The organism is Streptomyces amritsarensis (assembly GCF_001953875.1).
GTDB classification, from domain to species: Bacteria; Actinomycetota; Actinomycetes; order Streptomycetales; family Streptomycetaceae; genus Streptomyces; species Streptomyces amritsarensis.
The window spans coordinates 1-57,114 of sequence record NZ_MQUR01000007.1 but is presented as its reverse complement, the minus strand read 5'-3'; the positions used below and the strand labels follow the sequence as shown (position 1 = coordinate 57,114).

Sequence of the window (57,114 nt, the reverse complement as noted above, 5' to 3'; positions counted from 1 at the left end):
GTGTCGCGGCCGCGCGCCGCGTAGGCGGCGAAGGCGTGGCGCAGCAGGAATCCGCCGACGCCCCGGCCGCGCACGTCCTTGGTGACACCTATGTGGCTGATCCAGGCCATGCTCGTGCGGTCGTCCCGGGTGAGCAGCACGGCCACGTCGCCCTCGCCGGGCAGGCTCGCGATCCACACCAGCGACCAGTCGAGCCCGCGGCCCTCGATGTGGTCCAGCCAGGTCTCGTACGGGCGGTCCACATGGCCGAAGTGGTCGGCGAAGGTCTTCTCGACCAGGGCGTGGACGCGGTGGCGGTCGGCCTCGTCGTCGCCGCAGTGGCGCAGGGCGAGCCCCGCGGGCGGGGCGGGCGCGAGGTCGGCCGTCCCGGACAGGAACCGGGTCATGACCTGGTAGCGGCGGATGGTGCGGTAGCCGCGTCCCGAGAGGAGGGCGAGGTCGAGGGTGGGTTCCACGTTGAGCTGGAGCCGCAGGACTCCCGGCCCGGCGTTGATCTCGCGGGCCCGGTCCTCCATGCGCTCCAGCAGCAGGACCGCGGCCTCGTGGTGCCCGGGCAGTACGTAGTGGTCGGCGTCGACCCGGCCCGGCCCGGAGTCCGCCCAGACGAGGGCGTAGGCGACGAGCCGGCCGTCCTCGAAGGCCAGCCAGGAGTCGGTGGCGAGGTCCACGTCGGGGGCGTTGAGGTCGGACTCGACGGTGCCGAGGTCGGTTTCGGGCCGACCGATCTCGATCATGTCGACGGCGTTGAGCAGGGCGCAGATGTCAGGCGCGTCCCCGGGGCCGGCGGGCCGTACGGTGATGGTCATTGCGTCACTCTCGGGCCCGCGATCCCCGGGTCGCAACCGGTTTCCGCGGGGCGGGGCGCACCACACCGGATACGGCGAACGGCCGGTCCCCGACGCCGTGGGGCGCCGGGGACCGGCCGTTTCGAGCGTGCGCGGATCAGACGGCCAGGATGGCCTTCTCCTCGGCGAAGTGGCACGCGGACTCGTGCGCCGCCGGGGTGTCGACGCCCTTGAAGCGCTCCGGGATCGCCAGCAGCGGCTCCTCGGTGGAGCACTTGTCCTGGGCCTTCCAGCAGCGGGTGCGGAAGCGGCAGCCCGACGGCGGGTTGGCCGGGGACGGTACGTCACCGGTGAGGATGATGCGCTCGCGGGACTCGCGGACCTCGGGGTCCGGGACCGGGACCGCCGACAGCAGCGCCTGCGTGTAGGGGTGCGTCGGGTGGTCGTAGATCTGCGCGTCGGTGCCGATCTCGGCCATCTTGCCGAGGTACATGACGCCGACGCGGTCCGAGATGTGCCGGACGATCGACAGGTCGTGCGCGATGAAGATGTAGGAGAGGTTGAACTCGTCCTGGAGCTTCTCCATCAGGTTGATGACCTGCGCCTGCACCGACACGTCGAGCGCGGAGACCGGCTCGTCGCAGATGATGATCTCCGGGTTGAGCGCGAGGCCGCGGGCGATGCCGATGCGCTGGCGCTGGCCGCCGGAGAACTGGTGCGGGTAGCGGTTGATGTACTCGGGGTTCAGGCCCACCACGTCCAGGAGTTCCTGGACCTTGCGGCGCCGGTCGCCCTTCGGGGCCACCTCGGGGTGGATCTCGAAGGTCTCCCCGATGATGTCGCCGACCGTCATGCGCGGGTTCAGCGAGGTGTATGGGTCCTGGAACACCATCTGGATGTTGCGGCGGACGGCCTTCAGCGCACGGCCGGACAGCTTGGTGATGTCCTGGCCCTTGTAGAAGACCTCGCCGGCGGTGGCCCGCTCCAGGTTCATCAGGAGCTTGGCGACCGTGGACTTGCCACAGCCGGACTCGCCCACGATGCCGAGGGTCTCGCCCTGGTACAGGTCGAAGGACACGCCGTCGACGGCCTTGACCGCGCCGACCTGCTTCTTGAAGAGGATGCCCTGGGTCAGCGGGAAGTGCTTGACCAGGTTGCGGACCTGGAGGATCGGCTCGCGCTCGGTGGTCGTCTTGCTGAGCTCAGCCATGGATCTGGTCCTTCCAGAAGTGGCACGCGCTCCCGCGGCCGGGCAGTTCGGTGCCGTCCAGCTCGGTGACCGGGTGCAGGGCCGGGATCTCCGTACGGCAGATGTCCTGCGCCTTGGGGCACCGGGGGCTGAAGGCACAGCCCGCCGGGATGCGGAGCAGGTTGGGCGGCAGGCCCTTGATCGCGTAGAGCTCCTGGCCCTTCTGGTCCAGGCGCGGGATCGAGTCCAGCAGACCCCGGGTGTACGGGTGCGAGGGGCGCTTGTAGATCTCGTGGACCGGAGCGGTCTCGACGATCCGGCCCGCGTACATGACCGCGATCTTGTCCGCGACGTCGGCGACGACGCCGAGGTCGTGGGTGATCAGGATCAGACCCATGTTCATCTCGCGCTGGAGCTCCGCGAGCAGGTCCATGACCTGGGCCTGGACGGTCACGTCGAGAGCCGTGGTGGGCTCGTCGGCGATGATCAGGTCCGGCTCGAGGGCCAGCGCCATGGCGATCATGATGCGCTGGCGCATACCGCCGGAGAACTGGTGCGGGTAGTCGCCCACGCGCGCCTTGGCGGCGGGGATCTTCACGCGGTCCATGAGCTCGATGGCCTTGGCCTTCGAGTCCTTCTTGGACATGCCGCGGTGGACCCGGAACATCTCGCCGAGCTGGTCGCCCACCGAGTAGACCGGGTTCAGGGAGGACAGCGCGTCCTGGAAGATCATCGCCATCTTGTCGCCGCGGAGCTTGCGGCGCTCCTCGTCGGACATCTTGAGGATGTCCCGGCCGTGGAAGCGCACCTCGCCGCCCGCGACGCGCCCGGGCGGGCTGTCGAGGATGCCCATGATCGCCTGCGCGGTGACCGACTTGCCGGAGCCGGACTCGCCGAGCACGGCGAGGGTCTCGCCGGCGCTCACGCTGTAGCTCACGCCGTTGACGGCCTTGGCGACCCCGTCACGGGTCTTGAACTCGACCTGGAGGTTGTCCACCTCCAGCAGCGGCACGGCGGACCCGCCGCCCGTCTCCGCAACGCTGAGAATCTCCGACGTCGTCACGCCGCCACCTTCGTCCTGCTTGCTGATGTTGTCTCGGAGCATCGGGCGGCCCTACCGCAGCTTCGGGTCGAGCGCGTCGCGCAGGCCGTCACCGACGAAGGCGAAGCCGAGCACGGTGACGACCACGAAGAAGCTCGGGTACAGCCACAGGTAGTCGTGGACGCCGATGAAGGCCTGACCGGCCGCCAGCATGTTGCCCCACTCCGGAACGTCGACCGGGACACCGGCGCCGAGGAAGGAGAGGGCCGCGACGCCGATGATCGTGGTACCGACGTTGAACGTCGCGTAGACCAGGACCGGGGTCAGCGAGTTGGGCAGGATGTGCGTGCGGACGATCCGGCCGCCGCTGGCGCCGAGCGCCTTGGCCGCGTGGACGTAGTCCATCTCGCGCACCGACAGGATCGAGCTGCGCAGTAGTCGCGAGACGGTCGCCCACGAGAAGACCGCGAGCGAGATGATCACCGGGGTGATGCCGCGGCCGGTGACCAGGATGATGACGACGGCGCCGATCATCAGCGGGAACGCGAGGAAGACGTCCGCGATGCGCATGACGAGGGTGTCGGCGAAGCCGGCGAAGTAGCCGGCGATGGCGCCGAGGGCGACACCGATCAGCACGGCGAAGAAGATCGAGGCGAGGCCGACGAACATGGCCACGCGGGTACCGGCTATGAGGCGCGAGAACATGTCGCGGCCCAGGGCGTCGGTGCCCATCCAGTGCGCGGCGTTGGGCGACGCGAGGGTGTTCTCCAGGTCCTGCGCGCCGGGATCGTACGGCGTGAACATGCTGCCGAAGATCGCGGTGATGAACAGCAGGGAGATGATCACGAGACCGACGACGGCCAGCTTGTTCTGGACGAAGCGGTGGCGGATCTCGCCCCACTGGGTGAGCTGCTTGGGGGTTGCTTCGGGGGCGGCCGGGGTGGCCGGGACGGGGCTCTCGTCCCCGATCGCCGGGCTCTTGACGAGCTCAGACATGAGGAAATCCTCCTTGGGGGCGGTCAGCTGAGGCGGATACGCGGGTCGAGGGCCGCGTACAGCAGGTCCACGATGAGGCTGAGGACGACGAAGATGGCGACGCTGTAGGTCACCACGCCGATCACGATCGGGTTGTTCTGCTGCTGGATCGCCTGAACCAGTGCCAGACCGACACCGTCCCAGTTGAAGATCGCCTCGGTGATGAGCGCGCCACCGAGAAGTGCGCCGAACGAAATGCCCAGGTAGGTGACGACCGGGATGGACGAGTTGCGGAGCACGTGCTTGAAGAGCACGCGACGGCGCGGAAGTCCCTTGGCCACGGCGGTCTTCACGTAGTCGGCGCGCAGCACCTCGAGCATCGTGCCGCGGGTGAGGCGGGCGACGAACGCGATGTCGGTGATGGCGAGGGTGACTGCGGGAAGAACCATGCCTTCGAGCTTGTCTCCACCGAGCTGCGGGAACCATTGCAGTTCGACCGCGAACCACTTCATGAGCAGCATGCCGATCACGAACGTTGGGAATCCCACCGCCATGGTCGTAAAGAATGTCGTGGCCATGTCCAAGATGCTGTATCTGTACAGGGCGGCGATGATGCCGACACCCATACCGAACACCGTGACGAGAGCGATGGCCAGCAGGGCCAGCTTCGCGGTGTTCGCCAGCTTGGGGCCGAGGATCTCGGACACCTCGCGGCGCTGGATGAAGTCCTCGCCGAGGTCTCCGGTCGCGACCTTCGACACGTAGTTCACATACTGCTCGGGCAGCGACTTGTCGAGCCCGTAACGCGCCTTGAGCTCCGCGACCACCGCTGGGTCACGAGCCTTGTCGCTGCCTGCGATCGAGCCCACGGGGTCACCGGGGAGAACGAAAAGACAAGCGAACAGAACCATGGTCGCGCCGATGAGGACTATGACCATCTGCCCGAGGCGACGGGCGACGTACCTTCCCATGTTTGTGCCTCTCTACCTGGCCGCTTCTGGGAGCAGCGGCCTCCGGCCCATGGAAACGGGCCGGCTCTCGGCCGGCGGGGATTGCCCGCGGATGTGAGGGGTGCCGAAGTAAAAACGGCCTGCCGAGCGGGGCCGCGGCCCACCGGTCACCCGGGGGCCGCGGCACGTTCGCTCCTGACGGATATACCGTCCGAACCGATTACTTCTTGAGCGAGATCTTCTCGAGGATCGGGTCCTCGTTGAAGTTGATGTCGTCCAGACCGTTGAACTTGTCGGTCGCCATCAGGCGGAACTGGGAACGGTTGAAGGTCGGGATGAGGGCCATGTCCTCCATGGCGATCTTCTCGGCCTGCTTGTACAGCGCGATGCGCGCGGCCTCGTCCTTGGTGGCGCGGGCCGTGTCGACGAGCTTGTCGAACTCGGGGTTGTTGTAACGGGCGCGGTTGTCACCGACCACGTTGCCCTCGGCGTCCTTGTTCATCGACGTCGAGTGCAGCAGCGGGAAGAGGAAGTTCTCCGGGGTCGGGTAGTCCGCACCCCACGCGAAGCGGTAGATGCCGCTGGCGGTGGCACCCTGCTGCTCCTTGAGCAGACCCGGGAAGTCCTTGCCGTCCAGCTTGACCTTCAGGCCGAGGACGTCCTCGAGCTGACGCGCGACGGCCTGGACCCACTCTTCGTGGCCCGCACCGGTGTTGAAGGAGAACTTGATCTCGGTACCCGGCTTCAGGCCCGCCTTCTCGGCGTGCTCCTTGGCCTTGGCGACGTCCTGCTTGACGCAGGAGGTGCACAGGTCCTTCTGGTAGGCCTTCGGGAACGCCGGCGGCACGATGGTCGTCGACGGGGTCTGGAAGCCCTGGAAGACACCCTTGGCGATGGCCTGGCGGTCGATCGCGTAGGAGATCGCCAGACGGGCGTCCTTGCTGTTGGTCGGGCCGTTGTCACCGATCGGCAGAACGTAGTTCATGCCGTTGGTGTCCTTGGCGAACCACTTGTTCTGCGGCTTGAACTTCGCCTCGGCCGTCTTCAGCATCGGCGTCGGGATGTGCGCGTAGTCGAAGGTGCCGGCCTGGAAGCCGTCGTACTCGAGCTGGTGCGCGGTCTTGTCGTTGAGGAGGGTGACCTGGACCTTGTCCAGCTTCGCCTTCGTCAGGCCGTAGTCGTCGTTGCGGACGAGGTTGATGGCCTTGTTGTGCTCCCAGCTGCCGTCCATCTTGAACGGGCCGTTGCCGATGGGGGCCTCGCCGAACGCCTTGTCCTCTTCGCCGACCTTGGCGACCTTCGGGACCGGGCTGTAGGCGGTGTGCGCCGTCTTCAGCACGAACTCGCAGTCGGCCTTGGAGAGGTCGACCTTGATGGTGTGCGGGTCCGGGGTGGTGACACCGGAGAAGGTCTTGGCAGAGCCGTCCTGCAGCTGCTCGTAGCCCTTGATGCCGGCAAGGTGGTACGCCACGTCGGACGCGGCGGCCTTGTGCGCGGCACGCGCCCAACCGCGGGCGAACGCCTCGGCGTCGACGACCTCGCCGTTGGAGAACTTGGTGTCCGGCTTGACCTTGAAGGTCCAGGACGTGCAGCCCTCGTCCGAGCTCGCCGACTCGGCCAGCGCGGGCTCGGCCAGGCCGTCCGGCGTGTTCGAGTACAGGCCGGTGAACAGGGCGTTCGACAGCAGGATGCCCGTGGACTCGTGGGCGCGCCCCGGGTCGATGGTGTCCGGCTCCGTGCTGCCCAGGCGGAACGTACCGCCGCCGGCAGCGCTGCCCTTGTCCTTGCTGTCACCGTCACCGCCGCCACAGGCGGTAGCGGCCAGGGCGACGACAACCGCGCCCACGACCCACTTGGCGCTCTTGGCACCGCGCATGGGTTTCCTCCTCATGAGTCCACTGATCGACTTGAGGGGCATGAAAACCTCGCCGACACCCCTGACGGCGAGTGGTTTCCTGCCCATAGTGTGCTCGTGAGTCGGCGCGATCCCCACATCGCGTGACCCATTGACCCGAGCTCAATGGAGCCATCCTCAAGTACCGCCAGGCCGTAAACCACACTTAAGTGGTCTCGTTTTCACAACATCGATCCGCGGCAGAAACCCGAAATCCGGACAAACGGATAGGGAACAGACACGTGCGAAACGGACGGTTAGCTCATCATCCGGAGTGTCACGGTCGGTATGCGGACACCTGAACGCAAAAATCCGCTTGACAGAAGCGAACAGCCCCCTCCGCCACGGAGTCCGTGACGGAAGGGGCTGCTGTCTTCCCGCACCCCGGCGGCCGGCTACGGCCGCCGCGNNNCCGCCGCGGCCGCACGTCAGGGTGCACCCCGGACGTGCGGCCTGAACGCGGCTGCTACTTGGCGGACTTGGCGCGCGACGCGGTGCGCGAGCGCTCCTTCTGGTCCAGCACGACCTTGCGGATGCGGACCGCCTCCGGGGTCACCTCGACGCACTCGTCGTCGCGGCAGAACTCCAGGGACTGCTCCAGGGAGAGCTTGCGCGGCGGGACGATCGCCTCGAAGCTGTCGGCGGAGGAGGAGCGCATGTTGGTGAGCTTCTTCTCCTTGGTGATGTTCACGTCCATGTCGTCGGCGCGGGAGTTCTCGCCGACGATCATGCCCTCGTACACCTCGGTGCCGGGGTCGGTGAACAGCACGCCGCGCTCCTGGAGGTTGGTCATCGCGAACGCGGTGACCGCACCGGCGCGGTCGGCGACCAGGGAGCCGTTGTTACGGGTGACCAGCTGGCCGAACCACGGCTCGTGGCCCTCGTGGATCGAGTGGCCGATGCCGGTGCCGCGGGTCTGCGTCAGGAACTCCGTACGGAAGCCGATGAGGCCGCGGGACGGGACGACGAACTCCATGCGGACCCAGCCGGAGCCGTGGTTCGACATGTTGTCCATGCGGCCCTTGCGGACGCCCATGAGCTGGGTGACGGCGCCCATGTGCTCCTCGGGCACGTCGATCGTCATGCGCTCGACCGGCTCGTAGGTCTTGCCGTCGACCTCCTTGGTGACGACCTGCGGCTTGCCGATGGTCAGCTCGAAGCCCTCGCGGCGCATCTGCTCGACGAGGATCGCCAGCGCGAGCTCACCGCGGCCCTGGACCTCCCAGGCGTCCGGGCGCTCGGTGTCGAGCACGCGCAGCGAGACGTTGCCGATCAGCTCACGGTCCAGGCGGTCCTTGACCTGACGGGCGGTGACCTTGCGGTCCTTGACCGCGGCCTTGGCGTCCGCGCCCTTGCCGGAGCCGCCGCGGCCGACCATCGGGGAGGTGTTGGTGCCGATGACCATGGAGATGGCCGGCTCGTCCACCGTGATGAGCGGCAGGGCGATCGGGTTCTCCGGGTCGGCCAGGGTCTCACCGATCATGATCTCGGGGATACCGGCGACCGCGCAGATGTCACCGGGGCCGGCGACCTCGGCCGGCTTGCGGGTGAGCGCCTCGGTCATCATCAGCTCGGTGATGCGGACGTTCGAGATCGAGCCGTCACGCTTGATCCACGCGACGGTCTGGCCCTTGCGCAGCTCGCCCTGCTCGACGCGCAGCAGCGCGATACGGCCGAGGAAGTTGTCGGCGTCCAGGTTGGTGACGTGCGCCTGGAGGGGGGCCTCCTCGTCGTACACCGGGGCCGGGACGTGCTCCAGGATGGTGGAGAAGAACGGCTCCAGGTTCTCGCTGTCCGCGGGGACGGTGCCGTCCTCCGGCTTGGTCAGCGAGGCGATGCCGTCACGGCCGCAGGCGTAGACGATCGGGAACTCGATCTGGTCCTCGTCGGCGTCCAGGTCCAGGAAGAGGTCGTAGGTCTCGTTGACGACCTCGTCGATCCGGGAGTCCGGGCGGTCCGTCTTGTTGATGCAGAGAATGACCGGCTTCCGCTGCTGGAGCGCCTTGCGCAGCACGAAGCGGGTCTGGGGGAGCGGACCCTCGGAGGCGTCCACCAGCAGGACGACGGCGTCGACCATCGACAGACCGCGCTCGACCTCGCCACCGAAGTCGGCGTGGCCGGGGGTGTCGATGATGTTGATCGTGATCGGGGCCCCGCCGTCCTTGGGGTGATACTTCACCGCCGTGTTCTTGGCGAGGATCGTGATGCCCTTCTCACGCTCCAGGTCGTTCGAGTCCATCATGCGGTCGTCGAGCTGCTGGTGGGCGGCGAAGGCACCGGCCTGCTTGAGCATGGCGTCGACGATGGTCGTCTTGCCATGGTCGACGTGGGCGACGATGGCGACGTTACGGATGTCGTGGCGCGTGGGCACTTCGGCGCTTCTCCCGGGATCGTGGATGGCGTCACGTACGGCCTGGCACGCGCGCCTCGACCGGGCGAAAACCTGCCACGGCCTTACCCCATGGTACGTCGAATGGCGGGAACCGCCTGCCGGGGGGTCTGTCAAGAGGCCGGAGGAATGATCGCGGCCGAGCGCGTGGTGGGGTGCCCGGGCCGCCGTTCCTGCGGGAAAACATGCGGGTCAACGGGTAGCCACGACCTTGCCCGCCGGACCTCCGGCGGGCAAGGGACTTGAGTCACATCTGAGCTTGTGGCGTGCGCGTCAACCTGACAGGCACCGCTTTGTCACCACATCTTCGCCGCGGCTACTTCTTCTTGTCCTTGGCGGTCGGCGCCTTCTTCCAGCCGATGTCCTGGTAGCGGGGGGCGCCGAGCCCGAAGGCGCCGGCGTTGACCAGGCCGGGCCTGACGGCGACCAGCTCCGGGCGCTGGAAGAGCGGGACGGAGCCGGCCGCCGCCCAGATCCGGGCGTCGGCCTTGCGCACCAGCTCGCGGGACCGTGCCTCGTCCAGCTCGCCGAGGGCCTGGTCGAAGAGCTGGTCGATGTGGTCGGTGCCGACCCGCGTGTAGTTCTGCTCGACGAGGAGCGAGCCGTCCGCCGCCGGCTCCGGCTTGGCGAAGATCGGCCGGGCGTCGGTGGCGGGGAAGGCCGTCGCCGGCCAGGAGTACAGCGCCAGGTCGTACTGGCCCGACGCGATGTGGTCCTTGAAGAAGCTGTCGTCGGCCACCTTGGTCGTCTCGGTGTTCACCCCGAGCTTGAGGAGCATCTGCGAGATCCGCTCACCGACGGTGCGCAGGGACTCCGAGCCGGGCCCGGCCGGGAGGACGAAGCGCAGCGTGAGCGCCTTGCCGTCCTTGGCGAGCACGTTGCCGGAGGTACGGGCCTGCTTGGCCGGCGCCGGGGAGGCCTTGGCGGGGTCGGCCTCGTCGCCGTCCCGGGCCGTGCTGCGCTTGGCGTCGTCGACGGGGCGGGCCATGGCCGCCTGGGCGAGGAGGGAGGCCTGCTGCCGGGCCCCGAAGGGGGCGGGGGCCAGCACCGGGGAGACACGGTCCCGCTCGCCGTCCGCCGGGGCGGCGGCGGTGTCGGCGGCGGCGCCGTCCGCCGCGCCGCCGGCTGCGGACGCCTCGGAGCGGTCGCCGTTGGCCCCGTCGTCCTGGCCCACGATGTAGAGGCCGTCGTTGCCGGTGCCGGGGCCGTCGGGGGTCTTGCCGTCGTCCTGCGGCGCGCTCTGCGGTCCAGCCTTGGCGCCGGCCGGTTCGGTGATCTTGCCGCCGCGGCGCCACCCCGCGTCGGCGAGGAGGGCCTGGGCCGCCTTGGTGTCCTGGCCGCCGAGGGCGTCGCTGTTGTCGGCGTACGCCTGCTGCCCGGCCAGGGCCACGTGGCTGCCGACCGGCTTCGCGGGCAGGCCCAGCGGCCTGAGCACGAGGTCGGCCAGTGCCTGCCGGTCCAGGGCGCGGGCCAGGGCCCGGCGCACCCGTTCGTCCGCCAGAGGTCCGGACGCCCCGTTCATCGCGAGCTGCGTGTAGGCCGGCTCCAGGGACTTGCGGACCGTGAAGCCCCGCAGGGCCTTCTGCTCGTCCGCGTAGCGCTTCACCGACTCGGTGTGCTTGGTCCGGGCCTCCTTCTCCTGCGCCGCCTTCTCCTCGTCCGTGCCGAAGGCGTTCGCCCATGACAGCGTGGCCTGCGCCGGGGTCAGCGCGGCGCCCGGGCCGTGCGCCGGGGCCCCGCCCGCGCCCGTGGCGACCGCGCCGCCCGTACCGACCGGGGCGCCCTTGCCGGAGGCGCCCTTGCCGGAGGCGTCGCGGCGGGCCAGCGCGATGCGCTCGGCCGCCGAGCGGTCGATCTCGGCCAGGTCGAGCTTCCCGGCGGCCAGCGCCGCGGGGCGCTCGGCCCGGGGCACCGCCGTGAGGACCAGCGTGTCCAGCTTGGCCTGCCGGCCCCACCAGCGCGGGTTGCGGGTCAGGGCGGCGGTGCCGGTCTTCTTGTCGATCGCGCCGAGGGTGAAGGGGCCGGCGGTGACCTTCAGGGCGCCGCGGGCGCCCTCGTTGAAGGCGTCCGGGGTGCCGGTGACCTGCTTGGGGTACAGCGGGGAGAACAGCGAACGCCAGTCCGCGTACGGCTTGCCGAAGGTGACCCGGACCTCCAGGTCCGTCTTGCCCTTCTCGATCTTCTCGATGCGCTCGTAGCCGGCGTTGCGCGCCGTCCAGTACGCGGAGTCCTTGCCGCTCAGGGCCCGCCACTGGGCCACGAAGTCGGGGGCTCCGATCTCCCTGCCGTCGCTCCACACGGCCTGCTGGTTCAGCTTGTACAGGACGACCTGCTTGGGCTCCCGCTCGATGACCTCGGCCTTCTCCAGGTAGTCGGGATTGGCCACCGGCCGTCCCTTGGCGTCCAGCACGAACAGGTGCGGGAGCACGGCTCCCGCGATCCTGCTGGTGGTGGCGTCCGCGTCGGCCTGGAAGGCGTTGAGGGTGTCCGGAAGGGAGTCCACCGCCCACCGCAGCACGCCCCCGTCCGCGACCTTGTCGCGGGTGGTCGTCGCGATGTCCTGCCCTGCGGCGGCCGGACCGCCCTCGTCGTCACCCGCGCCGCAGCCCGTGAGCAGCGGCAGTGCGAGGACTCCCGAGGTCAGGAGCGCCAAGGACCTGCGCCTTCTCTGGGACATGGGTGGTACCTCCGGGGCGGGGCTTGGGGGAAGCATGATCACGATCGGCGGTATATGGAGCTGATCACACCGGTTGCCGGAATCCACTGAAATCGACGGCGCTGCGCACCCTTCGCAGCCGCCTCTCGCCACGCCGCGAACCCCACCCGTGCGGACCAATCCCGCTTGCGCGGCGAGAGCGCGTTCCCCCGGGAGAGGGATGAGAATGGGGGCAGGGAGGGGCGCTCGGTTCGCGCCTGCGCGCCCGCAATCGCTGCACGTCCCTTCACAACCGGGGACGCGAAGCGCGACACTCGCAGGCGCACATGAGCGTTGCCACCGCACCCTGGCGGAAATGAGGGCAAATCATGTCCCTGCAAGACGACCTGACCGCTGTACGACGCAACCTGGACGAGCTGACGCGCAAGGTCGAGCGGCTGGAGCAGCAGGCCGCGGCGGCGCGCGGGAAGCCCGCGCCGGCGCCGGACCCGTCCCGGATGGTGCCGGTCCCGGACACCCCCTACGACAGCACGCTCTGGACGGACTCCGACGACGAGGGCCTCGGCGCCCGCGACCGCCGCGCGCCCTGACGCCGCCCCTCCGCGACCCGTACGCCGTCCACCTGCCCGCACCCCCGCCCGGCCCGGCCGCCCCGCGGCCGGGCCGCCCGGAGGCGTCCCCTCATCACTCCCACCGGAGTCCTCTTTGGCCACAGGCACGGAACGACCCCAGCAGCGGCCCGGCGGCGTCCACGACGCCTCACGGGCCGCGATCGCGGCCCGGCACCTGCGGACCGACCGGTGGTGGCTGGCCCCCGCCGGCACCGCGGCCGGGCTGCTCGCCTTCATCGTCTACTCGACCTGGCGGGCCTTCGCGAACGCCGACTACTACGCCGCCCCCTACGTCTCCCCCTTCTACTCCCCCTGCCTGGCGGAGAACTGCGAGGAGATGCGCGGCGGCCCCAACTGGGACCTCTTCGGCAGCTGGTGGGGCCTGTCCCCCGCCCTGCTGATCCTGGTCTTCCCGCTCGGCTTCCGGCTGACCTGCTACTACTACCGCAAGGCCTACTACCGGGGCTTCTGGGCCTCCCCGCCGGCCTGCGCCGTCGCCGAACCGCACACGCGGTACACCGGCGAGACCCGCTTCCCGCTGATCCTCCAGAACGCCCACCGGTACTTCTTCTACGCGGCGGTCCCGGTGGCGGGCATCCTCACGTACGACACCGTGCTGACCTTCCGGGACGAGCACTACGCGTGGGGCCACATGGGCCTGGGGACCCTGCTGTTCCTGGTCAACATCGCGCTGATCTGGGCCTACACGCTGTCCTGCCACTCCTGCCGCCACATCATGGGCGGCCGGCTCAAGCACTTCTCCCGGCACCCGGTGCGCTACCGCCTCTGGGGCTGGATCAGCCGGCTCAACTCCCGCCACATGCAACTGGCCTGGGCCTCCCTGATCAGTGTGGCCCTGTGCGACTTCTACGTGTACCTGCTGGCCAGCGGCGCCTTCACCGACCCGAGGATCTTCTGAGATGGCTCAAGTGGAACGGCAGCAGTGGGACGTGGTCGTGGTCGGCGCGGGCGGCGCGGGGCTGCGGGCCGCGATCGAGGCCCGCGAGCGGGGCGCCCGTACGGCCGTGATCTGCAAGTCCCTGTTCGGCAAGGCCCACACGGTGATGGCGGAGGGCGGGATCGCCGCCTCCATGGGCAACGTCAACGAGGGCGACAACTGGCAGGTGCACTTCCGCGACACCATGCGCGGCGGGAAGTTCCTCAATCAGTGGCGGATGGCGGAGCTCCACGCCAAGGAGGCCCCGGACCGGGTCTGGGAGTTGGAGACCTGGGGTGCGCTCTTCGACCGCACGCCCGACGGCAGGATCTCCCAGCGCAACTTCGGCGGGCACGAGTACCCCCGCCTCGCGCACGTCGGCGACCGCACCGGCCTGGAGCTGATCCGCACCCTCCAGCAGAAGACCGTCGCCCTCCAGCAGGAGGACTTCAAGGAGTACGGGGACTACGAGGCCCGGCTCAAGGTCTTCCAGGAGTGCACCGTCACCCGGGTGCTGAAGGACGGGGAGAGGGTCTCGGGGGCCTTCTGCTACGAACGCGAGTCCGGCCGCTTCTTCGTGCTGGAGGCCCCGGCCGTGGTCCTGGCCACGGGCGGCATCGGCAAGTCCTTCAAGACCACCTCCAACTCCTGGGAGTACACCGGGGACGGCCACGCCCTGGCCCTCCTCGCCGGTGCGCCCCTGCTCAACATGGAGTTCGTGCAGTTCCACCCGACGGGCATGGTCTGGCCGCCGTCGGTGAAGGGGATCCTCGTCACCGAGTCCGTGCGCGGCGACGGCGGGGTGCTGCGCAACTCCGAGGGCAAGCGGTTCATGTTCGACTACGTCCCCGACGTCTTCAAGGAGAAGTACGCGGAGACGGAGGAGGAGGGCGACCGCTGGTACGAGGACCCGGACCACAACCGGCGCCCGCCCGAACTGCTGCCCCGCGACGAGGTGGCGCGGGCGATCAACTCCGAGGTCAAGGCCGGCCGCGGCTCACCGCACGGCGGGGTCTTCCTCGACGTGTCCACCCGGATGCCGGCCGAGAGGATCAGGCGGCGGCTGCCGTCCATGTACCACCAGTTCAAGGAGCTGGCGGACGTGGACATCACGGCGGAGCCGATGGAGGTCGGCCCGACCTGCCACTACGTGATGGGCGGCATCGCCGTCGACTCCGAGACCGCGGCGACCGTCGGGGTACCGGGGCTGTTCGCGGCCGGCGAGGTCGCCGGCGGGATGCACGGCTCGAACCGGCTCGGCGGGAACTCCCTGTCGGACCTGCTGGTCTTCGGACGGCGGGCCGGGCTGCACGCCGCCGAGTACGCGGCCTCGCCCGCCCCGCGCCCGGCCGTCTCCCAGGCGGAGATCGACGCGGCGGCCGCGGAGGCGCTGGCCCCGTTCCACGCCGCCGAGGGCGCGGAGAACCCGTACACCCTGCACCAGGAACTCCAGACGGCCATGAACGACCTCGTCGGCATCATCCGCCGGGAGGGCGAGATGGCCGAGGCCCTGGAACGGCTCGCGACCCTGCGCGTACGGGCCTCCCGGGCCGGCGTCGAGGGCCACCGGCAGTTCAACCCGGGCTGGCACCTGGCCCTGGACCTGCGGAACATGCTGCTGGTCAGCGAGTGCGTGGCCCGCGCGGCTCTGGAGCGCACCGAGAGCCGGGGCGGGCACACCCGCGAGGACTGCCCTGCGATGGAGCGGACGTGGCGCCCGGTGAACCTGCTGTGCCGGCCCGTGCACCCCGTACCCGCGGACCCGGCGGCCGACCGGATCGAGCTGGTCCGCACCCGCACCGAACCCATCCGCCCGGACCTGCTCGCCCTGTTCGACAAGGAAGAGCTGGTCAAGTACCTCGCCGAAGAGGAGCTGTGAATGAGCACGTACGACGCGAGCTTCCGGATCTGGCGGGGCGACGCGGAGGGCGGGTCGCTCAGGGACTTCACGGTCGAGGTGCACGACGGCGAGGTCGTCCTGGACATCGTCCACCGGCTCCAGGCCACCCAGGCGGCCGACCTGGCGGTGCGCTGGAACTGCAAGGCGGGCAAGTGCGGCTCGTGCAGCGCGGAGGTGAACGGCCGGCCGCGGCTGATGTGCATGACGCGCATGTCCACCTTCGAGCGGACCGAGACGGTCACGATCACCCCGCTGCGTGCCTTCCCCGTGGTCCGGGACCTCGTCACCGACGTGTCCTTCAACTATCGCAAGGCGCGCGAGGTCCCGGCCTTCGTGCCGCCGGAGGGGGTGGCGCCGGGCGCGTACCGGATGCAGCAGATCGACGTGGAGCGCTCGCAGGAGTTCCGCAAGTGCATCGAGTGCTTCCTGTGCCAGGACACCTGCCACGTGGTGCGTGACCACGAGGAGAACAAGCCCGCCTTCGCCGGTCCGCGGTTCCTGATGCGGGTGGCGGAGCTGGACATGCACCCCCTGGACGCGGCTTCGGACGCGGGCCTCGACCGCAAACGGACCGCGCAGGAGGAGCACGGGCTCGGCTACTGCAACATCACCAAGTGCTGTACGGAGGTCTGCCCCGAAGGCATCAAGATCACCGACAATGCGCTGATCCCGTTGAAGGAGCGGGCGGTGGACCGCAAGTACGACCCGCTGGTCTGGCTCGGCAGCAGGATCGGGCGCCGGAAGGACTGAGGGAGGGCCGGGGCCCTCCGCGGGAGGGCCCCGGACCCGGCCGGCCGGCGGCGGCCGGCCCCGAGGCAGCGCGGGCCCGGGCCGGGCACGGGCCGGACGGGCCGGACGGGCCGGACGGGCCGGACGGGCCGGACGGGCCGGACGGGCCGGGGCGCTGTCCCTGGCTCCGGATGCGGGCGGGGTGACGTGCCCATACCATCCCAAATGTGATCCCGCCGAGAAGCGCGCCTCGCAGCAGAGCACTCGCCCGGGCCGGGCTCGCCCTGGCCGCCGGACTGCTGGCGCTCGGCGGCCTGGGCGTCGCGCAGGCTCCGGCCGCGCGGGCCGAGGACCCCGTCGCCCTGGAGCGGCAGGGGCAGATCACCGACCTCGTCGGCGCGCTCGGCAACCGCAGGTCCGCCGTCACCGCCGCCCTCGACGAGCTGTACGCCGACCGCAGGATCCAGCTCTTCGTGGTGTACGTGCAGGACTTCTCCGGGCGCTCCGCGCAGAGCTGGGCGGACGCCACCGCGCAGCGCAACGGCCTGGGCCGGGACGACGTCCTGCTGGCGGTGGCCACCGGGGACCGCCAGTACGCCTATTCGGCCGATGTCGACTCCGGTTTCACCGAGCGGCAGCTGGCGGAGGTGGCGCGGACGGCGATCGAGCCCGCCCTGCGGCAGAACGACTGGGCGGGCGCGGCGATCGGCGCGGCGAACGGCTACAACGCGGTCCTCGGCGGACAGCCGGTACCCGCGCCCACCATCACCCCCGGCCCGGCCGACCCCGGTGGCGGCAGCGGCGCGAGCGGCGCCGGGGACTACGTGCTCCCGGTGATCGCGGTCGGCGCGGCCGGGGCGCTCGGCGTGTACGCGTACACCCGCCGCAGGCGCAAGGACACCGCGGCCGGCGGCCGCGGTACGACGACCGGGCCGGGCTGGCCCGAGGGGGCGCCCGACCGCCTCCCGCTGCCGGAGCTGGACGGCCGGGCGAAGTCGCTGCTGGTGGAGACGGACGACGCGGTCCGCACCAGCACCGAGGAACTGGGGTTCGCCACCGCGCAGTTCGGCGAGGAGGCGGCCGCCCCGTTCACCGCGGCCGTGGAGTACGCCAGGGGCGAGCTGACGCACGCCTTCCGGCTGCGCCAGCAGCTCGACGATGCCTATCCGGAGGACGACGCGACCCGGCGCCGGCTGCTGGACGAGATCGTCGCCCGGTGCACCGAGGCGAACCGGCTGCTCGACGCCCGGGCGGCGGACTTCGACCGGCTGCGGGACCTGGAGAAGAACGCCCCGCAGGCCCTGGCGGCCGTGGAGGAGCGCTACCTGGAGCTGACCGGGCGCTCCACCACCGCCGAGGCGACCGTGACCGCGCTGGCCCGGCGGTACGCGGACTCCGCTTCCGCGCCGGTCGCCTCCAACCCCGGGCAGGCCAAGGACCGGCTGCTGTTCGCGGCGACCAACCTGGGCCTGGCCCACGCGTCCGTCGACGCGGGCGACAACGGCAGGGCGGCCGTGCACGTACGGTCCGCCGAGGGCGCGGTGGACCAGGCGGCGACCCTGATGGACGCGGTCGAGCGGCGGGCGCAGGAGCTGGCGGAGGCGGCGGGGAAGCTGCCGGGCGCGCTGACGGAGACGGAGACCGACCTCGCGGACGCCCGTGGGCTGCTGACCGGCACCGCGGAGGGCACCTCGACGGCGGACCTGCGCGGGCGCATCGGCCGGGCCGAGTCCGTACTGGCCGACGTACGGCGGGAGGAGGCGGACGGCCGCTACGACCCGATCGACGCCCTGCGCCGGGTGGAGGAGGCCGACGCGGCGCTGGACGCGGCCCTCGCCGGGGCCCGGGAGCGGGAGTCGGGCCGGCAGCGGTCCGCGGCCCTGCTCGACCAGGCGGTGCTCGCGGCCCGCAGTGCGATCGGCGCGGCGACGGACTACATCACGACCAGTCGGGGCGCGGTGGGCAGCCAGGCCCGCACGCGGCTGGCGGAGGCGGGCCGGCGTCTGGAGCGGGCGGGGGCGCTGGCGGCGGGCGACCCGTCGGAGGCGCTGGCGGAGGCGCAGCAGGCGGACGCGCTCGCGCGGCAGGCCCAGCAGCTGGCGGAGCAGGACGTCCGCGGGTACGAGGACCCGTACGCGGGCCGGCGCGGCGGCGGCCAGGGCGGCGCCGTACTGGGCGGGATCATCCTCGGCGAGATCCTGCGGGGCGGCCGGGGCGGCGGCTTCGGCGGATTGGGCGGCGGGGGCGGGGGCTTCGGCGGATTCGGCGGCGGCGGTGGCAGCGGCCCGGGCTCCTTCGGCGGCGGCGGCACCCGGGGCCGCATGGGCGGCGGCGGCCGCTTCTGAACCTCCCGCGGCGCGGGTCCCGTACCGGAGAAGTCCATCCCTCACCAGGAGAGACCCATCATGAGCAAGCAGACCATCCTCGGCCGGGTCACCCAGCTCGCCAAGGCGAACATCAACGCCCTGCTGGACCAGGCGGAGGACCCGCAGAAGATGCTGGACCAGCTGATCCGGGACTACAGCAACAACATCTCGGAGGCGGACCAGGCGGTCGCGACGACGATCGGCAACCTGCGGATGCTGGAGGCCGACCACAAGGAGGACGTGGACGCGGCCGCCGAGTGGGGCTCCAAGGCCCTGGCCGCGAGCCGGAAGGCGGACGAGCTGAGGGCGTCGGGGGCCGCCGCGGAGGCCGACCGGTTCGACAACCTGGCGAAGGTGGCGCTGGGCCGGCAGTTGCAGTCGGAGAAGGAGGCGAAGGCGGCGGAGCCGACGATCGCCGCGCAGACGGAGGTCGTCGGCAAGCTCAAGTCGGGCCTGGACGCGATGAAGAACAAGCTGACGGAGCTTCAGGCGAAGCGGGACGAGCTGGTGGCCCGGGCCCGCACCGCCCAGGCGCAGAACACGATGCTGGACGCGGTGAAGAACATCGACGTCATGGACCCGACGAGCGACCTCCACCGCTTCGAGGAGAAGGTGCGGCGGGAGGAGGCGATGGCCCTGGGCAAGCAGGAGTTGGCCGCGTCCTCCCTGGACGCGCAGTTCGAGTCCCTGGAGGACCTCGGCAAGGCCGCGGAGATCGAGGCCCGCTTGGCCGCCCTCAAGCAGGACCGGGCCGCGTAGGACGTGTCCGTGCCGGGTGGGAGCGGCCGCGGCCGTTCCTGCCGGCCGGGGGTGTCCTGGGGGACGGGCCGGGCCGCGAGGGTGGCGCCCCTGCGGCCCGGCGCGGTCAGCCGTACATGTTCAGCAGCTGCTCCGCGGAGAGTTCCGTGACGGCCTCCTCCGCCGCGCCGGGCAGCGGCAGTTCGAACCACACGGTCTTGCCGCGGTGGGTCCGCCGGGTGCCCCACCCGGCGGACAGCAGGCCCACCAGCTGCAGGCCCCGGCCGCCCTCGTCGGTGTCGCGGGCGCGCCGGCGCCGCGGCTGGACCAGGTTCGCGTCCCACACCTCGCACACCAGCGTCCGGTCCAGCAGGAGCCTGAGCCGGATCTCGCCCTCGCCGTAGCGCAGGGCGTTGGTGACGAGTTCGCTGACCAGGAGCTCGGTGGTGTCGAGCAGGCCCTCCAGGCCCCAGGCCGGCAGCTTGGCCCGGGCCAGCTCCCGCGCCCGGCCCACCGAGCGGGCCTCGCGCGGCAGCTGCCAGTCCCCGACCGCGTCCACGGGCAGTCCCTGCACCCGGGCCATGAGCAGGGCGATGTCGTCCTCGCCGTGCCGGGTGTCCAGGGTGTTCAGCACGTGGTCGCAGACGTCCTCCAGGGGGCGGACCGGGTCGGCGAGCGCGGCGCGCAGGCCGCGCAGGCCCTCCTCCAGGGGATGGTCGCGGGACTCCACGAGCCCGTCGGTGTAGAGGGCGAGCAGGGCGCCCTCGGGGAGTTCGACCTCCACCTCCTCGAACGGCTCCCCGCCCACGCCGAGCGGCAGCCCGGGCGGCACCTCCAGCAGCAGCGCGGGCATGGGCTCCCGCTCCTCGCCCGGGCCGCAGGGGTGCGGCGAGACCAGCACCGGCGGCATGTGCCCGGCGTTGGCGATGGTGCAGCGCCGTGTCACCGGGTCGTAGACCGCGTACACGCAGGTGGCGAGGTACACCTCCGAGCGGTCCGAGTCCCGGGAGTGCAGGGCCGCGCGGGAGGCCTGCTGGGAGCCGCCGGGTGCGCCGAGGCCGCGGGCGATCTCGTCGAGCGCGGTCAGCACTTCCGCCGGTTCGAGGTCCAGCAGGGCCAGGGTCCGTACGGCGGTGCGCAGTTCGCCCATGGCGACGGCGGCCCGCAGGCCCCGGCCCATGACGTCGCCGACGACCAGCGCCGTGCGGTGCCCGGGCAGTTCGATGACGTCGAACCAGTCGCCGCCGACCTCGGTGGCCGCGTTGCCCGGCAGGTAGCGGCAGGCGATGTCCAGGCCCGCCGCCTCCGGGTCGCCGGGGGGCAGCAGGCTGCGCTGGAGGATCAGCGCGCGTTCGTGCTCGCGCCGGTACAGCCGGGCGTTGTCGATGCACACGGCGGCCCGGGCGGCCAGTTCCACGGCCACCGCCCGGTCCCGTTCGCCGAAGGGCTCGCTGCCCTTCGTGCGGGAGAACTGCGCGAGTCCGACCACGGTGTCGTGGGCGACCATCGGCACCACCAGCGTGGACTGCACGAGGTCTTCGGGTCCGCCGCCCTCGATCAGCCGCGGCCGCGCCGTGCGCAGGGCGAGCGCGCCCGGCGAGGCCGCCGGATAGCGGTGGATGTCGCCGACGGCGACCAGGGCGCCCGGCCCGGACAGCGGTGCGTCCGAGACGGCGGAGGCGAAGGCCACCCGGCGCAGCGCGGCGGAGGGCGTGCGGGCCGGGCCCTGGCCGGGCAGGCTGGGCACGCCGGGCCCCTGGGGCCGTGCGGGGCGGTCGTCGTCGCCGAGCAGGAGTCCCTGGTAGAGGTCGACGGCGGCCAGGTCGCAGAAGCCCGGGACGGTGACGTCGAGGAGTTCCCGGGCGGTGGTCTCCAGGTCGAGGGAGTTGCCGATGCGGTGCCCGGCCTCGTTGAGGAGGGCGAGATTGCGCCGGACCCCGGCGGCCTCGCGGGCGGCGAGGTGGCGGCGGGTGACGTCCGTGCCGATGCCGGCGACGCCGATGGGGCGGCCGCTGCCGCCGTGGACGCGGTAGAGGTTGATGGACCAGTGGCGGTTCTCCCGGCTGCGCGGGGTGGATCCGGTGATCCGGAGGTCGGTCACCGCGTCGCCGGTGTCCAGCACCCGGCGCAGGGCCTCCGCCATCCGGTCCGCCTCGTGCGCGGGCAGGTAGTCGTGCACGGTGCGGCCGCGGTGCGTCTCGGCGGTGCCGCCGAAGACGGTGGCGAAGCGGCGGTTGGCCCGCTGCACCGTGAGGTCCGTGCCGAAGAGCAGGAAGCCGAAGGGAGATTGGCCGAATATGGCTTGTGAAGCGGCAAGGTCGGATTCGATGCGGCGCAGGGCGCGTACGTCGACGACGACGCAGAGCGCGGCTCGTTCCGCGGTTTCGGTCTGGGTGGGCATCACATAGATCTCGGCCACGCCGTGCGCGCCGTTCCCGCCGGGGATCCGGAAGGGGATGAGGCCGGTCCACTCCTTGCCGTCGAGGATCTCGGCGACCTTGCGGTGGGCGTCCGGGCGCAACTCGGGGGGCATGAAGGCGTCGACGGGGTCGCGCCCGACGGTCTGGGCGGCCGTCAGCCCGAAGAGTTCTTCGGCGCGCAGGCTCCACTGGTCGATGAGCCCGTCGGGTCCGATCGAGAAGGATGCGACCTTTATGTAGTCATATATCGAGCCAGGCGGACTGCTGTGCCACAGGGCGTCGTGCCATGTCTCCCGAGGCACGTCGACCTGATGTGCCTGCGCAGGTATTTCGCTCACGCGACCGTCCCCTCCAGCTCACCGCAACCGGACCGGCCATGACGGCAGTATTCAGCACCACGACCCCGGACGGCACGGCGTTCACGATCACAGCACGGTCTCGATGATTTCAAGCCATGTCGCGCGATCTCCCCCGGTCGCCTTCCCGGCCACCGCCGGAGGCGCCGCGGGGGGTCCCCCGCCACCGCTCACCTTGTTACTCACCAGGAAGAGCCAACTCGAACCACACAGTCTTCCCTGTTTTCCCGTGACGTGTTCCCCACCGCTGCGAGGAGGCAGCCACGAGGTGCAGGCCGCGGCCCCCTTCGTCCTCCGCGTCCGCCACCCGCTCGCGGGGCGGATCCGGAAGCGGATCGGAGATCTCCACAAGCAGCGCGGGGGCGCCCGCGGGGGTGTCCTCGGTGCTGTGCGCGGCTGGATTACGCCGTATCAGGCGGACTCCGATGGGACCTGAGGCGTAGCGCAGGGAATTGGTCACCAGCTCGCTGACCAGCAGGACGGTCACATCGCCGACGGCTTCGAGGCCCCACTCGTGCAGGGTTCCGCGCACGGCGTGGCGGGCGGTGCGGACGGCGCCGGGCTCGGCGGGGAAGGCCCACTCGGCGCACTCACCGTCTGTGTCGATCACGCCGATCACTTCCCGGGCCAGCTGCGACCCCAGTCCGGTTCGTCTGGGACGAAAGGGGGACGAGATGGGGATTAATAGCGACATACCCGATATTCGGGGCGTCGTACCACTCGGTCCCGAACCCACCGGCGCACTGTGGCGCAGACGGCCTACAGCGCGAGCGTCACGCGCCCCCGCTCCCGCTGCCGTCCCCGTCCCCGCCTTCGCTTCCACCGTCGGCGCGCAGCCGGCGGCCGGCCTCGGCGACCGCGGGACGGTCCTGGTCGAGCCAGTCCACCGACTCCAGCTCCTCCGGCCCCAGCCAGCGCAGTTCGTCGTGGTCCTCCAGCGGCGCGGGCACCCCGCGGAGCAGTCGCGCCGTCCACACGTGCAGGACCAGGCCGGGCTTCAGCGGCCACTCCCCCGGGATCCGTTCCAGCGGCTCGGTCTCCACGCCGAGTTCCTCGCGCAGTTCGCGTACCAGCGCATCGGGGACGGACTCGCCCGGTTCGGTCTTGCCGCCCGGCAGCTCCCAGCGTCCGGCGAGCTCCGGCGGTGCGCTGCGGCGGGCGGCCAGCAGGCGCCCCTCATGACAAAGGGCTCCGCCCACGACCACTCGTACCGTCATGGGCGGAGCCTATGTCAGCGCCGTGGGGCGCCGCTCAGCTCAGTTCATCGTGGCGGTCTGACCGATCTGCTCGACCCAGTAGAGCTGCTTGTGTCCTCGGTCGTCGAGACTGTCGGCGACCTTCTGGGCCTCGGCCCGGGTGGCGTACCGGCCCACCCGGTAGCGGTTGCCGTTGTCGTCCTGACGTATGACCAGCCACGGAAGCAGTGCACCGCTGTCGTTCATCGCGTTTCACCTTCCGCCGACGTATCTGCCCGGGAAACCGCATTGCGCATATGCCCGACCTTACGCCCGACCTTCACGGAGCGGATACGGTTTTTCACGAAGAGATACCTTGCAGGCGTACGCATCCGGCCATGCGTACGAGTGGGCCGCGCGCGCCGGTCCGAAGGCAGCGCACACGGGGCGCCGGGGAGCGCGCCGGTGAGCCCCGGCGTTCCTACGGACGGATATACCCGCAGGTAGCTTCGGGGGGAGGGGTCATCCGGGCGGCCCGGGGGGCCCGGGAACAGCGCGGTTCCGGCCGCCGCGCGGGCCGGCACGGCCGCCCGGCGGGCCTGCGGAAGGCGCAGTTCGGGGCGGCCGAGGGCGATCACGATCGCGCCGAAACCCGCCGGGTCCCCGAACCCCGGCACACCCCGGCCGCCCACAGCCGGCCGCAGCCCGCGCGGGCCAGACGCCGCAGACCCGGGCAGGACATGCACGAGCGCCGCAGGCCCGACAGGCCGTGCAGGCTGAACTCGGGCCGGGCCCAGGCCGGAGCGCGGGCCGGGCGCAGGCCGGACACGGGCCGGGCCCAGGCCGGACACGGGCCGGGCCCAGGCCGGACACGGGCCGGGCGCAGGCCGGACACGGGCCGGGCGAGCCCGACGCAGGCCAGGCGGGCCGAACGCAGGCCAGGCAGGCGCAGGCCGGGCGGGCCGGCAGGCACAGGCCCGGCAGGCCCGGCAGGCGCAGGCCGGGCGGGCGCAGGCCAGGCGAGTCCGGCAGGCGCAGGCCGGGCGCCGCAGGCCCGGCAGGCGCGGTGGGCGCACGCCCGGCAGGCGCAGGCCGAGCCTATGCCGGAGCCCAGGTCGGGCGGACACGGGCCGGGCGGGCGCAGACCGGACACGGGCCGGGCGGGCGCAGACCGGGCGGGCGCGGACCGGGCCGGGCGGGCCGGGCGGGCCCGACGCAGGCCAAGCGGGCCGAACGCAAGCCCGGCAGGCGCAGCAGGCACAGGCCGGGCCGGGCGCAGGGCCCGGCTAGGGCCGACAGGCCCGGCCAGGGCAGGCGCACGCCGGACCGGGCACAGGGCCGGCGGGCTCGATTCCCCCTGGTGCTGTGGCCGGAAAGGTTTGCCGGGCGTCGCGACCCGGTGAACCTTGCCGGTCACAGCACTAGCGCACGGGGAGGTGGTAGGAGAGGCGGTAGCGGTCCGCCGGGACGACCACGTCGGCCGTCTCCACGGCGCGGCCGGAGGCGAAGTAGGTGCGGCCGATCACCAGCACCACGTGCCCCGGGACCCCGCCGAGCAGGAGGAGTTCCTCCGCCAGGCCGGGCCGTGCCCCGACCTCCTCCACCATGTTGTCGACGACCACGTCGATCGCGGCCATCCGGTCGACCACTCCGGAGCCGCCGAGCGGGCCCTCCTCGGGCAGCATCACCGGGGTCCGCCCGGTCACGGCGAGGGGCTCCCAGGAGGTCGAGAGCATCATCGCCTCCCCCGCGTCGCGGAAGACGTACCGCGTCCGCATCACCCGCTCGCCCGGTTCGATACCGAGCCGCTTCGCGATCTCCGCGGGCGCGCCCGCCTGTTCGCTGCTCGACTCCCACGTCCCCCGCGCGCCGGAGTCGGCCTGCTCCTGCCGGAACGGCGTCGACGAGCCGCCCGTGCGGTAGCCGGAGCGGGCCACCCGACGCGGGACGGGCTGTTCGCGCACGTACGTGCCGGACCCGGACCGGCCCTCGACCAGCCCCTCCGCCATGAGGACCTTGCGCGCCTCCAGGGCCACGGTGTCGGAGACCCCGTACTCCTCGCGGATGCGGGCCTGGGAGGGGAGCCGGGCGTGCGGGGGCAGAGAACCGTCGACGATCTGCCGTCGAAGATCCCCGGCCACACGCAGATAGGCCGGCTGCTCACCGAAAGTCACTGGCCACTCCCATCAGGTTGACAGACAGCTACACCCTGGCAACCGACGGTTGAAGACCGCAAGCAAGGGCCAGGGTTTCACCCGATGTGATGAAGGCAGGTCACTCAAACCCGTTACCGCGCGTCACCCCGGCAATGTCACACCGGCTCCGCCGAACGCAGCCGGGCGGATCCGACCTCCGGGTCCTGCGTGCTGTCCGAACCGTCCTCCAGCCACCGCGGGACCTGTGTCGAAAGCCCGTACGCGCCGCGCAGCGCCTTCTCCGTCTCCAGGGACATCGCGGCCAGCGCCCGGTCCCACAGCCGGTCGAACTCCGCCCCCGTCCTGGCCTGGGAGGCCCGCTGCCAGGCGGCGCGGGCCGCCTCGATCTCCTTGAGCTGCGCCGCAACGGCCTTCTCCAGCCCCGGCCGGGTCGCGTCCTGCTGGAGGACCTTCGCCTGCTCGCCGAGCGCCGCGTGCATCTCGCGCGCCCACGCCTGGTGTTCGGGGAGGGCGTCCTCGACGTCCTCCCCCGGCGGCCGGCTCAGGACGAACTCCACGCCGTTGGCGGCCCGCAGGAAGGCCGCCTGCTCCGGCTTCAGCATGCCCGCGTCCCGGCGCAGGCTGCCGCGCCACTCCTCCTCCGTCGTGCCGATCACGCAGAGCAGCCGCCGGTCCCCCTCCCGCCAGGACTGGCGCGAGGGCGCGTAGTAGAACATCTCCGCGAACTCCGGCAGGGCCCAGGTGTCCATCGCGTACTCGTCCTGGGCCTTCCAGCAGGCGTCCTCCGACGCCCGGTCGGCCTCCTCCGCGCCGGGGGCCTCGGCTGCGCCCACCGTCCTCGACGCGGTGACCTCGCCGTGGTGCACGCGGGAGCAGTCGACCGCGTACATGAGGGGGTGCTCGTCGAACAGGTCCCCGCCGGGCACGTTGAAGCAGTCGCCCGCCTTCAGGTCGTCGATGTCCCTGAGTTCGCCCTCGACTTCGCTGTAGTCGGTCAGCCCGTCGAACCGGCCGGGAGCCATCTGCGCCAGCCGTCCGACGGCGAAGACCATCACGCCGGTCATCAGGACGGAGACCACCAGCCCCGTGATCGCCAGGACCTTGCCCCGGTCGCCCTTCTTCGCGATCTGCACGAGCGCCGCTATGCCGAAGGCGATGCCGAGCGGCGGGAAGCAGAGCAGGCCGGCGAGGAGCGAGGCGAGGGCGAAGCCGTTGAGCGCCGGCGGCTGCGGCACCTGGCCGAGCGGCGGTCCCCATCCCCACCCCGGCTGCGACGAGGGCGGGGGCCAGGAGTGGCCCGGTCCGGGAGGAGGACTCGGCGGGATGCTCAAGGGGGCGGACTCCATCGCAGGTGGCAGAGGGCATCGCGGGGCACCAGGAGGCACCACGGCAGGCGCGAACGGATGCGCGAATAGTACGCAGCGGGGGCGACCGCCAAACGGTCGCCCCCGCTGTTTCCCCACGGCTCAGTCACCGCCGCCGGCTTCGCCCCTCAGAACTGCAGGGCCCAGGAATCGATCTTCCCGGTGTCGCCGTCGGAGTTGTCGTTCACCCGGAGCTTCCACGTGCCGTTCGGCGCCGTCTCGGAGGAGGCGTTCACCGTGAACGTCCTGGTGATGTTGACAGCGTCGCCGCCGGAGCGGTTGTGCAGCGTGTAGACGGTGCCGTCGGGCGCGACCAGGTCGACCTTCAGGTCACCGATGTACGAGTGCTTGATGTCGACCGGGACCTTCAGCGTCGTCGGGGCGCTGCCGACGACACCGCTGACGGCGATCGGGGACTCGACGGTCGCCCTGTCGTTGATCGCGTAATCGGCCGTGTTCTCGAAGCGCTTGCCCGGCGGGACGGGACCCAGGGCGGTGACGTGGAGCAGGCGGTTCGGCGAACCGGTGCCGGGGCCGCCCACCACGTTCGGGGTGGCGGAGCCGATCAGCGCCGTGGCCACCTGGGCCGGCGTGCTGGCCGCGTTCTGCGAGAGGTAGACGGCGGCCGCGCCCGCGACGTGCGGCGTGGCCATCGAGGTGCCGTTGATGGTGCTGGTCGCGTAGTCGCCCGTATTCCACGCGGAGGTGATGGCCGAACCCGGCGCGAAGAGGTCCAGGGCCGGGCCGTAGTTGGAGTAGCCCGCCTTGGCGTCGGAGCTGGTGGTGGCGCCGACGGTGATGGCCTCGGCGACACGCGCCGGGGACTTGGTGGAGGCGTTGGCCGACTCGTTGCCCGCGGCCACGGCGTAGGTGATGCCGGAGGCTATGGAGTTGCGGACGGCCGTGTCGAGCGCGGTGTCCGCGCCGCCGCCGAGCGACATGTTGGCGACGGCCGGCTTGACGGCGTTGCGGGTCACCCAGTCGATGCCCGCGACGACCTGGGCGGTCGTGCCGGAGCCCTCGTTGTCGAGCACGCGCACGCCGACGATCTTGGCCTTCTTGGCCACGCCGTACGCGCCGCCCGCGACGGTGCCGGCGACGTGCGTGCCGTGGCCGTGGCCGTCCTGGGCGGTGTAGTCGTTGTCGATGGCGTCGTAGCCGTAGGAGGCGCGGCCGCCGAAGTCCTGGTGCGTGATGCGGACACCGGTGTCGAGGACGTACGCGGTGACGCCCTCACCCGCCTTGTCCGGGTAGGTGTAGCTCTGGTTCAGCGGCAGCGACCGCTGGTCGACGCGGTCCAGGCCCCAGGACGGCGGGCCGGGCTGCGTGGCACTGACGGTGAAGGTGCGGTTCTGCACGACCGACTGGACCGCCGGGTCGGCGGCGAGCTTCTCGGCCTGCGCCTGCGAGACCTCGACGGAGTAGCCGTTGAGGGCCGCGCTGTAGGTACGGTCGATCTTCGCGCCGTACTTCTTGGCGACGAGCCTGCCGCTCGCGCTGGTCGAGCGGGGCGCGGTGTCCTTCAGCGTCACGATGTAGCTGTTGGGTACGGTCCCAGGGGCGCCGGCGTTCTGGACCACGCCCCGCGCGCCGCTGCCGGCGGCCGAGGCGGGCAGTGCGGCGGCCGAGCCCAGCGCGAGGGCGGCGACCGCGGCCGCGCTGATACCGACGATCTTCCGGCGCCTGTGACGCATCACTGGCATGTGACGGGTCCTCCTCTTAGGTGGTGCATTGCGGGGGAGCGGGCGGACCTCACAAGCGTGGCCATGACAACGCAGATGGCCCAACGGACGGGCGCCCCCGAAAGGTTGACCCACCCCCGGCACGGCCCGACAAGAGGACGACGAACGCGTAGCATCCGTGCCGTACACCGGCCATGACCGACCAAAGGCGCTCTGCACATGACGCACGCACCCCCCGGTTACGTCTGCTCCGAGGACGGTACACGCGCCGACGTCCGAACCGCTCCTTGGGGGTGCCCTCTGTGCGGCGGCCCCTGGGACCTCGATTTCACGCCGGATCCGGACGCGGCCCTCGAACCCTCCGCCGGACCGAACTCCCTGTGGCGGTACGGGCCGGTGCTGCCGCTGCCGGGCGCGTTCTCCGTCTCCCTGGCGGAGGGGCACACTCCGCTGATCCCGCTGGGGGAACGGATCCACGCCAAGCTCGACTTCCTGATGCCGACGCTGTCCTTCAAGGACCGGGGCGCCGTGATGCTCGTGGAGCTCGCCCGGCGGCTGGCGCCCCAGCGCGTCGTGGCGGACAGCAGCGGCAACGCGGGGACGTCGGTGGCGGCGTACTGCGCACGGGCCGGACTCGCCTGCGAGATCTTCGTGCCCGAGGGGACGTCGGAGAAGAAGACCGAGCAGATGCGGGCACACGGGGCGGTCGTCCGCGTGATCCCCGGCGGCCGCGAGGCCGCGGCACTGGCCGCCCGCAAGGAGGCGGACGCACCCGGCGTCTTCTACGCGAGCCACGTGTTCAACCCGTACTTCCTGCACGGGACCAAGACCTACGTGTACGAGGTGTGGGAGGAGATGGGCCGGCGGCTGCCCGAGGCGCTGGTGGTACCGGTGGGCAACGGCACCCTGCTCCTCGGGGCCGCGCTGGCCACGCGGGAGCTGGCCCGACGCGGCGTCAGGCCGCCTGCCCTGATCGCGGTCCAAGCCGAGCCGGTGGCCCCCCTGGCGGAGGCGTTCGCGGCCGGCGCGGAGGATGCCGCCGCGGTGGAACAGCGGCCGACCCTGGCCGAGGGGATCGCGATCCCGGCGCCGCCGCGCGCCCGCCAGATCCTGGCCGCGGTCCGGGCCTCCGGCGGCACCTTCGTGACGGTCCCGGACGACCGGCTGCGCGAGGCCCAGCGGGATCTGGCCCGGCGCGGCCTCTTCGTGGAGCCGACGGCCGCGGCCTGCTGGGCGGCGGTCGGCCCCGCATCCCCGACCGACCCCTTGCAGGGCCGCACGGCGGTCATCCCCCTCTGCGGCGCAGGCGCGAAAACGGGCCTTGCCCCCTAACCACCCCCCGGCCCCGCCGGCCTCCGAGCCAAGGAGGCCGGGGCAGCACCCCCGCCGCGCCCCCGGATCCGCCGTGCCCGCGCAGGGCAACGCACGGGCACGGCCCGGATCCGCCCCACCCGCCAGCGGACGGGCAGCACCCCACAACGACGCCGCACGCACGGGCAGGCGCCCGAACCCGCGGAGCCCGCCGTGGCCGCGCAGTGGCAACACAGAGGTCGGAAATCCGCGAGCCCCGCCCCGTCCGGTCTGGTCAACTGACGGTATGAGCACCCGCATCGGCCTCGCCGCCAAAGCCACCGCGTTCACCGCGCTGCACACCCCCACCGCCCCCCTCGCCCTGGCGAACGCCTGGGACGTCGCGAGCGCCCGCATCGTGGAGGCCTCCGGCGCCGCCGCCGTGGCCACCACCAGCGCGGGCGTCGCCTGGTCCCTCGGCTCCCCGGACGGCGACGCGCTCGCCCGCGACCGCGCCCTCGACCTGATCGCCCGCGTGAGCGCCGCCGTGTCCGTGCCGGTCACCGCCGACATCGAGGGCGGCTTCGGCGCCGACCCGGCCGCCGTCGGCGAGACCGTCACGGGGGTCATCGACGCCGGCGCGGTCGGGATCAACATCGAGGACGGCACCCGCGCCCCCGGCGAGTACGCCGAGCGCCTGGCGGCCGCCCGCGCCGCGGCCGACGCCGCCGGGGTGCCGCTCTACATCAACGCCCGGATCGACACCTACCTCAAGGGCCTGGGCGAGCCCGCCGACCGCCTTGACGAGACCCTCACCCGTGCCGCCGCCTACCTCCGGGCGGGAGCCACCGGCATCTTCGTACCCGGCGTCCTCGACCCGGCCGTCGTCGCCGAACTGGCCAAGGGCATCGACGCCCCCCTCAACATCCTGCTCGGCCCCGACGCCCCGCCCGTCGCCGCCCTCGGCGCCCTCGGCGTCTGCCGCGTCAGCCTCGGCTCCTGGGTGGCCGAAGCGGCGTACGCGCTCGTGCGCCGGGCGGCCGAGGAGCTGATCACCGACGGGACCTACGGATCGCTCGCGCGCTCCCTGCCGTACGGCGAGCTGAACGACCTGCTCAAGAGCTGAGACACCCAGATGCCTGCATGGGCCAACGACCATAGGATCCGGGCATGAGCACCTCAACCCCGGCGGGCGCCGACTCCGCGACCACGGCTGCCGCCCCGCACGGCAGGACCACCGGAGCGGTCTGGACCGCGCTGGCCCTCGTCTACGTCGTGTGGGGCTCGACCTACCTCGGCATCCGGATCGTCGTCGAGACAATGCCGCCCTTCCTCTCCGCCGGGGCCCGCTTCATCACCGCCGGCCTGCTCCTGGCCGCCGTGGTCGCCTGGCGCCACGGAACGGCCGCACTGCGGGCCACCCGGGCGCAGCTCGGCTCGGCGGTCCTGGTCGGCCTGCTGCTGGTCCTCGGCGGCAACGGCCTGGTCGTGCTCGCCGAGACCTCCGTGCCGTCCGGCCTGGCCGCACTGCTGGTGGCGGCGGTGCCGATGTGGGTGGTGGTGCTCCGAACGGCCACCGGGGACCGGCCGCCTGCCCGTACCCTCGCCGGGGTGCTCGTCGGCCTCGCCGGCCTCGCGGTGCTGACCAGCCCCGGGCTGAGCGGCACCGTACGGCTGTCGGGGGTGCTGCTGGTGGTGGCGGCGTCGATGCTGTGGTCGCTGGGGTCCTTCTCCGCCTCGAAGCTGTCCCTGCCCGGCAATCCCTTCACGGGCAGCGCCTACCAGATGCTCGCCGGCGGGACCGCCGGCGTGGTCGTCGGCCTGCTGCGCGGCGAACACCGCGGTCTGGACCCGGCGGCCTTCTCCACCGCCTCCTGGCTGGCCCTGGGCTACCTGGTCCTCTTCGGCTCGCTCGTGGGCTTCACCGCGTACGTGTGGCTCCTGCAGGCCGCGCCGCTGTCCCTGGTGGCCACGTACGCCTACGTCAATCCGGTCGTCGCCGTCGCCCTCGGCGCGCTGATCCTCGACGAGGCCCTGACCTGGCCGATCCTCGTCGGCGGCACGATCGTCGTGGCGGCGGTGGTCGTGATCGTCAGCACGGAGCGCAGGAAGAAGTAGCGGTGGCCGGTACCGGGCGGCCGGGGGTCGCAGGGCTGAGAACGGATGCCGAGGGCCGAGGGCTGACAGCAGTCAGCTGAGGGCCGGAGGGCTGAGGGCCGGGGGCTTGAGGGCCCGAGCCCGGGGGGCTCTCAGTCCCGCGCGGCCCGCTCGTACAGCGCCTTCGCCCGCTCGTCGAACAGCGCGGCCGTGGAGTCCACATCGGTGTCCCCGCCGCTCAGTACCCCGATCAGGTGCCCGGCGGGCTCCGCCCCGCCCCGGTCCGCGATCCAGGGGCTGCCGCTCGTACCCGTCCAGAAGCCCGCGCAGCTCATGTAGAGCATGTCGGGATCGTCGTCGTCGTGACGGGTCTGCGTCGTGCAGGAGACGGGCCTGTTCTCCGGGTTGTGCTCGGACTCCGGGTAGCCGACGACGGTGACGTCCCGCTCGTAGCCGGAGGTCCATTCGGGCCTGGGCGCCTCGGCGCGGCCGCCGACGGCCTCCTGGACGCTGCGCCCGTCCTCGTCCGGCTCGATGGTGAGGAAGGCGAAGTCGGCGGTGTCCTCGCCCCACTTGCTCCAGCGGTCGTCGACGTGGATCGCCTTGACCTTCCACAGCCCGAGCGGCTGAGTGCCGTCGCCCTCGCCGGAGAACGCCGGGGCGAAGGAGAGCTCGCCGATGGCCAGGCCGTCGTGGGCCACCTCACCCGGCTGCCCGTCCTCGCCGGCGGGAGCGACGCAGTGCGCGGCGGTGGCGACGACGTTGCCCTTCGGGCTGTCGACGACGCTCGCGGTGCACCAGTGCTCACCGCCCGCCATGAGCACGCCGACGGTGGGGAAGGGGAGCACCGGCCGCTCGCCGGGCGCCTTCATGAAGGCCATGGCACACACCGCCGCGATGCCCGCGGCGGCGGCCGCCGATGCCCCCTTCACCACCGTGCTCATCGCACGCCGGGATCGGGTGTCGGTCCCTTCATCACCTTGCTGATCCACTCCAGGGAGCCCTCCCTCATGCCGCGCACATACGACTTTCCGTTGTGCTCACCATCCTGGATCACCTGCAGCGAGGTGTGCACGGGGCCCTTGCCGTACTCCTTCATGAACTTCTCGGCCTGCTCGCGACCGGTCTCCTTGGTGCCGATCTGGAAATTGATGTAGACGTCCGGGCCGCCCGCGTCGATCAGCTTGGCGGCGAGCTTCTCGGGGTTGTTCTGGTCCATGGCCTGCGTGTTGCCGTTCCAGAGCGGGGAGTCGGGCACGATGTCCGTCCCGCTCGCGATGGCCGCCTTGAACCGGTCGGGGTACTTCAGGAGCTGCTTGAAGCCGTTGAATCCGCCGGCCGAGGAACCCATGAAGGCCCACCCGTCGCGGGAGGTGAAGGTGCGGAAATTGGCCTTCGCGAAATCGGGGACGTCATCGGCCATCCAGGTGCCCATCTTGGGCTGGCCGGGGATGTCCGAGCCGTCGAAGTGGTGCTTGGTGTCCGCGTTGGTCACCGGCATGATCAGGATGAAGGGCAGGCTCTTGCCGGACTTCGCCCCGTCGGCGACCGCCTGCTGGAGGCCGAGGCCCGGGCCCGTACCCCAGTAGTTCGTGGGGTAGCCGCGGCCGCCGGGCAGGGAGATCAGGACCGGGAAGCCGCTCTTGGCGTACTTGGGGTCGTCGTACTCCTTCGGCACCCACACCCACACGTCGCCCGTGAAGCCGGACTTCTTGCCGGTGAGGGTGGCCTTGCCGATCTGGGTGCCGTCGGGCAGGCGGCTGGTCCGGACGAACGAGGCCGCCGGGCCGGTGGGCATGAGCACTTCCGGCAGGGCCTCGGAGGCGGTGGCCGTCTTCTCCTGGACCTTGCCGAAGGAGACCGGATCCCCTATGTCCGAGAAGAGGCCGAACTTGTACGCTGCGGCGCCGCCCCCGGCGAGGGTGAGCGCGAGACCGCCGCTGATCAGAAGCAGGCGCAGGCGGTGGGGGCGGCGGCTGCCCGTGGTCATGGGGCTGCCGTCGCCTTGCTGGTCATGCTGCACGGTTGTTGTCCCGTTCCTTCTCCGGCGCTCACCTCGGAGCGCGGGCCGGACCGATCGGTCCCCCTTACACCCTTTACAGAGGTATGAACGAGGGCCCGGGTTGCCTGGGACGGCCGCGACGTGTCGAGCACCACGCCAAGCCGTGAGGTTGCCGGGCCGTGTACGACCGCCGGAACGGCGGCAACGCCGGGGGGGGAGGGGACGGCGGGACGGAGGCGATGCCGGAACGGAGGCAACGGCGGGACGGAAGCGACGGCGGGACGAAGGCAACGGCGGAACGGAAGCGACGGCGGGACGAAGGCGACGGCGGGAAAGCGGGGCAGTAGCTTCGGGTCGGCGGGCGGTGGCTTCGGGTCGGCGGGATCCACTGGGCCGGGAGTCAGAGACGTTCTGGGGGTTTCCCGTCAGTNNCGGGAAGCCCCCAAAGGAACGGGCCGGGGGATCAAGACACCATCAGCGTGTCGGAGGGGCCCGGGCGGGAGCCCGCAGCGCCCCCAATCGCTACGCGCTCCTGTCAGACGGCGTCTGCGGGCCCCTGTGGCTGGGCATAGGCCGCCATCGATCGCTACGCGCTTCTCCGAGACGGCGTCCGGCCCTCGTTCGGGGCTGGGAGGGGGTGATTCGAAGGGGCGGAGGGGTGATCCATCGGCTGAGCCGATGCCAACCCCCAACAAGACCGAGGTGACATCCCAACCACCCGCCCAATCATGGGCAATTGGGGCATATTGAAGGCTCTTTGAGGCGCGCACACGCCCTGACCTGGATTGGCTTCACCTCAGCCGTCATCCGACGCCTTCCCACCCCCAGACAGCCCGCAGACACCGCCCACGAGGAGCGAATCGGTCCTCTGCGGCCTATGACCCGCCCCAGACGAACTGCGGACGCGTGATCGAGAAGCGCGTAGCGATCGATGGCGGCCTATGCCCAGCCCCAGAGGTCTGCGGACGCCCTCCGACAGGAGCGCGTAGCGATTGGGGGCGGCTTATGTCCGGCCCCAGACGGTCTGCGGACGCCTTCAGGCAGGAGCGCGTAGCGATTGGGGGCGCACCGGGCTCCGCCCGCGCATCCCTGATCTCCCCGATGGTGTCTTGATCCCCCGGCCCGTCCCTTTGGGGGCTNNATGGGACTGACGGGAAACCCCCAGCACAACTCTGATCCCGCCCCACCCAAACACCGCCCCCTCGAAGCCACCCCGACACCCTTGCTCCCGGCCCGCCGAGACCCCGCCCTCGAAGCCACCCGACGCTCTCACTCCCGCCCCGCCGAGACGCCGCCCCCACACTCCCGCCGCGCCGAGGCCCCCGCCTCCGCTCCCCCGCGCGCGCCGCCGATCCCGCACCGCCCTACCCCCGCGGCCCTGCCTGGCTCGGCGCTTCGCGCCCCCGGCCGGGTGGGTCGGGGCTCGGCGGCGGGTGGGCAGCCACCGGCCCGCCGTGGGGGCCGAGGGGGCTGGAACCCCGCCCCGCCCCGCTCCCCCGGTCAGCCCGCCTCGGGCTTCGGTGCCTTCAGGACCTTGCTGATCCACTCCAGGGAGCCTTCCTTCATGCCCCGGACGTAATGCCAGCCGTTGTGCTCGCCGTTCTGGATGTCGCGGATGGTCGTCTTGATCGGCCCCTTGCCGTACTGCTGCTGGAACTTCGTCATCCGCTCCTTCCCGGACTCCTTGGTGCCGATCTGGAAGTTGATGTAGACCTCGGGACCCTTGGTGTCGATCAGCTTCTGGGCGAGCTTCTCGGGGTTGTTGGCGTCCATCTCCGCCTGGTGCCCCTTCCACAGCGGGGAGTCGGGGACGATCTCGCCGCCGCTGGCGATGACGGCCTTGAACTTGTCGGGGTGCTGGAGCACCGTCTTCATCCCGACGAACGCACCCGAGGAGGAGCCCATGAAGGCCCAGCCGTCACGGGACTTGTAGGTACGGAAGTTGGCCTTGGTGAAGGCCGGGACGTCCTCGGCGATCCACGTGCCCATCTTGGCCTGGCCGGGGATGTCGGAGCCGTCGTAGTAGTACTTCGCGTCCGGGTTGAGCACCGGCATGATCACGATGAACGGCAGGCTGGTGCCGGCCTGGGTGCCCTCGCTGATGGCCTTCTGCAGGCCGAGGCTGCGGTCGGACCAGTAGTTGGCCGGGAAGCCGTTGCCGCCGGGCAGCGCGATGAGCACCGGGAAGCCGCTCTTGGCGTACTTCGGGTCGTCGTACTCCTTGGGGGCCCACACCCACACGTCGCCCTCGAAGCCGGACTTCGCGCCCGCGAGGCGGGTCTTCGCGATGATCGTGCCGTCGTCGAGCTTGGTGGTCTGCTTGAAGTCCGACTTCGGGCCGGTCGGCATGAGTACGTCGGGGTCGCCGGAGGGCTTGGCCTCGGCCGCCGGGGCGCCCGGCTCCGACTTGCCCGCGGCCGGGGGCGGGTTCTTGCCGAAGGTCACGGCCTCGCCGTTGCCCGAGAACCAGTCGAGCTTCCAGGCGGCGAACCCGCCGCCGCCGAGGAGCAGCGCGAGGGCGACCACGGCGCTGACCCATATTCGGCGCCGGGACCGCTTGGGCTGCGCAGGTTCGGCGTCGTGCGGGTACCCGGCGGGGGCGGGCGGCTCACCGTAGGGCGGCTGGTCGTACCGCTCCCCGTACGGCTGCTCCTGCCGGTACTGCGGGTACTGCTGCGTGTGCTGCTGCGTGTATTCCTGCGGGTGGCCGCCATGCGCCTGGGGCGGATGGTCCTGGTACGACGGCTGGTCGTCAGGCCGCGGGCGCTGCGGGTACTGGTGCACGAACTTCGCTCCGAACGGTCTTGACTGCCCCCGAGGGCAGAACGGCTGGTCTCCCCTAAGTCCTGATGAGCAAAGCACCCGCACAGTTCCAAAATCGAGCAAAAAACATACGGGGACGCGTGCGGGCGACGGTGCTCACCGCTGGGCGTCGAGGACCTCCGCGCACCGTCCGAGCAGCTCGATGAGCTGCGTCCGCTCCTCCTCGGTGAACGCGGCGGCGAGCGCCCGTTCCACCCGTACGGCGCCCGCGTCCGCGCGTTCCATGACGGTGCGCCCCTCGTCGGTGAGGCGGGTCTCCAGCACGTTGCGGTGCCACTCGTGCGGGGTCCGCTCGATGAGCCCGCGCCCCTGGAGGTTCTTCAGGACGGTGTTCATGGTCGGCGGGGTCACCCCGCACAGGCGCGCCAGCGCGGCGGCCGAGATGCCGGGCTTCTCGGCGAGCCAGAGCAGCGCGGCGTACTGCGGAACCGTTACTGCGGCCGGCTTGCAGGCCGCGTTCTTCGCCGCGAGGAGTGCCTGCTCGGCGCGCTTGATGTGAGAGCCGATGCGCTCCTCGGGGGCCATGGAGGTCATTGCGACATCGTACGTCCCACCCTTGCACATATTAGAGCTCTAACATACATTCGCCTTCACCTGATCAAGAGGGGACGAACATCTCGTGAGGCGTGCGGTGACCCGGAAGACAGCGACGACGAGGGCGGAGAAGGCGGAGATGACGAAGACGAAGACGAAGGCAATGACGCGGACGAGGACGAGGACGACAGTGAGCACGAAGACGGCAGCGAGCACGAAGACGGCTGCCCGGAAGGCGTTCCTGGTCGCGGCCCTGGCCGGGGCCCTCGTCCTCGGCGCGGCGGCGCCGGCTCCGGCCCTGGCCGGGGCGGAGGGCCCGTCGGGCGGCGCCCGGATATCCACCGCCTTCTCCCTGCCCGGGGCGAAGGTCTACCCGGAGGGCATCGCCGCCGACCCCCGCACGCGGGCGGTCTACGTCGGCTCGTACGCGGACGGCACGGTCTACCGCGCCCGGCCCGGCCAGGCGCAGGCCGAGGTGTTCCTGCCCGCCGGCACCGACGGCCGCCACACGGCCAACGGCCTTCGGGTCGACGCGTTCGGCAGGCTGTGGGTCACGGACTCCACGCAGGGCGTGGCTGTCTACGACACCGCGACCAGGACCCTGCTGGCCCGTTTCGAGGTGGCGGCGGGGACTTCCGCCCGCTTCGTCAACGACCTGACCATCACGCCGGACGGCACGGCGTACCTGACGGACAGCATCCGCGGGGTGATCTACCGGGTGACGCCGCGGCAACTGGCCGCCGGCAGCGGCGTGCTGACCGAGGCCTACGACCTGACTCCGGCCCTGCGCCCCCGGCCGGCCGGCACCTTCAGCCTCAACGGCATCACGTCCGACCGCGCGGGCCGCTACCTCCTCGCCGTCGACATGACGGCGGGCGACCTGTACCGCGTCGACCTGCGGACCGGAGCCGTCCGCCGCGTCGCCCTCTCCGGCGGCGACCTGAAGGCCGCAGACGGCCTCGACCTCGCCCCGGACGGCACCCTGCGCGTGGCACACAACGTCACCAACACGCTGACCCGGTGGCAGCTCGGCGCGGACGGCACCCGCGCCCGGCTGACCCGTACGGTCACGGACCCGTCCCTGCAGATCCCCACGACGCTCGCACGCGTCCCGGGGCGCACCCTGGTGGTCCGTTCGCAGTTCGACAAGGGCGGCCCCATGAACCCCGGTACGGGCACCCCGACCACCTTCACGGTGGCTTCGGTGCGCGGCCTGTGACCCGACGCGGGCTTCAGGCGGTGCTGCGCCTCCTGGCCCTCAGGTCGGCGACGGCGTAGGGCAGCCCGGGCAGCAGCAGGAGCGGCGGTGCCCACAGCGGCAGCGTGAACAGGGGTGCGTCACCGGCCGACCAGGCGGCGAGGAGCCCCGCGGGGAGCGCGGCGCCGAGGGCGACGGCCCAGCTCCGGCGCAGGCCGATCATGCCCCGGCGCAGCTCCCAGGCGACGGTGACCGTGGCGAGGACCAGCCAGAAAGCCATGGTCCCCGGGGTCACGTCCAGCTGTGTGGTCCATCGGAACAGGTACGGCGCCAGCAGGACGCAGCCGGCGTAATAGAGGCCGACGGCGGTGGCGCGCAGCACGCGGCGCGGGAGCGGGGTGCGCGCCCGGGCCCAGGCCGCGGCGAAGGTGCGTACGTCGCCGCCGATGACGTCCTGTGCGGTGCGGCCGGCGGCTTCCGCGTCCTCCAGGTGCGCGGAGAGCTCGTCGAGCATGTCGCGCATCGAGGCGTCGTCGATGCCGCGGTACTCCCAGTTGCTGCGGCAGGCCGCGAGTATCTGCGCGTTGGTCATGTCGAGTGTTCCCCCGTGGATTGCGTGGTGGCGGTCAGGATGCGGCCCGCCGATCCGGCGAAGGCGAGCCAGTCGGCCCGGCCGCGGCCGAGTTCGGCGCAGCCCGCGTCGGTCAGCCGGTAGTACTTGCGCGGGGCGCCGCCGGTCGGGGACGGGGCGCGGTACGAGGAGATGAGGCCGGCCCGCTCCATCCTGGCGAGCAGCGGATATATGCTGCCGTCGCTGACCGGTTCCAGGCCGCCGGCGGCGAGCGCCTCGGCGAGCTCGAAGCCGTACCTGGGCCGTTCTTCGATCAGGGACAGCAGGCACAGGTCGAGCACTCCGCGCAGGAGCTGGGTGCGCCGTTGGTCACCGGTCGCCGGCGCCTCCTTTGTCATGCGGCACAAGATAGTTGCCGACTATCTTGTGCCGCAAGGCAATGGGTCGGGCGCCTACCTCGTCGCGGTGAGCCGGCGGGTGGCGGAACGCATCATCAGGGCCATCACGACTTCGAACACCCCGAGCAGGACGAGCCACAGCCCGAGCAGCCGCGTGAGGGCGACCGCGGAGTCCACCGGGAAGCTGAGCACGACGATTCCGGCGACGGCGCCGAGGGCCCCCAGGCCGAAGAGCAGGCCGCGGTGGACGAGGAGGCGGTCGGCGATCGCGACGTACGCCGTGAGCACCCCCGTGATCAGCCAGAACACTCCGACGATCAGGGACAGTGCGCCGATCGTCTGCATCGGATGCCGCAGGACGAGCACGCCGGCCAGGAAGGCCAGGATCGCGATCAGCACGCTCGCCAGCCTGCTGCCGCCGGCGTCGTTGCTGTGCGAGAAGGCGGCGACGAAGCGGAACCCGCCCGCCACCAGGAGCTGGAGGCCGATGATCACGGCCAGGATGTGCAGCGTCTCGTCGGGCCAGACGAGCACGAGGATGCCCGGGATCAGGGTCGCGAGAGCGACGCCGAGTGCCCAGTGCCAGGAGCTCCCGAGTTGCTTGAGCGTGTCCTCGGGATCATGCTGCGCGCGCTGCGGTGCCGCGTCGGGATGTACGGACATCACACCTCCCGGACCCACCTGGAGTACCTTTACGCCCAGTTTATGCCGGTACGCCCGGACCCGCGGCTCGGTCGCAGGCCGACCCGCGGCTCGGTCGCAGGCCGACCCGAAGCGAGGGTGTCGCCCGGCCGCAATCGCTAGGGTTGACCCGTGACCGCACTGCCCACTGGATGCGCCCGCCGCGCCCGGAAGGCTGGTTCGCGGAGGACCTCGACCACCTCCCCGAGGCGCCCCGCCACACCGAGCTGATCGACGGAGCCCTCGTCTTCATGCTGCCGCCCCAGAGGTGGTGGCACGGCCACCTCGTCACCATGCTCACCGTTGCACTCATGGAGCAGGCGCCCGCCGGCGTCAGAGTCGGCCGCGAGATGACCATCAAGCTCGATCCACGCAACCGGCCCGGCCGGACCTGTTGGTGACGACCGCCGATTTCGACGGCGACCGCACCTGGTTCGCGCCGGAGGACGTCCGGCTCGTCGTCGAGGTCGTCTCCCCCGAGTCGGCCCATCGCGACCGCACGGTAAAGCTCCGCAAGTACGCGGAGGCCGGCATCCCGCACTACTGGTGCATCGAGGACGAGGACGGGGCACCCGTCGCCCACGTCTACGAGCTCGACGAACCCACCGGCGCGTACGCGCCCGCCGGAATCTTCCGGGGCACCCTCCAGCGCCCGGTGCCCTTCGAGATCAGCCTGGACCTCGGCAAGCTCACACCGCCACGCAGCAGCTGAAAAGTCAGCACCAAGTCGGCACGGGCATGCGGAAGGGGTCGGGCTCCCCGGAGCCCGACCCCTTTCCGGCGTGCGCGTGCGCCACGTCAGCGACGCGACGCCATTTCATCCGCTCAAACATTGAAGCGGGAGTTTCTCGGTCGGTGTGCGCTGGGTCCCGGCGGCTGTTCACGGGTGTCCTGCGGACCGTCTGCGGACTGGCCAGGTGCGCCGAGGCCCCCTGAAATCCATGTCCCCTCGGCCGGCCCGCCAGCTGCGCGGGTGAGCAGGACCACCGCCGGTCATTGCCCTATTTCGGGGTGAAGACGAGCAGGCGGTCCAAGAGCAGCGACGAGAGGGCGGGGCGGGTGAGAGTCGCGGGTTGCATGTAGGCGCGGGCCACAGCGCGGAGCGTACTCATGTCGACGGGCCTGTCGGTGCCGTATTGGGCACAGAAGTCCGTGCTGGTGGGCGGGAGCGTGGTCACGTGCGGCCCGGTCGGTCCGTTGCCGCCCGCGCGGCTGAAGGACCAGGCGTAGAACTTGTCCGCGTTCGGCTGGTCGGCAATGAAGTCCTGCGCGCTGCCCTCCAGCTCACGGTGGTTCTCCGCGGTCAGGGAAACGGCCGCTCTGGGGTCCGCATAGAGCGAGAGGCTGGAGTAGCTGGCCTGTTGGGTGGCCACGTGGTTCGTACCGTAGGCGACCACGAAGGAGCCGTCCGGCAGGCTGAAGTTCCGGCTGAGCGGGTCGTCGGCGTCGTTGGACAGGGCAGCCACTCCCGGAATGGGGGAATCGGTCACCAAGTTCGCCTGGAACCCGGGGTACGACTCCTCGAAGCCGCGCTCCAGCGCCACGTCACGCGCCTCGAAACCCGGGTGGGCATCGATGATGCGCCGACGCAGCATCTGCAGCGTGGGGTTGAGGTTTAGTTCGGTGGCCCCGGTCCCGGAGACGCGCAGCGGCGGGACGGGCAGGGGATCGGGCGGGTACACCGGCTTCGTCTCGTCTGCGGAGCCGCTCCCCGGCCGCACCCGGAAGACCTTGAGCGGAGGCGCGGCACGGTAGTCGTCGAGCGCCTTCTCGAAGCCGGGCTCGGGCGCGATCGTGCGCACCCCGAGGAGGAACTCGTCGGAGCCCTCGTCGAGGCCCAGCCGGAACATGGCCGGAGGAATGGTCATGCCGTTCGTCCCGCCACCCAGCCCGGAGGCGGCCAGCATCTCGTTCACCTCTGCCCGGGTGCGCCGGTTGCCCGTGACCACCAGAGCAAACGGCTGGCCGTACGGTGTCGGGCCGGTCGTGCGCACCGTCTTGTTGTTGATCGGGTCGCCTACGGAAGGCCACAGGACCGGGCCGGTCTGCAGGGAGCCTCTCACCATGGTGAGGTCGAACGAGAAGTAGGCCTCCGGCGGCGGCGTCACCCCGATCATCACGATGGCCTCGTCCTGCCGAAGGCGCCACGTCGCGGGTGGGTTGGTGTTGGGCGCCTGTCCGGGCACCTCCGGCATCCCGGTGACGACGTAGGGCGACTGAGGATTGGGCCACATGGCACTGAAAACGGCGCCCTCGCAGTACCTCCGGTTCAGATCGAACACGGCCTCGGTTCCCGGCTGCGACTCGTAGCCGGATTTCGCCAGCTGGCGCTTGAACTGCGCCACCTGCCGACTCGGATCGTCTGCCGGAGAGCGTTCAGACGGGGCGGGCGCTCTCAAGACGGCGCTTCGCGGCGCTGCCGGGGCCTCGGCCGCCGTCACACACGGTGTGACCAGGAGCGCAGCCGCGGTCAGGGCGGCGAGAAGAGCGGGACGGTGACGCAGAAGAAGTGGGGCCATGCCACACCCCTATCCGGACCCCCTCATCGAACACCCTCCACCGCGCCGTGGTCCTCCGCGGCCTTCACCCGTCCGGAACGCACAGCCGGCCCACAGACCCGCGTCGAGGCCGCCCGCGCGCTTCCGCGTGCGGCCCGGCGCCCCGCGGGGTCGAACCGTTCCATTCGGTGGCCGCCCTCACTGTCTGATCGCATACCAGAGGCCTGCGGACCTCTGCAACGGCCTCCAGCGCCCAAGCTTGACCTGCCCCACCAGCAGCATCCGCAGCCGCCCGGCGGCCGGCTTGGCTCGGCCAGCAGCGGACCGAGCCGCTCCGAGAGAGCCGCGGGCGTGTCGACGGCTCGCCGCGCATCGGGCCCGCTTCCACCAGCACATGCAGGGCCATCACGAGCGAGGTGGTCGGGCTCCGGCCGGTCCACGTCGATGTGGACGGCGATGGCCTCCCGAACGGTTGAAGGTCGCGCGGGATCTTGCGCAGCTCGGCCTGGCGCCGCCTACGGGTGGGCGACCACCGTGTCGTCCACACCGTCGGCAAAGGGGAACTGGTGGTGTGGACCGTCCACGCCGGACCCCGCTCCACGGTCCACGACACGTAGCTGCTCCAGGTTCCGCGGACTGCTGCGGACAGCACAACGGCCCGACCTGCTGTCTCGCAGGTCAGGCCGTTATGCACATCCGCTCAGACGTTGAAGCGGAACGTCTACTGCAGAGCTCCATCTGCGAAGATGCGGCTGTCTCGGGCGCCATCCCAGCACGGCCCCAGCACGGGGGCTCCATCCCAGTTGCTCCAGCACGTCGAGGCCTTGGCCGACGCCGACGGAGTTTCGACCCGGACCTCAGCATCAACTCCGCCCAGGTGCGTGCCGCACCAACACGCCGCCGCAGCACCCGAAGAAGGCGCCACCCGCACCGCCTGCCACCCGACAGGAAGGACCAGAAGGCCGGACGCCAGCGCCGGGCCTCGCCGGGCGGCCGCCCCCGGGCTTCGGCTCCACGCGATACGAGAAGCGCAACACCGTCGAGCGGGCGATCAGCAAGCTGATGCGGCTGCGGCAGTCGCCACCCGCCGTGGCGACAAGCGCAGGTCTCCTCCCTCGGCGCCGCCACCGCTGACGCAGCCCACACCTGGCTTCGATCGCGATCGCAGCAAGAACTTGGCAGCTGCGCCACCCTTACCGAAAAGGCCAAGGCAGGACCATTCCCAAGGGTTACGCTGAATCTCTTGGTTCACGGGACGACGAGGGGCGGGACCTCCGTGCGGACGCTGCACGTTCACCACGTCAAGGATTCACTCAGACAAGACTTCACCGGCCTGATCGACCTGAGCGATCTGACGGGCAGCCAGCGCGCCCAATCCGACACGATCTTCCTGAGCAGGGCCTTGGCAGCTCGCGCCGTACAGCGCTTCACGGGCTGCACCCTCGACGAGGCCGGCGCCGCCGTGACCGACGGGTTCCACGACAACGGGATCGATGCTCTGGCCATCGATAAGGAAAACCGCCGGATCGTCATCGTTCAGTCAAAACTAGACAGTTCAGGAAACTCTGGGCTCTCCCAGGCCGACGCCCTCAAGATCCGAAACGGCTGCAGCGACCTGTTCAACATGAAGTTCGACCGCTTCTCCCCCACGCTCCAAGCGCGTCGCACAGAAATCACCGCAGCTTTGAGTGATGCCGCAGTCACCTTCATCGTGGTTGTCGCCACTACGGGCCGAAGCACCCTGCCAGCGGAGGCCCAGTATGTGTTCGCCGACTTCCTGGCGGAAGCCAACGAAAACGATCCAGTGGTCACCCTGGAAGTACTTGGCCTACGAGAATTCCACTCCATGGTGGTCGAAGGAACAGCAGGACCACGGATCGAGTTGACCGTGCCCATCGAGCAGTGGGGCAAGGTCGACCTTCCTTATAAGGCGTACTACGGACTTGTTCAGGCGACAGAAATCGCCTCATGGTTCGAACAGCACGGCGATCGACTCTTCTCGCAGAACCTACGCAAGTCGCTCGGCAATACCGAGGTAAACGAGGGCTTGACCCACACGCTCCTGACTCAGGGCGAGAACTTCTGGTATTTCAACAACGGAATCACCGCACTCTGCGAGTCCATCAAGAAGGCACCTCGCGGTGGCTCCACCCACGCGTACGGGGACTTCACGATCGAGGGCGTGAGCGTGGTAAATGGGGCACAGACCGTGGCGAGCATCCACCGGGCCGCAAAGAAGGAGGAGAAGTCCCTCGAAGAGGCCCGCGTATGGGTTCGATTCATCTCGCTCGAGGGATGTCCCCCCGATTTCGCCACGGATGTGACCCGGGCGACGAACACGCAGAACAGTGTCGAGAATCGCGACTTCGTCGCACTTGATCAACAGCAGGAACGCATTCGTCGGGACATGCTTCTGTCACTGCACAAGCAGTACTCCGTCAAGCGCGGAGAAAACGTGCCCGCAGAGAGTGACGGGTGCACAGTCGAAGACGCAATCGTCGCCCTTGCCTGCGCCCACAACAATCCGTACTACACAGTCCTGGCGAAGAGCGCGGTTGGCCGGCTGTCCGAAAACACCGAACGAGCACCGTACACAAACCTGTTCAACAACGGGACCAGCGCGCATCGAGTGTGGCGTTGCGTTCAAGTGATGCGTGCGGTCGAGGCAGACTTGACCGATCGTCGGAGGAACCTCGTCGACAGGGAGTTCGCGGTGGCCGCGCACGGGAACCGGCTCGTGCTGCAGCTGGTCTTCAACCAACTCAGACTGGACAAGGTCGACGATGCGAACTACGACTGGGGCAAGGAGACCAAGCGGGTGCACAAGGTGACCGGCATCGCTCTTGAGCACCTGACCGAGGCCATCGAGAACACCTACTCGAACAACTATCTCGCGCCGCTCTTCAAGAACACCACAAAGTGCCGCGACCTGGTCACCCAGGTCGAGGCCAAGTTTGGTTCCGGCTGACCGGCGGCACCCGGCGGATTGACTCTCCGCCGGGTACCCCAGCACACTCAAGGTTCCACGCCCGACCGCAGCAAGCCACGGGCGACACAACTCCCTGACTGTGGCCCTGGCAGCGCCTTCCGTCGCCGGCCTGCGCCGCGCACGGGCCGCGTCCCACAAGAAAACGTCCCGGACGTCAGTAGCGATAACGAGCCGCGAGAATGACGATTTCCTTGTCCGTAACCAGGTAGACGAGGCGGTGCTCATCGTCGATCCGCCTCGACCATGCCCCGGGCAAGTGGTATTTCAGCGGCTCGGGCTTGCCGATCCCCGTGAAGGGGTCACGCTTGACGTCCTCGATGAGCTTGTTGATCCGAGCGAGCATCTTCCGGTCGTTCTTGAGCCAGGACGTGTAGTCCTCCCAGCCCTGATCCTCGAAGACGAGCCTCACGCGGCACCCTCACGTGCCGCATCCGGCGAGTCTGGGTCGATCAGATCCCGCTCCGACACGTTGATGTTCGCCAGGGCGTTCTCGTACGCCTTGAGCAGGCGACGGGCATTCGCCGGGGAGCGCAGCAGGTACGAGCCCTCACGCAACGCGGCATAGTCCTCGGCCGAGACAAGTACGGCATTGCCGTGCTTGGAGACGATCTCGATCGCCTCGTGGTTCTCGTTGACCTTCTTGATCAGCGGAAAGAGTTCCTTGCGGGCTTCACTCGCAGTTATGGACATGGCCTGGCCTCTCCCCTCAAGTGGTACCCGATAACGTACCACTCTCGGCCTATATCAGGCGGGTCATACGGCTGACGGGCAGCCAGATTTCCCAGCACCATCCCAGCACGGGCAAACACCAAGGGGCCGACTCCGGAGGAGCCGACCCCTTCTGACCTCTATGTTTGCCACGTCAGCGACGTGGTGTTATCTCATCCGCTCAGACGTTGAAGCGGAATGCCTGCCGCCCGATCCTGACCTGCGGCGGAGCCGCGCGCGTCGCCCTGACCAGGCATTTCCCCGTTGGCGTGCGTTGGGTCCCGACGGCGGCTTACGGGTGTCCTGCGGACTGTCTGCTGACTTGCTATGGGTCTCGGCGGAGTCGAGGTGCCTGCGCAGCTCCGCGGCGATGTCTTCGTCGCCGCCTTCGGTCGGCAGTGGCCGCGGGTCCTGCTCGCCGTTCGCCACAGCGAGGGTGCTCGCGGACCAGACAAGGTGAGGTGCGGGCACGAAGCAAAAGTGGGCACGGCCTTCCTCTGCCTCACGGCACGTACCGACCTCGTTGAGCGAGCTCCACCTCCGTATGGGTCTCCAAGAACCCCGTAGCGATCCATTACGGTCCATGCACAGGCGGCAAACACCGACAGCATGGCGGCGAGGCAGGCGGACTCCAGTCCGAGGCTCTGGAATCCGAGCGCAACACCGGAACAGACCGAAAACGCCAGGAGCAGCACGCCGGCCGCTCGCCAGGATTTGAAGGTCCTCCCTCCCTCCAGGACATCAACCACCGCGCCATCGCCACCGACCAAGCTCAGCGGCTCTTGGCGAGCCAGGGCATTCATCAGGCCGACGACCCTGCTCGCCAGGGCTGCCGGCTGACGCCGGTCTGCCAGCACGGAATCAATCGCCTCAGCGAACGCGCGATCAAGAATCGTCGCCTGGGCGACATCCCTAGCACGTCCCTGAGCACATCGCGGCAGCCCGAACCGCGCGTAACACACCAGTGCCCTTCGCAGCCTCGTCACACACCGCACGAGGTCAACCGTGCTCATGGCTCGCGGCTGCCGATGGTGAGCACCGCAGGCGAGCAGTACATCGATCGCGGCGCGATACAGGCTCGCCTCCGCAGAGCCGCGGCGCATCGCGATGTCGGACAGCCGGACATGCAGCACTACGAGCCACTGAAGCGACCAACTGGCATGAGCACCCACAGAAGAGCCTGCAGGTGCGACTCGGCTGCGGCTGCAAGCATGAGCCCCAACGCCAACGCCGTCAGCGCCATGAGCGCCAGCACCCATGACGACCACCATTCACCGCGCTCCGCCAATCGCCACCTCATCAGCACCGCGCGCAGCCAACGGTCGGGCGGCTGAACGCCGAGGCACAGAAGAGACGCCTGCGACTTCTGTACCAGTTCCTCGACGTGCCGCCGGGCCCGTCGGTGTGGCGCGCGGAACCGCCGCAGCCACGCCCCCGGCCGATGGACAGGGAATGCAAGCAGCGGGACGTCGGCCAGCAGCCTCCCGCCGATACAGACCGCGGCCACACTGAAGATTGACGCGTATAGCGGCGCCAACACGGTCACGCCTGTGACCTCACGAACGGTAAGAGGTAGGAGAAGGAACTCCTGTCCCTGGAATCAGCCACCCAATCGGCGGCTCATCCCAACGAGTGCATGCCACCCAGATTGTGTACACATGGCACACTCGGTACCCTTGAGGCATGACTCAGCCGCTGCCCATAGAGTCCATCCGCGACGTACGCGCTCACCTGGCCGAAGTCGTCGAACGGGCCGACCGCGACGACATGCCCACCGTCATCACCCGCCGCGGCAAGCAGGTCGCCGCCGTGGTCTCGATAGAGGTGCTGCGCAAGTATCAGGAGTGGGAAGAGCGCGAGATCAACCGCATCATCGACGAGCGCATGGCGAGCCCGGCCGCCGGCGTCCCGATCGAGGACGTGATGAGGGAGACGCTGGCACGCAGTGAGTGACTATCGCACGGTGTTCCGGCCAGAGGCCCAGGCCGAGCTGCGCAAGATCCCGCGTGACATGGCGCTTCGCATCTTGGCCAAACTGACAGAGCTGGAGAGCGACCCTTTCGGCTTCAACACCACCGCACTCGTATCCCAGCCTGAGCGCCGCCGCCTACGAGTCGGCGACTATCGCGTCGTCTACACCATCGACAACGGGGAACTAGTGGTGTGGGTCGTACACGTCGGACACCGTTCCACGGTCTACGACACGTAGCCGCTCCAGGTTCTGTGGACTGTTGCGGACAGCACAACGACCTGACCCGCGTTCTCGCAGGTCAGGCCGCCTATGGGTGTGCGATCAGACGTTGAAGCGGAACTCCACCACGTCGCCGTCCTGCATGACGTAGTCCTTGCCCTCCATGCGGGCCTTGCCCTTGGCGCGGGCCTCGGCCACCGAGCCGCAGTCCACCAGGTCCGCGAAGGAGATGACCTCGGCCTTGATGAAGCCGCGCTGGAAGTCGGTGTGGATCACGCCGGCCGCCTCCGGGGCCGTCGCGCCCTGCTTGATGGTCCAGGCGCGGGTTTCCTTCGGGCCGGCCGTCAGGTAGGTCTGCAGGCCCAGGGTGGCGAAGCCGACGCGGCCGAGGGTGGCGAGCCCGGGCTCGTCCTGGCCGACCGACTGGAGGAGTTCGAGGGCCTCCTCGTCGTCCAGCTCGGAGAGGTCCTGCTCCAGCTTGGCGTTGAGGAAGATCGCCTCGGCCGGGGCGACCAGCGCCGACTGCTCCGCCTTGAAGGCGTCGTCCGTCAGCTCGTCCTCGTCGACGTTGAAGACGTAGAGGAAGGGCTTCGTGGTGAGCAGGTGGAGCTCGTGCAGCAGGTCGCCCTGCTCGGTGCCCTTCGTGATGCCCTTCGAGAAGAGGGTGTCGCCGCCTTCCAGGATCTTCTGGGCGGACTCGACCGCGGCGAGGACCGCGACCTTGTCCTTCTGGAGGCGGGACTCCTTCGTCAGGCGCGGGATCGCCTTCTCGATGGACTGGAGGTCGGCGAGGATCAGCTCGGTGTTGATCGTCTCGATGTCGTCCTTCGGCGAGACCTTGCCGTCGACGTGGACGACGTTCTCGTCCTTGAAGGCGCGGATGACCTGGCAGATGGCGTCCGACTCGCGGATGTTCGCGAGGAACTTGTTGCCCAGGCCCTCACCCTCCGACGCGCCGCGCACGATGCCCGCGATGTCGACGAAGTCGACCGTCGCCGGCAGGACGCGCTGCGAGCCGAAGATGCCCGCGAGGACCGCGAGGCGGGAGTCCGGGACGCCGACGACGCCGACGTTCGGCTCGATGGTGGCGAACGGGTAGTTGGCCGCCAGCACGTCGTTCTTGGTCAGGGCGTTGAACAGGGTCGACTTGCCGACATTCGGCAGGCCGACGATTCCGATCGTGAGCGACACGTTGGCGACTTCCCGTAGCTGGAGGGGGCGGCGGCCCGGGAGTGGGCCACCGGACAGTTTACTTTCCGATGAGTGGCGGTCGATGTACGCGTGTCCGGGCCCGGATCCGGCCGCCCTCCCGCCTAATTTGGTGGGGTGGAGCAATACAGGACGCGACCGGCCCCTCACCCGCAGCGACCCCCGGCCCAGCGCCGCGGCCCGCGGCCCACGGGCGTGCCCGCCCAGGGCGGCGGCGCCCCGCGGCCCGCGCCCGCCCGCCGGATGCCCCGGCCCCGGCTGACGGGCCTGGGTGGCGGGCTTTTCGCGTGCACCGCCATGGTGCTCGTCGGCGGGATCTGCTGGCTGCTCTTCGGCTCCTCGCTGTTCGTCTACGGGCTGCTCTTCCCGCCCGTCGCGGCCGCCACCGCGCTCTGGGTGCGGCCGGCCGACCTGATCACCGCGCCGATCGGGGTGCCGATCGCCTTCGCCGCCGGAGTGTGGCCCATCTCGGGGGGCTCCGGCGGCTTCGGCGGCCAGCTGATGGGGCTGGTGTCGGCGCTGTCCCTGCACGCCGGCTGGCTGTACGCGGGGACGCTGGTGGCCGCGCTCATCGCGCTGGTGCGCAAGGCCGTGCTGATCGGCCGGCGCCGCCTCCCCCGACGCGCCGCCTGAGCCGGGCCCGTACGGCTGGCTCCTGCCGGCCTCCGTACGGCCTTCCGTCCAGCCGTCCGCCGAGCCCCTCGCCCAGCCGCCGTGCCGCCTGAGCCGGTACGACTCCTGCCGGCCTCCGCCCAGCGGTTCGTCTAGGCCGTGTTTTAGGAAGCGCGGGCGGCCAGCCACTTGGTGAGGTCGCCCGCGATGCGGTCCGTGCTGGTTTCGACGGTCACATCGTGTTCGCGGTGGGTGGTGTCGCTACGGACAATCTCGTATCCGCCCTCGTCCAGGACGGCGACCGAGGCGAACCAGACGGGGTCGTCCTGGTCGGGCTGGATGACGACGAAGGTGTTGTCGGAGTCGTTGAGGTCGCTGATCAGCATGACCAGCGCGTCCTCGGACGGGTCGTCGACGTGGTCGCCGTTCTCGCTGTCGGCGCAGTAGTACCTGGCGGCCACTGAACCCTCCCCATGCGTGTGCTGCCCAATGCCGTGATCAGCATGGCACGGCCGCATGGGCGGCCGCTGGTTCACAGCCACTGGTGGATCACGGCTATCTGGACGGTCGCCTCGAACCGGACGGCGAGCTTGTCATACCGGGTCGCGACCGCCCGGTGCTGCTTGAGGCGGCTGATTCCGCACTCGACCGCGTGGCGGGCCTTGTAGTCCACCCGGTCGAAGGCCGGCGGCCGGCCACCGGCGCGGCCACGGCGCTTGCGGTTGCGGACCTGGTCGGCCGGCTCGGCAATGGTGCAGCGGATCCCGCGTCTGCGCAGGTAGGCACGGTTGGCGCGCGAGGAGTACGCCTTGTCACCACGTACCCGCAGCGGCTTCTGCCCCTGCTCGCAGGCCAGATGGATCTTCGTGGAGAACCCGCCCCGCGACCGGCCCAGCCCGTGATCCTCCGGCTCGGTCCCGACCCCTCCTGGGGGCTCCTTCTGCCCGGCCCCGTCGCGGCGGGCACCGGCCGCGTGCTGGTGGGCCCGGCAGACCGTGGAGTCGACGTTCACCTCCCACGTGATCAGCCCGGCCGCATCAGCCCTCGCCTGCAACAAGGTCAGGAGCTGGGCCCACACACCCTCGCGCTGCCATCGGCGAAAGAGCCCGTAGACGGTCTGCCAAGGCCCGTACTCGCGCGGTAGATCGCGCCACGGAACACCCGTCCGAACCCGCCACCGAACTCCGTTGACCAACCGCCGCCGGTTCCCGGACCTGCGGCTCACACCCGCCGCAGGCAGCAACGACTCCAGCACCGACCACTGCTCATCAGAAAGATCCCCACGCCCCACACCGTGATCATCACGGCGCGAGGCGTGGACCGGAACCCCGTCCTAAAACACGGCCTAGTCCTTCGCCGCCATCGCCGCCCCGACGATGCCCGCGTTGTTCTGCAGCCGGGCCGGGACGATCTCCGCCCGGACACCCTCGATCAGGGGCAGGAACTTCTCCGGCTTGCGGCTGACGCCGCCGCCGATGATGAAGAGGTCCGGGGAGAAGAGCATCTCCACGTGCTGCATGTACTTGCTGAGCCGGTGCGCCCAGCGCTCCCAGGTGAGCTCCCCGTCCTCCTTGGCCTTCACCGAGGCCCGCGTCTCCGCGTCGTGGCCCTTCAGCTCCAGGTGGCCCAGCTCCGTGTTCGGGACCAGCCGCCCGTCCGTGAACAGCGCGCTCCCGATGCCCGTGCCCAGGGTGAGAAGGAGGACCGTGCCGCCGCGGCCGCGCCCCGCCCCGTACGTCATCTCGGCGACGCCCGCCGCGTCCGCGTCGTTCAGCACCGTGACGGGCGGGCCGCCCAGCTCGCGCGAGAGCAGCGCCGCCGTGTCCACGCCGATCCAGGACTTGTCCATGTTGGCCGCCGTGCGGGTGACGCCGCCCGTGACCACGCCGGGGAAGGTCACCCCGACCGGGCCGTCCCAGCCGAAGTGGCGGACCACCTCGACGACGCAGCCGGCCACCCCGTCGGGGGTGGCCGGCTGTGGTGTCAGCACTTTGTGGCGCTCCTGCGCCAGGTCGCCGCGCTCCAGGTCCACGGGAGCGCCCTTGATCCCGGATCCGCCGATGTCCACGCCGAAGATCTGCATGGACATACCGTACGAAACGAGTTACTTGTCGGCGACCAGTTCCGCGGCTTCGGCGCGCAGGTCGCGGCGGAGCTCCTTGGGCAGGGAGAAGGTGATGTGCTCCTCCGCCGTCTTGACGATCTCCACGTCCGCGTAGCCGCGCGCGGCGAGCCATTCCAGGACTTCCTCGACCAGGACCTCCGGCACGGAGGCGCCCGAGGTGAGGCCGACGGTGGTGACGCCCTCCAGCCAGGTCTCGTCGATCTCGCTCGCGAAGTCGACGAGGTACGCCGCCTTCGCGCCCGCGTCCTTGGCGACCTCGACCAGCCGGATCGAGTTCGAGGAGTTCTTCGAGCCGACGACGATGACGAGGTCGGAGTCCGCGCCCATCACCTTGACGGCGGCCTGCCGGTTGGAGGTGGCGTAGCAGATGTCGTCGCTCGGCGGCGAGACGAGCAGCGGGAACTTCGTCTTCAGCGCGTCGACGGTCTCCATGGTCTCGTCGACCGACAGCGTGGTCTGCGAGAGCCAGACGACCTTCGACTCGTCGCGGACGGTGACCTTGTCCACGTCGTGCGGGCCGTCGACGATCGTGATGTGGTCCGGGGCCTCGCCGGAGGTGCCGATGACCTCCTCGTGGCCCTCGTGGCCGATGAGGAGGATGTCGAAGTCCTCGTTCGCGTACCGGATGGCTTCCTTGTGCACCTTGGTGACCAGCGGGCAGGTCGCGTCGATCGTCGCGAGCTTGCCGCGCGCCGCCTCCTCGTGCACGACGGGGGCCACGCCGTGCGCGGAGAACATCACGATGTTGCCCTCGGGCACCTCCTCCGTCCGCTCGACGAAGATGGCGCCCTTCCGCTCCAGCGTCTGGACGACGTACTTGTTGTGCACGATCTCGTGGCGGACGTACACCGGCGCCCCGTACTGCTCGAGGGCTTTCTCGACGGCGATCACGGCTCGGTCCACGCCCGCGCAGTAGCCGCGGGGCGCGGCGAGCAGGACACGGCGGGAAGCGGGCACAGGGGCGGGAGCAGTCATAGCCTCCATCGTACGGGGGTGTCCAGCAGGCCGAACGTCGGCCGCTCGGCGCAGACTGGCCGGAGGTCCCGTGGCGGCGTCCCGTGTCGGGGTCCCGAGAACGTCCCACCCGTCACCCGGAGGACTGATGGCGTCCGCGACGGATTCCGGCGGGGCCCCGGGGCCCGCGTCCCCGGGACCCGCGGCGCCCGCGGCCCTCCGCCGGAGTCTCGGCTTCCGGGACCTGGTCGTCTACGGGCTGCTGTTCATCGCCCCGATGGCCCCGGTCGGGGTCTTCGGCACGCTCGACGCCGCCTCGCACGGCGCCGTCGCGCTGGTCTACCTCGTGGCGACCGTCGCGATGGGCCTCACGGCCTTCTCCTACGCGCAGATGGTGCGGGTGGCGCCGCAGGCCGGTTCGGTGTTCACGTACGCCCGCAAGGGCCTGGGTGAGGGTGCGGGGCTGATCGCCGGGTGGATGGCGATGCTGGACTACCTGCTGATCCCGGCGGTCGCGTACCTGTTCTCCGGGATCGCGATGAACGCGCTGGTGCCGGAGGTCTCCCGGTGGGTGTGGACGGCCCTGGCCGTCGTGGTGACCACCGCGCTCAACCTGTGGGGCGTACGGGCGGCCGCGCGGGTGGGTTTCGCCGTGCTGGCCATGGAGGTGCTGGTCCTGCTGGTCTTCGTGGTGGCCGCGGCGGTCGTGCTGGTCCAGGACGGACCCCGGCGGGGCTGGCTCTCGCCGCTGACCGGAGACGGCTCGCTCGGCTTCGGCACGGCCGCGGTGCTGGGCGCGGTGTCGGTGGCGGTCCTGTCCTACCTCGGTTTCGACGCCGTCGCCTCCTTCGCCGAGGAGGTGACGGGCGGATCGGGGCGCGTGGCGCGGGCGCTGCTGTTCTGCCTGGTGCTGGCCGGGACGCTGTTCATCGTCCAGAGCTTTCTCGCGGCGCTGCTGATGCCGGTGTCGGCGGCGGAGCTGGCGGCGGATCCGGTGCGGCAGGGCCCGGCATTCTACACCGCGGCGGAGTCCTCGGTCGGCTTCTGGCTGCACGACCTGGTGGCGATCAGCAAGGCGGTCGGTGCGGCCTTCGCCGCCCTGGCGGGGCAGGCGGCGGCTGGCCGGCTGGTGTTCGCGATGGCCCGGGAGCGGCGGCTGCCGCGGGCGCTGGCGCGGACCTCGGACGGCACCCCGCGGGCCGCCCTGCTGGTGGCGGCGACCGTGACGCTGGTCGCCGCGGTGTGGGCGGCCCGGCGCGACGACGGGCTCGACCACCTGGTGTCCGTGGTGGACGTCGGTGCGCTGGTGGCCTTCACCCTGCTGCACGCCTCGGTGGTGGGCTGGTTCGTGGTCCGACGGCGGGAGGGTCCGCCGAACTGGGGCAAGCACCTGGTCGTCCCGGTGTTCGGGGCCGCGGTGACCGTCACGGTGATCGTCGAGGCGTCCCGGACGGCGCAGCTGGTGGGCACGGTGTGGCTGGTGGTGGGCCTGGTGGTGCTCTTCGTCCAGCGCGGTCGCCGGGACCTGCCCGGCGACACCGGCGCCGGGGCCTGACGCACTGTCGGCGGCGCCGGATAGCCTGCGCACATGGGTCTGAATACGTCGGCCGAGGCGCCGCTCCCGGTGGGCCAGGTGTCCCGGCTCATCGGGGGCTGGATCGAGCGCCTGGGCCAGGTGTGGGTGGAGGGGCAGATCACGCAGCTCTCGCGACGGCCGGGAGCGGGGGTGGTCTTCCTGACGCTGCGCGACCCCTCGCACGACATCTCGGTCAGCGTGACCTGCTTCCGCCAGGTCTACGACGAGGTCGCGGACGTCGTCTCGGAGGGCGCGCGGGTCGTCCTGCTGGCCAAGCCCGAGTGGTACGCCCCGCGCGGGCAGCTGTCCCTGCGGGCTACGGAGATACGGCCGGTCGGCATCGGCGAGCTGCTGGCCCGGCTGGAGCGGCTCAAGCGGTCCCTGGCCGCCGAGGGCCTCTTCGCGCTGGAGCGCAAGAAGCCGCTGCCGTTCCTGCCGCAGCTGGTCGGGCTGGTGGTCGGGCGGGCCTCCGCGGCCGAGCGCGACGTCCTGGAGAACGCCCGGCGCCGCTGGCCGGCGGTCCGCTTCGAGGTCCGCAACGTCGCCGTGCAGGGTGTGCACGCCGTGCCGCAGGTGGTCCGGGCGGTCAAGGAGCTCGACGCCCTGGACGAGGTCGACGTGATCATCGTGGCGCGCGGCGGCGGCAGTGTGGAGGACCTGCTGCCCTTCTCCGACGAGGAGGTCGTGCGGGCGGTCGCCGCGGCGCGCACCCCGGTGGTGTCGGCGATCGGCCACGAGCCGGACTCCCCGCTGCTGGACCTGGTCGCCGACCTGAGGGCGTCCACGCCCACGGATGCGGCGAAGAAGGTGGTCCCGGACGTCGGCGAGGAGCTGGAGCGGGTGCGCCAGTTGCAGGGCCGGGGGCTGCGCGCGGTGGGCTCGCTGCTCGACCGGGAGGAGCGGGGGCTCGCGCACGCCCTGGCCCGGCCGGTCTTCGTCCACCCCCAGCGCATGGTGGAGATGCGGGAGGACGAGCTGGACGCGCTGCTGGCGCGCGGCAGGCGCACGCTGGGACACCTGCTGGACCGGGCCGACTCCGAGCTCGCCCACACGCTGGCCCGGGTGGTGGCGCTGTCGCCGGCCGCGACGCTGGAGCGCGGGTACGCCGTGCTGCAGCGGGCGGACGGTCACGTGGTGCGCTCGCCGCAGGAGGTGTCGGCGGGTGAGGCCCTGCGCGCCAGGGTCGCGGAGGGCACCTTCCGCGTGGAGGTGTCCCCGCCGGAGGCGGCCGGGGCTTCGGACGCCGCCGCAGCTCCGGACGCGGCCGAGGCTCCGGCCGGGGCTTCGGACGGGGGCCGGGCTTCGGACGCCGCCGGGGCTTCGCAGTAGTGCCACACGGCCGCAATCACGTGGTCGCACGACACACAGAGGATGGATGAGGGAATGACAGAGGCCGGAACGGCGCTGGGGTACGAGCAGGCACGCGACGAGCTCATCGAGGTCGTCCGCAAGCTGGAGGCCGGCGGGACCTCGCTGGAGGACTCCCTCGCGCTCTGGGAGCGCGGTGAGGAGCTGGCGAAGGTGTGCCGGCACTGGCTGGAGGGGGCCCGGGCCCGGCTGGACTCGGCGCTGGCCGCGCGCGAGGCCGCCGAGGAGGAGTGATCCCGATCACGGCCACCCCCATTTAGTTGAAAATTCATCTACTTCGGCCGTAGAGTCGTGGACATCGCTTCACATCCGTATGGAAGAAGGCTTTCCCGATGTCTCTCGTTCTCGACCCCGCCGCTCAGGACCTGCTGTTCCGCGAGGCCCGCACCGCCAACGCGTTCTCCGAGGAGCCGGTCACCGAGGAGCAGGTCCAGGCGATCTACGACCTGGTGAAGTTCGGCCCGACGGCCTTCAACCAGACCCCGCTGCGCATCACCCTGGTCCGCTCCCCCGAGGCCCGCGAGCGCCTGGTGAAGCACATGGCCACGGGCAACGACGCCAAGACCGCGACCGCTCCGCTGGTCGCGATCCTCTCGGCCGACAACGAGTTCCACGAGGAGCTCCCGCAGCTGCTGCCGCACTTCCCGCAGGCCAAGGACGCGTTCTTCGCCGAGCGCCCGGTCCGCGAGCAGTCCGCGCTGCTGAACTCCGCGCTCCAGGCGGCGTACTTCATCATCGGCATCCGCGCCGCCGGGCTGGCCGCGGGTCCGATGACCGGCGCCGACTTCGCCGGCATCCAGAAGGAGTTCCTGGACGCCGACCACACCCCGATCATGGTCATCAACATCGGCAAGCCGGCCGCCGAGGGTGCCTGGTTCGACCGCTCCCCGCGCCTGGCCTTCGACGAGGTCGTCACCACCGTCTGAGCGCCGCCGCAGACACGCGAAACGGGCCGTGGCCCCCGGACCACCGGGGG

50 protein-coding genes and 2 pseudogenes (1 of these 52 only partly in view) are annotated in these 57,114 nt (G+C 70.8%); 20 read left to right on the top strand and 32 right to left on the bottom strand.

The window, feature by feature from the left end:
* The 8 genes from AVW11_RS05110 to AVW11_RS05075 all read right to left on the bottom strand — a co-directional run.
* On the bottom strand, positions 1-806 hold the 5' portion of the coding sequence (locus tag AVW11_RS05110) for a GNAT family N-acetyltransferase (RefSeq protein WP_076043377.1). It extends 121 nt beyond the left edge of the window; the window shows 806 of its 927 coding nt (coding positions 1-806); it begins with the start codon at positions 804-806; its stop codon lies beyond the left edge, outside the window.
* 136 nt (positions 807-942) lie between these two features.
* Positions 943-1,995, bottom strand: coding sequence for an ABC transporter ATP-binding protein (locus AVW11_RS05105; protein ID WP_030853340.1), 1,053 nt, complete (start codon positions 1,993-1,995; stop codon positions 943-945).
* On the bottom strand, positions 1,988-3,079 hold the full coding sequence (locus AVW11_RS05100; RefSeq protein ID WP_078095022.1) for an ABC transporter ATP-binding protein: 1,092 nt from the start codon (positions 3,077-3,079) through the stop codon (positions 1,988-1,990). Before AVW11_RS05100 ends, AVW11_RS05105 begins: the two co-directional genes overlap by 8 nt.
* Before the next feature lie 9 nt (positions 3,080-3,088).
* Complete coding sequence (locus AVW11_RS05095) at positions 3,089-4,012, bottom strand: ABC transporter permease (protein ID WP_030962581.1); 924 nt, start codon at positions 4,010-4,012, stop codon at positions 3,089-3,091.
* A 23-nt stretch (positions 4,013-4,035) separates the two neighbouring features.
* Complete coding sequence (locus AVW11_RS05090) at positions 4,036-4,929, bottom strand: ABC transporter permease (protein WP_234331132.1); 894 nt, start codon at positions 4,927-4,929, stop codon at positions 4,036-4,038.
* A 232-nt stretch (positions 4,930-5,161) separates the two neighbouring features.
* A complete protein-coding gene (locus tag AVW11_RS05085; protein ID WP_225884924.1) occupies positions 5,162-6,817 on the bottom strand; it encodes a peptide ABC transporter substrate-binding protein in 1,656 nt (551 codons plus the stop codon).
* A 484-nt stretch (positions 6,818-7,301) separates the two neighbouring features.
* A complete protein-coding gene (gene typA / locus AVW11_RS05080; RefSeq protein ID WP_030853325.1) occupies positions 7,302-9,206 on the bottom strand; it encodes a translational GTPase TypA in 1,905 nt (634 codons plus the stop codon).
* A 334-nt stretch (positions 9,207-9,540) separates the two neighbouring features.
* Complete coding sequence (locus AVW11_RS05075; protein WP_076043376.1) at positions 9,541-11,901, bottom strand: ABC transporter family substrate-binding protein; 2,361 nt, start codon at positions 11,899-11,901, stop codon at positions 9,541-9,543.
* Positions 11,902-12,248: 347 nt separating this feature from the next.
* On the opposite strand from AVW11_RS05075, the gene AVW11_RS05070 reads away from it, so the two are divergent.
* The 6 genes from AVW11_RS05070 (at position 12,249) to AVW11_RS05045 (ending at position 19,182) form a co-directional block, all read left to right on the top strand.
* Positions 12,249-12,470, top strand: a complete 222-nt coding sequence (locus tag AVW11_RS05070; protein WP_030853318.1) for a hypothetical protein — start codon at positions 12,249-12,251, stop codon at positions 12,468-12,470.
* Between the two features lie 115 nt (positions 12,471-12,585).
* Positions 12,586-13,410: a hypothetical protein gene (locus AVW11_RS05065; RefSeq protein ID WP_076043375.1), complete on the top strand. Its 825-nt coding sequence runs from the start codon at positions 12,586-12,588 to the stop codon at positions 13,408-13,410.
* A gap of 1 nt (position 13,411) precedes the next feature.
* A complete protein-coding gene (locus AVW11_RS05060; protein WP_030853312.1) occupies positions 13,412-15,307 on the top strand; it encodes a fumarate reductase/succinate dehydrogenase flavoprotein subunit in 1,896 nt (631 codons plus the stop codon).
* A complete protein-coding gene (locus tag AVW11_RS05055; RefSeq protein ID WP_060176686.1) occupies positions 15,308-16,078 on the top strand; it encodes a succinate dehydrogenase/fumarate reductase iron-sulfur subunit in 771 nt (256 codons plus the stop codon).
* Between the two features lie 206 nt (positions 16,079-16,284).
* Complete coding sequence (locus tag AVW11_RS05050; RefSeq protein WP_420856364.1) at positions 16,285-18,402, top strand: TPM domain-containing protein; 2,118 nt, start codon at positions 16,285-16,287, stop codon at positions 18,400-18,402.
* Between the two features lie 60 nt (positions 18,403-18,462).
* The gene (locus tag AVW11_RS05045; protein WP_060176685.1) at positions 18,463-19,182 is read left to right on the top strand and encodes a PspA/IM30 family protein; all 720 of its coding nucleotides are present in this window, start codon (positions 18,463-18,465) and stop codon (positions 19,180-19,182) included.
* Between the two features lie 106 nt (positions 19,183-19,288).
* Here AVW11_RS05045 and AVW11_RS05040 read toward each other — a convergent pair whose 3' ends face one another.
* The 7 genes from AVW11_RS05040 to AVW11_RS05010 form a co-directional block, all read right to left on the bottom strand.
* The gene (locus AVW11_RS05040) at positions 19,289-21,919 is read right to left on the bottom strand and encodes a SpoIIE family protein phosphatase (RefSeq protein ID WP_420856363.1); all 2,631 of its coding nucleotides are present in this window, start codon (positions 21,917-21,919) and stop codon (positions 19,289-19,291) included.
* A 196-nt stretch (positions 21,920-22,115) separates the two neighbouring features.
* Positions 22,116-22,556 carry an ATP-binding protein gene (locus AVW11_RS05035; protein WP_060176683.1) on the bottom strand — a complete coding sequence of 147 codons (441 nt, stop codon included), beginning with the start codon at positions 22,554-22,556 and terminating at the stop codon, positions 22,116-22,118.
* A 154-nt stretch (positions 22,557-22,710) separates the two neighbouring features.
* Complete coding sequence (locus AVW11_RS05030) at positions 22,711-23,154, bottom strand: (deoxy)nucleoside triphosphate pyrophosphohydrolase (protein ID WP_076043374.1); 444 nt, start codon at positions 23,152-23,154, stop codon at positions 22,711-22,713.
* 39 nt (positions 23,155-23,193) lie between these two features.
* Entirely contained in the window at positions 23,194-23,379 is a 186-nt protein-coding gene (locus tag AVW11_RS05025; protein WP_076043373.1) for an SPOR domain-containing protein, read from the bottom strand.
* A gap of 1,154 nt (positions 23,380-24,533) precedes the next feature.
* Complete coding sequence (locus AVW11_RS05020) at positions 24,534-25,286, bottom strand: GntR family transcriptional regulator (RefSeq protein ID WP_030853295.1); 753 nt, start codon at positions 25,284-25,286, stop codon at positions 24,534-24,536.
* 137 nt (positions 25,287-25,423) lie between these two features.
* Positions 25,424-26,503 (bottom strand): DUF4190 domain-containing protein, encoded by a 1,080-nt coding sequence (locus AVW11_RS05015; RefSeq protein WP_060176682.1) that lies wholly within the window; start codon positions 26,501-26,503, stop codon positions 25,424-25,426.
* A gap of 257 nt (positions 26,504-26,760) precedes the next feature.
* Entirely contained in the window at positions 26,761-28,335 is a 1,575-nt protein-coding gene (locus AVW11_RS05010; RefSeq protein WP_060176681.1) for a S8 family peptidase, read from the bottom strand.
* 198 nt (positions 28,336-28,533) lie between these two features.
* On the opposite strand from AVW11_RS05010, the gene AVW11_RS05005 reads away from it, so the two are divergent.
* The 3 genes from AVW11_RS05005 to AVW11_RS04995 all read left to right on the top strand — a co-directional run bounded on the left by AVW11_RS05005 (position 28,534) and on the right by AVW11_RS04995 (position 31,722).
* A complete protein-coding gene (locus AVW11_RS05005) occupies positions 28,534-29,646 on the top strand; it encodes a threonine synthase (RefSeq protein ID WP_030853287.1) in 1,113 nt (370 codons plus the stop codon).
* A gap of 265 nt (positions 29,647-29,911) precedes the next feature.
* Positions 29,912-30,730, top strand: coding sequence for an isocitrate lyase/PEP mutase family protein (locus AVW11_RS05000; RefSeq protein WP_076043372.1), 819 nt, complete (start codon positions 29,912-29,914; stop codon positions 30,728-30,730).
* Positions 30,731-30,774: 44 nt separating this feature from the next.
* Positions 30,775-31,722: an EamA family transporter gene (locus AVW11_RS04995; RefSeq protein WP_060176678.1), complete on the top strand. Its 948-nt coding sequence runs from the start codon at positions 30,775-30,777 to the stop codon at positions 31,720-31,722.
* Between the two features lie 131 nt (positions 31,723-31,853).
* Here AVW11_RS04995 and AVW11_RS04990 read toward each other — a convergent pair whose 3' ends face one another.
* The 4 genes from AVW11_RS04990 to AVW11_RS04975 all read right to left on the bottom strand — a co-directional run bounded on the left by AVW11_RS04990 (position 31,854) and on the right by AVW11_RS04975 (position 37,060).
* Complete coding sequence (locus AVW11_RS04990) at positions 31,854-32,645, bottom strand: trypsin-like serine peptidase (protein ID WP_030853281.1); 792 nt, start codon at positions 32,643-32,645, stop codon at positions 31,854-31,856.
* Positions 32,642-33,691 (bottom strand): alpha/beta hydrolase, encoded by a 1,050-nt coding sequence (locus AVW11_RS04985; protein ID WP_167389208.1) that lies wholly within the window; start codon positions 33,689-33,691, stop codon positions 32,642-32,644. Before AVW11_RS04985 ends, AVW11_RS04990 begins: the two co-directional genes overlap by 4 nt.
* Positions 33,692-35,203: 1,512 nt before the next feature.
* Positions 35,204-36,244: an alpha/beta hydrolase gene (locus AVW11_RS04980; protein ID WP_078096308.1), complete on the bottom strand. Its 1,041-nt coding sequence runs from the start codon at positions 36,242-36,244 to the stop codon at positions 35,204-35,206.
* A 378-nt stretch (positions 36,245-36,622) separates the two neighbouring features.
* Positions 36,623-37,060, bottom strand: a complete 438-nt coding sequence (locus AVW11_RS04975; protein WP_206281880.1) for a MarR family winged helix-turn-helix transcriptional regulator — start codon at positions 37,058-37,060, stop codon at positions 36,623-36,625.
* Positions 37,061-37,250: 190 nt separating this feature from the next.
* Between AVW11_RS04975 and AVW11_RS04970 the strand changes: the two genes are divergently transcribed.
* Complete coding sequence (locus tag AVW11_RS04970; RefSeq protein WP_240528131.1) at positions 37,251-38,279, top strand: SMP-30/gluconolactonase/LRE family protein; 1,029 nt, start codon at positions 37,251-37,253, stop codon at positions 38,277-38,279.
* Between the two features lie 13 nt (positions 38,280-38,292).
* Here AVW11_RS04970 and AVW11_RS04965 read toward each other — a convergent pair whose 3' ends face one another.
* Genes AVW11_RS04965 through AVW11_RS04955 form a run of 3 tightly spaced genes read right to left on the bottom strand, consistent with a single transcriptional unit; the run spans position 38,293 to position 39,890 of the window.
* Complete coding sequence (locus AVW11_RS04965; RefSeq protein WP_060180508.1) at positions 38,293-38,850, bottom strand: hypothetical protein; 558 nt, start codon at positions 38,848-38,850, stop codon at positions 38,293-38,295.
* Positions 38,847-39,227 carry a PadR family transcriptional regulator gene (locus AVW11_RS04960; RefSeq protein WP_076043371.1) on the bottom strand — a complete coding sequence of 127 codons (381 nt, stop codon included), beginning with the start codon at positions 39,225-39,227 and terminating at the stop codon, positions 38,847-38,849. The genes AVW11_RS04965 and AVW11_RS04960 overlap by 4 nt, the downstream gene beginning before the upstream one ends.
* Before the next feature lie 54 nt (positions 39,228-39,281).
* Positions 39,282-39,890: an HdeD family acid-resistance protein gene (locus AVW11_RS04955; protein ID WP_030850273.1), complete on the bottom strand. Its 609-nt coding sequence runs from the start codon at positions 39,888-39,890 to the stop codon at positions 39,282-39,284.
* 150 nt (positions 39,891-40,040) lie between these two features.
* Here AVW11_RS04955 and AVW11_RS04950 point away from each other — a divergent pair.
* Positions 40,041-40,620, top strand: a pseudogene (locus tag AVW11_RS04950) (Uma2 family endonuclease).
* Between the two features lie 289 nt (positions 40,621-40,909).
* Here AVW11_RS04950 and AVW11_RS04945 read toward each other — a convergent pair.
* On the bottom strand, positions 40,910-42,253 hold the full coding sequence (locus AVW11_RS04945; protein ID WP_076043370.1) for a hypothetical protein: 1,344 nt from the start codon (positions 42,251-42,253) through the stop codon (positions 40,910-40,912).
* A 396-nt stretch (positions 42,254-42,649) separates the two neighbouring features.
* Positions 42,650-42,876, bottom strand: a pseudogene (locus AVW11_RS38225) (ATP-dependent helicase); the annotation flags it as partial.
* Positions 42,877-42,897: 21 nt separating this feature from the next.
* Between AVW11_RS38225 and AVW11_RS04935 the strand changes: the two are divergent.
* The gene (locus tag AVW11_RS04935) at positions 42,898-43,023 is read left to right on the top strand and encodes a type II toxin-antitoxin system RelE family toxin (RefSeq protein WP_420713490.1); all 126 of its coding nucleotides are present in this window, start codon (positions 42,898-42,900) and stop codon (positions 43,021-43,023) included.
* Positions 43,024-43,682: 659 nt separating this feature from the next.
* Positions 43,683-45,374 (top strand): AIPR family protein, encoded by a 1,692-nt coding sequence (locus AVW11_RS04930; RefSeq protein ID WP_240528130.1) that lies wholly within the window; start codon positions 43,683-43,685, stop codon positions 45,372-45,374.
* A 175-nt stretch (positions 45,375-45,549) separates the two neighbouring features.
* Here the strand turns inward: AVW11_RS04930 and AVW11_RS04925 are convergent, their stop codons facing one another.
* The 3 genes from AVW11_RS04925 to AVW11_RS04915 form a co-directional block, all read right to left on the bottom strand.
* Entirely contained in the window at positions 45,550-45,804 is a 255-nt protein-coding gene (locus tag AVW11_RS04925) for a Txe/YoeB family addiction module toxin (protein ID WP_076043368.1), read from the bottom strand.
* Positions 45,801-46,085 carry a type II toxin-antitoxin system Phd/YefM family antitoxin gene (locus AVW11_RS04920; RefSeq protein ID WP_018491027.1) on the bottom strand — a complete coding sequence of 95 codons (285 nt, stop codon included), beginning with the start codon at positions 46,083-46,085 and terminating at the stop codon, positions 45,801-45,803. The genes AVW11_RS04925 and AVW11_RS04920 overlap by 4 nt, the downstream gene beginning before the upstream one ends.
* Before the next feature lie 1,150 nt (positions 46,086-47,235).
* A complete protein-coding gene (locus tag AVW11_RS04915) occupies positions 47,236-47,649 on the bottom strand; it encodes a hypothetical protein (RefSeq protein ID WP_076043367.1) in 414 nt (137 codons plus the stop codon).
* 137 nt (positions 47,650-47,786) lie between these two features.
* Between AVW11_RS04915 and AVW11_RS04910 the strand changes: the two genes are divergently transcribed.
* Positions 47,787-48,056, top strand: coding sequence for a type II toxin-antitoxin system Phd/YefM family antitoxin (locus AVW11_RS04910; RefSeq protein ID WP_072483971.1), 270 nt, complete (start codon positions 47,787-47,789; stop codon positions 48,054-48,056).
* Entirely contained in the window at positions 48,049-48,312 is a 264-nt protein-coding gene (locus AVW11_RS04905; protein WP_030207783.1) for a type II toxin-antitoxin system RelE family toxin, read from the top strand. Before AVW11_RS04910 ends, AVW11_RS04905 begins: the two co-directional genes overlap by 8 nt.
* 84 nt (positions 48,313-48,396) lie before the next feature.
* Here the strand turns inward: AVW11_RS04905 and ychF are convergent, their stop codons facing one another.
* Positions 48,397-49,485: a redox-regulated ATPase YchF gene (gene ychF, locus AVW11_RS04900; protein ID WP_060180501.1), complete on the bottom strand. Its 1,089-nt coding sequence runs from the start codon at positions 49,483-49,485 to the stop codon at positions 48,397-48,399.
* Between the two features lie 135 nt (positions 49,486-49,620).
* Here ychF and AVW11_RS04895 point away from each other — a divergent pair, with 135 nt between their 5' ends.
* Positions 49,621-50,136, top strand: a complete 516-nt coding sequence (locus AVW11_RS04895) for a DUF6542 domain-containing protein (RefSeq protein WP_063898600.1) — start codon at positions 49,621-49,623, stop codon at positions 50,134-50,136.
* Positions 50,137-50,279: 143 nt separating this feature from the next.
* On the opposite strand, the gene AVW11_RS04890 is transcribed toward AVW11_RS04895, so the two are convergent.
* The 4 genes from AVW11_RS04890 to AVW11_RS04875 form a co-directional block, all read right to left on the bottom strand.
* Positions 50,280-50,576, bottom strand: a complete 297-nt coding sequence (locus AVW11_RS04890; protein ID WP_240528129.1) for a hypothetical protein — start codon at positions 50,574-50,576, stop codon at positions 50,280-50,282.
* Between the two features lie 71 nt (positions 50,577-50,647).
* Complete coding sequence (locus AVW11_RS04885) at positions 50,648-51,406, bottom strand: IS5 family transposase (RefSeq protein ID WP_076043366.1); 759 nt, start codon at positions 51,404-51,406, stop codon at positions 50,648-50,650.
* A 54-nt stretch (positions 51,407-51,460) separates the two neighbouring features.
* On the bottom strand, positions 51,461-52,198 hold the full coding sequence (gene ppgK, locus AVW11_RS04880) for a polyphosphate--glucose phosphotransferase (RefSeq protein ID WP_030850343.1): 738 nt from the start codon (positions 52,196-52,198) through the stop codon (positions 51,461-51,463).
* Positions 52,199-52,219: 21 nt separating this feature from the next.
* A complete protein-coding gene (locus AVW11_RS04875; RefSeq protein WP_030850346.1) occupies positions 52,220-53,224 on the bottom strand; it encodes a 4-hydroxy-3-methylbut-2-enyl diphosphate reductase in 1,005 nt (334 codons plus the stop codon).
* 118 nt (positions 53,225-53,342) lie between these two features.
* Here AVW11_RS04875 and AVW11_RS04870 point away from each other — a divergent pair, with 118 nt between their 5' ends.
* The 4 genes from AVW11_RS04870 (at position 53,343) to AVW11_RS04855 (ending at position 57,064) form a co-directional block, all read left to right on the top strand.
* On the top strand, positions 53,343-54,749 hold the full coding sequence (locus AVW11_RS04870) for an APC family permease (protein WP_079250516.1): 1,407 nt from the start codon (positions 53,343-53,345) through the stop codon (positions 54,747-54,749).
* Between the two features lie 33 nt (positions 54,750-54,782).
* Positions 54,783-56,099, top strand: a complete 1,317-nt coding sequence (gene xseA, locus AVW11_RS04865) for an exodeoxyribonuclease VII large subunit (RefSeq protein ID WP_076043365.1) — start codon at positions 54,783-54,785, stop codon at positions 56,097-56,099.
* 54 nt (positions 56,100-56,153) lie between these two features.
* Positions 56,154-56,372, top strand: coding sequence for an exodeoxyribonuclease VII small subunit (locus AVW11_RS04860; protein WP_030850355.1), 219 nt, complete (start codon positions 56,154-56,156; stop codon positions 56,370-56,372).
* Between the two features lie 98 nt (positions 56,373-56,470).
* On the top strand, positions 56,471-57,064 hold the full coding sequence (locus AVW11_RS04855) for a malonic semialdehyde reductase (RefSeq protein WP_030850358.1): 594 nt from the start codon (positions 56,471-56,473) through the stop codon (positions 57,062-57,064).
* The last annotated feature ends 50 nt before the right edge of the window (positions 57,065-57,114 follow it).

Excerpts from the sequence above, each read along its gene's own strand:
- AVW11_RS05060 (WP_030853312.1), top strand. The coding sequence starts at position 13,412 with ATGGCTCAAGTGGAACGGCAGCAGTGGGACGTGGTCGTGGTCGGCGCG.
- AVW11_RS05055 (WP_060176686.1), top strand. The coding sequence starts at position 15,308 with ATGAGCACGTACGACGCGAGCTTCCGGATCTGGCGGGGCGACGCGGAG.
- AVW11_RS04965 (WP_060180508.1), bottom strand. The coding sequence starts at position 38,850 with ATGACCAACGCGCAGATACTCGCGGCCTGCCGCAGCAACTGGGAGTAC.
- AVW11_RS04860 (WP_030850355.1), top strand. The coding sequence starts at position 56,154 with ATGACAGAGGCCGGAACGGCGCTGGGGTACGAGCAGGCACGCGACGAG.
- AVW11_RS04960 (WP_076043371.1), bottom strand. The coding sequence starts at position 39,227 with ATGACAAAGGAGGCGCCGGCGACCGGTGACCAACGGCGCACCCAGCTC.
- AVW11_RS05095 (WP_030962581.1), bottom strand. The coding sequence starts at position 4,012 with ATGTCTGAGCTCGTCAAGAGCCCGGCGATCGGGGACGAGAGCCCCGTC.
- AVW11_RS04875 (WP_030850346.1), bottom strand. The coding sequence starts at position 53,224 with ATGGAGGCTATGACTGCTCCCGCCCCTGTGCCCGCTTCCCGCCGTGTC.
- AVW11_RS04955 (WP_030850273.1), bottom strand. The coding sequence starts at position 39,890 with ATGTCCGTACATCCCGACGCGGCACCGCAGCGCGCGCAGCATGATCCC.
- AVW11_RS05030 (WP_076043374.1), bottom strand. The coding sequence starts at position 23,154 with ATGACGGTACGAGTGGTCGTGGGCGGAGCCCTTTGTCATGAGGGGCGC.
- AVW11_RS04990 (WP_030853281.1), bottom strand. The coding sequence starts at position 32,645 with ATGAGCACGGTGGTGAAGGGGGCATCGGCGGCCGCCGCCGCGGGCATC.
- xseA (WP_076043365.1), top strand. The coding sequence starts at position 54,783 with ATGGGTCTGAATACGTCGGCCGAGGCGCCGCTCCCGGTGGGCCAGGTG.
- AVW11_RS05000 (WP_076043372.1), top strand. The coding sequence starts at position 29,912 with ATGAGCACCCGCATCGGCCTCGCCGCCAAAGCCACCGCGTTCACCGCG.
- AVW11_RS04870 (WP_079250516.1), top strand. The coding sequence starts at position 53,343 with ATGGCGTCCGCGACGGATTCCGGCGGGGCCCCGGGGCCCGCGTCCCCG.
- AVW11_RS05075 (WP_076043376.1), bottom strand. The coding sequence starts at position 11,901 with ATGTCCCAGAGAAGGCGCAGGTCCTTGGCGCTCCTGACCTCGGGAGTC.
- AVW11_RS05085 (WP_225884924.1), bottom strand. The coding sequence starts at position 6,817 with ATGCGCGGTGCCAAGAGCGCCAAGTGGGTCGTGGGCGCGGTTGTCGTC.
- AVW11_RS04920 (WP_018491027.1), bottom strand. The coding sequence starts at position 46,085 with ATGTCCATAACTGCGAGTGAAGCCCGCAAGGAACTCTTTCCGCTGATC.
- AVW11_RS05090 (WP_234331132.1), bottom strand. The coding sequence starts at position 4,929 with ATGGTCATAGTCCTCATCGGCGCGACCATGGTTCTGTTCGCTTGTCTT.
- AVW11_RS05010 (WP_060176681.1), bottom strand. The coding sequence starts at position 28,335 with ATGCCAGTGATGCGTCACAGGCGCCGGAAGATCGTCGGTATCAGCGCG.
- AVW11_RS04985 (WP_167389208.1), bottom strand. The coding sequence starts at position 33,691 with ATGACCACGGGCAGCCGCCGCCCCCACCGCCTGCGCCTGCTTCTGATC.
- AVW11_RS05100 (WP_078095022.1), bottom strand. The coding sequence starts at position 3,079 with ATGCTCCGAGACAACATCAGCAAGCAGGACGAAGGTGGCGGCGTGACG.
- AVW11_RS05045 (WP_060176685.1), top strand. The coding sequence starts at position 18,463 with ATGAGCAAGCAGACCATCCTCGGCCGGGTCACCCAGCTCGCCAAGGCG.
- AVW11_RS05105 (WP_030853340.1), bottom strand. The coding sequence starts at position 1,995 with ATGGCTGAGCTCAGCAAGACGACCACCGAGCGCGAGCCGATCCTCCAG.
- AVW11_RS04855 (WP_030850358.1), top strand. The coding sequence starts at position 56,471 with ATGTCTCTCGTTCTCGACCCCGCCGCTCAGGACCTGCTGTTCCGCGAG.
- ppgK (WP_030850343.1), bottom strand. The coding sequence starts at position 52,198 with ATGCAGATCTTCGGCGTGGACATCGGCGGATCCGGGATCAAGGGCGCT.
- AVW11_RS04910 (WP_072483971.1), top strand. The coding sequence starts at position 47,787 with ATGACTCAGCCGCTGCCCATAGAGTCCATCCGCGACGTACGCGCTCAC.
- AVW11_RS04975 (WP_206281880.1), bottom strand. The coding sequence starts at position 37,060 with ATGACCTCCATGGCCCCCGAGGAGCGCATCGGCTCTCACATCAAGCGC.
- AVW11_RS04995 (WP_060176678.1), top strand. The coding sequence starts at position 30,775 with ATGAGCACCTCAACCCCGGCGGGCGCCGACTCCGCGACCACGGCTGCC.
- AVW11_RS05005 (WP_030853287.1), top strand. The coding sequence starts at position 28,534 with ATGACGCACGCACCCCCCGGTTACGTCTGCTCCGAGGACGGTACACGC.
- AVW11_RS05025 (WP_076043373.1), bottom strand. The coding sequence starts at position 23,379 with ATGAACGACAGCGGTGCACTGCTTCCGTGGCTGGTCATACGTCAGGAC.
- AVW11_RS05070 (WP_030853318.1), top strand. The coding sequence starts at position 12,249 with ATGTCCCTGCAAGACGACCTGACCGCTGTACGACGCAACCTGGACGAG.